The sequence below is a fragment of the Ensifer sp. M14 genome (assembly GCF_003355565.1).
Taxonomy (GTDB): domain Bacteria; phylum Pseudomonadota; class Alphaproteobacteria; order Rhizobiales; family Rhizobiaceae; genus Ensifer.
The window spans coordinates 1-57,054 of the sequence record NZ_QJNR01000004.1 but is presented as its reverse complement, the minus strand read 5'-3'; the positions used below and the strand labels follow the sequence as shown (position 1 = coordinate 57,054).

Annotated in this window: 48 protein-coding genes, 2 tRNA genes and 1 pseudogene (1 of these 51 only partly in view); 32 read left to right on the top strand and 19 right to left on the bottom strand. The window is 61.8% G+C overall.

The features are described 5' to 3' along the window. Positions 1-343: the 3' portion of a response regulator transcription factor gene (locus BLJAPNOD_RS00340; protein ID WP_077502858.1), read on the top strand. The gene continues 308 nt to the left of window position 1, outside the view; 343 of the gene's 651 nt are visible here — the last part of the coding sequence; its start codon lies off the left edge, out of view; its stop codon occupies positions 341-343. Positions 344-360: 17 nt separating this feature from the next. Here BLJAPNOD_RS00340 and BLJAPNOD_RS00335 read toward each other — a convergent pair whose 3' ends face one another. Further along, positions 361-3,864 (bottom strand): PAS domain-containing hybrid sensor histidine kinase/response regulator, encoded by a 3,504-nt coding sequence (locus BLJAPNOD_RS00335; protein WP_115418535.1) that lies wholly within the window; start codon positions 3,862-3,864, stop codon positions 361-363. A gap of 273 nt (positions 3,865-4,137) precedes the next feature. On the opposite strand from BLJAPNOD_RS00335, the gene mscL reads away from it, so the two are divergent. The 3 genes from mscL (at position 4,138) to galE (ending at position 7,184) form a co-directional block, all read left to right on the top strand. Further along, positions 4,138-4,566 carry a large conductance mechanosensitive channel protein MscL gene (gene mscL, locus BLJAPNOD_RS00330; protein WP_115418534.1) on the top strand — a complete coding sequence of 143 codons (429 nt, stop codon included), beginning with the start codon at positions 4,138-4,140 and terminating at the stop codon, positions 4,564-4,566. A 248-nt stretch (positions 4,567-4,814) separates the two neighbouring features. Further along, a complete protein-coding gene (locus BLJAPNOD_RS00325) occupies positions 4,815-5,981 on the top strand; it encodes a pyridoxal phosphate-dependent aminotransferase (protein ID WP_077502855.1) in 1,167 nt (388 codons plus the stop codon). 180 nt (positions 5,982-6,161) lie between these two features. Next, positions 6,162-7,184: a UDP-glucose 4-epimerase GalE gene (galE, locus tag BLJAPNOD_RS00320; RefSeq protein WP_115418533.1), complete on the top strand. Its 1,023-nt coding sequence runs from the start codon at positions 6,162-6,164 to the stop codon at positions 7,182-7,184. Positions 7,185-7,193: 9 nt separating this feature from the next. Here the strand turns inward: galE and BLJAPNOD_RS00315 are convergent, their stop codons facing one another. From BLJAPNOD_RS00315 to BLJAPNOD_RS00280, 8 genes are all read right to left on the bottom strand, one after another. Then, on the bottom strand, positions 7,194-7,514 hold the full coding sequence (locus BLJAPNOD_RS00315; RefSeq protein WP_115418532.1) for a chorismate mutase family protein: 321 nt from the start codon (positions 7,512-7,514) through the stop codon (positions 7,194-7,196). A 393-nt stretch (positions 7,515-7,907) separates the two neighbouring features. Continuing rightward, a complete protein-coding gene (gene cydB, locus BLJAPNOD_RS00310; RefSeq protein ID WP_077502852.1) occupies positions 7,908-8,912 on the bottom strand; it encodes a cytochrome d ubiquinol oxidase subunit II in 1,005 nt (334 codons plus the stop codon). Beyond that, positions 8,902-10,305 carry a cytochrome ubiquinol oxidase subunit I gene (locus tag BLJAPNOD_RS00305; protein ID WP_115418531.1) on the bottom strand — a complete coding sequence of 468 codons (1,404 nt, stop codon included), beginning with the start codon at positions 10,303-10,305 and terminating at the stop codon, positions 8,902-8,904. Before BLJAPNOD_RS00305 ends, cydB begins: the two co-directional genes overlap by 11 nt. A gap of 328 nt (positions 10,306-10,633) precedes the next feature. Beyond that, entirely contained in the window at positions 10,634-11,803 is a 1,170-nt protein-coding gene (locus BLJAPNOD_RS00300) for a M20 aminoacylase family protein (protein ID WP_115418530.1), read from the bottom strand. Between the two features lies 1 nt (position 11,804). Further along, on the bottom strand, positions 11,805-12,629 hold the full coding sequence (locus tag BLJAPNOD_RS00295) for an ABC transporter permease (protein WP_115418529.1): 825 nt from the start codon (positions 12,627-12,629) through the stop codon (positions 11,805-11,807). After that, positions 12,626-13,351, bottom strand: a complete 726-nt coding sequence (locus BLJAPNOD_RS00290) for an ABC transporter permease (RefSeq protein ID WP_115418528.1) — start codon at positions 13,349-13,351, stop codon at positions 12,626-12,628. The genes BLJAPNOD_RS00295 and BLJAPNOD_RS00290 overlap by 4 nt, the downstream gene beginning before the upstream one ends. 59 nt (positions 13,352-13,410) lie before the next feature. Continuing rightward, positions 13,411-14,193 carry a transporter substrate-binding domain-containing protein gene (locus BLJAPNOD_RS00285; protein ID WP_115418527.1) on the bottom strand — a complete coding sequence of 261 codons (783 nt, stop codon included), beginning with the start codon at positions 14,191-14,193 and terminating at the stop codon, positions 13,411-13,413. 37 nt (positions 14,194-14,230) lie between these two features. Further along, positions 14,231-15,004 carry an ATP-binding cassette domain-containing protein gene (locus tag BLJAPNOD_RS00280; RefSeq protein ID WP_115421064.1) on the bottom strand — a complete coding sequence of 258 codons (774 nt, stop codon included), beginning with the start codon at positions 15,002-15,004 and terminating at the stop codon, positions 14,231-14,233. A gap of 273 nt (positions 15,005-15,277) precedes the next feature. On the opposite strand from BLJAPNOD_RS00280, the gene BLJAPNOD_RS00275 reads away from it, so the two are divergent. The 8 genes from BLJAPNOD_RS00275 (at position 15,278) to BLJAPNOD_RS00240 (ending at position 24,453) form a co-directional block, all read left to right on the top strand. Next, complete coding sequence (locus tag BLJAPNOD_RS00275) at positions 15,278-15,901, top strand: TetR family transcriptional regulator C-terminal domain-containing protein (RefSeq protein WP_077502846.1); 624 nt, start codon at positions 15,278-15,280, stop codon at positions 15,899-15,901. Between the two features lie 17 nt (positions 15,902-15,918). After that, positions 15,919-17,109 carry a pyridoxal phosphate-dependent aminotransferase gene (locus BLJAPNOD_RS00270; RefSeq protein WP_115418526.1) on the top strand — a complete coding sequence of 397 codons (1,191 nt, stop codon included), beginning with the start codon at positions 15,919-15,921 and terminating at the stop codon, positions 17,107-17,109. Further along, positions 17,106-18,710 carry a 5-guanidino-2-oxopentanoate decarboxylase gene (locus BLJAPNOD_RS00265; RefSeq protein WP_115418525.1) on the top strand — a complete coding sequence of 535 codons (1,605 nt, stop codon included), beginning with the start codon at positions 17,106-17,108 and terminating at the stop codon, positions 18,708-18,710. The genes BLJAPNOD_RS00270 and BLJAPNOD_RS00265 overlap by 4 nt, the downstream gene beginning before the upstream one ends. Before the next feature lie 171 nt (positions 18,711-18,881). Further along, on the top strand, positions 18,882-19,295 hold the full coding sequence (locus tag BLJAPNOD_RS00260) for a hypothetical protein (RefSeq protein WP_077502843.1): 414 nt from the start codon (positions 18,882-18,884) through the stop codon (positions 19,293-19,295). A 111-nt stretch (positions 19,296-19,406) separates the two neighbouring features. Then, the gene (secD, locus tag BLJAPNOD_RS00255; RefSeq protein ID WP_077502842.1) at positions 19,407-21,947 is read left to right on the top strand and encodes a protein translocase subunit SecD; all 2,541 of its coding nucleotides are present in this window, start codon (positions 19,407-19,409) and stop codon (positions 21,945-21,947) included. Between the two features lie 509 nt (positions 21,948-22,456). Beyond that, a complete protein-coding gene (locus BLJAPNOD_RS00250) occupies positions 22,457-22,669 on the top strand; it encodes a hypothetical protein (protein WP_077502841.1) in 213 nt (70 codons plus the stop codon). Between the two features lie 172 nt (positions 22,670-22,841). Beyond that, complete coding sequence (locus BLJAPNOD_RS00245) at positions 22,842-23,297, top strand: Rrf2 family transcriptional regulator (protein ID WP_053248737.1); 456 nt, start codon at positions 22,842-22,844, stop codon at positions 23,295-23,297. 145 nt (positions 23,298-23,442) lie between these two features. After that, positions 23,443-24,453, top strand: coding sequence for a KpsF/GutQ family sugar-phosphate isomerase (locus BLJAPNOD_RS00240; RefSeq protein ID WP_077502840.1), 1,011 nt, complete (start codon positions 23,443-23,445; stop codon positions 24,451-24,453). 33 nt (positions 24,454-24,486) lie between these two features. Here the strand turns inward: BLJAPNOD_RS00240 and BLJAPNOD_RS00235 are convergent, their stop codons facing one another. The 5 genes from BLJAPNOD_RS00235 to BLJAPNOD_RS00215 are packed head-to-tail and all read right to left on the bottom strand — an operon-like array spanning position 24,487 to position 37,343. Continuing rightward, positions 24,487-25,815, bottom strand: coding sequence for a capsule biosynthesis protein (locus tag BLJAPNOD_RS00235; protein WP_115418524.1), 1,329 nt, complete (start codon positions 25,813-25,815; stop codon positions 24,487-24,489). Between the two features lie 13 nt (positions 25,816-25,828). Next, positions 25,829-27,463, bottom strand: coding sequence for an LTA synthase family protein (locus tag BLJAPNOD_RS00230; protein ID WP_115418523.1), 1,635 nt, complete (start codon positions 27,461-27,463; stop codon positions 25,829-25,831). Positions 27,464-27,518: 55 nt separating this feature from the next. Next, complete coding sequence (locus BLJAPNOD_RS00225; protein ID WP_115418522.1) at positions 27,519-28,337, bottom strand: SDR family oxidoreductase; 819 nt, start codon at positions 28,335-28,337, stop codon at positions 27,519-27,521. Between the two features lie 49 nt (positions 28,338-28,386). Further along, a complete protein-coding gene (locus tag BLJAPNOD_RS00220) occupies positions 28,387-29,802 on the bottom strand; it encodes an aminotransferase class I/II-fold pyridoxal phosphate-dependent enzyme (RefSeq protein WP_115418521.1) in 1,416 nt (471 codons plus the stop codon). Further along, the gene (locus tag BLJAPNOD_RS00215) at positions 29,799-37,343 is read right to left on the bottom strand and encodes a type I polyketide synthase (protein ID WP_115418520.1); all 7,545 of its coding nucleotides are present in this window, start codon (positions 37,341-37,343) and stop codon (positions 29,799-29,801) included. The genes BLJAPNOD_RS00220 and BLJAPNOD_RS00215 overlap by 4 nt, the downstream gene beginning before the upstream one ends. Positions 37,344-37,748: 405 nt before the next feature. Here BLJAPNOD_RS00215 and BLJAPNOD_RS00210 point away from each other — a divergent pair, with 405 nt between their 5' ends. The 3 genes from BLJAPNOD_RS00210 (at position 37,749) to pncB (ending at position 41,148) form a co-directional block, all read left to right on the top strand. Then, positions 37,749-38,936, top strand: a complete 1,188-nt coding sequence (locus BLJAPNOD_RS00210; protein ID WP_115418519.1) for a polysaccharide biosynthesis/export family protein — start codon at positions 37,749-37,751, stop codon at positions 38,934-38,936. A gap of 181 nt (positions 38,937-39,117) precedes the next feature. After that, positions 39,118-39,717 carry a bifunctional nicotinamidase/pyrazinamidase gene (gene pncA / locus BLJAPNOD_RS00205; protein WP_077502833.1) on the top strand — a complete coding sequence of 200 codons (600 nt, stop codon included), beginning with the start codon at positions 39,118-39,120 and terminating at the stop codon, positions 39,715-39,717. Positions 39,718-39,843: 126 nt separating this feature from the next. Further along, positions 39,844-41,148, top strand: coding sequence for a nicotinate phosphoribosyltransferase (gene pncB, locus BLJAPNOD_RS00200; protein WP_077502832.1), 1,305 nt, complete (start codon positions 39,844-39,846; stop codon positions 41,146-41,148). A 214-nt stretch (positions 41,149-41,362) separates the two neighbouring features. Here pncB and BLJAPNOD_RS35120 read toward each other — a convergent pair whose 3' ends face one another. From BLJAPNOD_RS35120 to BLJAPNOD_RS00190, 3 genes are all read right to left on the bottom strand, one after another. After that, positions 41,363-41,602, bottom strand: a complete 240-nt coding sequence (locus tag BLJAPNOD_RS35120; RefSeq protein ID WP_147294513.1) for a hypothetical protein — start codon at positions 41,600-41,602, stop codon at positions 41,363-41,365. Positions 41,603-41,824: 222 nt separating this feature from the next. Next, complete coding sequence (locus BLJAPNOD_RS00195) at positions 41,825-42,034, bottom strand: cold-shock protein (protein ID WP_025425871.1); 210 nt, start codon at positions 42,032-42,034, stop codon at positions 41,825-41,827. Between the two features lie 283 nt (positions 42,035-42,317). Then, positions 42,318-42,392: transfer RNA gene (locus BLJAPNOD_RS00190), tRNA-Thr, on the bottom strand. Between the two features lie 158 nt (positions 42,393-42,550). On the opposite strand from BLJAPNOD_RS00190, the gene BLJAPNOD_RS00185 reads away from it, so the two are divergent. The 17 genes from BLJAPNOD_RS00185 (at position 42,551) to BLJAPNOD_RS00105 (ending at position 55,320) form a co-directional block, all read left to right on the top strand. After that, on the top strand, positions 42,551-42,790 hold the full coding sequence (locus BLJAPNOD_RS00185; RefSeq protein ID WP_077504383.1) for a hypothetical protein: 240 nt from the start codon (positions 42,551-42,553) through the stop codon (positions 42,788-42,790). Between the two features lie 160 nt (positions 42,791-42,950). Next, positions 42,951-44,243 carry a UDP-N-acetylglucosamine 1-carboxyvinyltransferase gene (gene murA / locus BLJAPNOD_RS00180; RefSeq protein ID WP_077504382.1) on the top strand — a complete coding sequence of 431 codons (1,293 nt, stop codon included), beginning with the start codon at positions 42,951-42,953 and terminating at the stop codon, positions 44,241-44,243. Positions 44,244-44,349: 106 nt separating this feature from the next. Continuing rightward, positions 44,350-44,790: a DUF2948 family protein gene (locus tag BLJAPNOD_RS00175; RefSeq protein ID WP_115421063.1), complete on the top strand. Its 441-nt coding sequence runs from the start codon at positions 44,350-44,352 to the stop codon at positions 44,788-44,790. A 37-nt stretch (positions 44,791-44,827) separates the two neighbouring features. Then, entirely contained in the window at positions 44,828-46,132 is a 1,305-nt protein-coding gene (gene hisD, locus BLJAPNOD_RS00170) for a histidinol dehydrogenase (protein WP_115418518.1), read from the top strand. Continuing rightward, complete coding sequence (locus BLJAPNOD_RS00165) at positions 46,129-46,605, top strand: UPF0262 family protein (protein WP_115418517.1); 477 nt, start codon at positions 46,129-46,131, stop codon at positions 46,603-46,605. Before hisD ends, BLJAPNOD_RS00165 begins: the two co-directional genes overlap by 4 nt. A gap of 14 nt (positions 46,606-46,619) precedes the next feature. Then, the gene (locus BLJAPNOD_RS00160) at positions 46,620-47,087 is read left to right on the top strand and encodes a low molecular weight phosphatase family protein (RefSeq protein ID WP_115418516.1); all 468 of its coding nucleotides are present in this window, start codon (positions 46,620-46,622) and stop codon (positions 47,085-47,087) included. Positions 47,088-47,404: 317 nt separating this feature from the next. Continuing rightward, positions 47,405-47,623, top strand: a complete 219-nt coding sequence (infA, locus tag BLJAPNOD_RS00155) for a translation initiation factor IF-1 (protein ID WP_004435948.1) — start codon at positions 47,405-47,407, stop codon at positions 47,621-47,623. Positions 47,624-47,672: 49 nt separating this feature from the next. After that, positions 47,673-48,293, top strand: a complete 621-nt coding sequence (locus BLJAPNOD_RS00150; RefSeq protein ID WP_077504378.1) for a Maf-like protein — start codon at positions 47,673-47,675, stop codon at positions 48,291-48,293. Positions 48,294-48,298: 5 nt separating this feature from the next. After that, positions 48,299-48,508, top strand: coding sequence for a DNA gyrase inhibitor YacG (gene yacG, locus BLJAPNOD_RS00145; RefSeq protein ID WP_077504377.1), 210 nt, complete (start codon positions 48,299-48,301; stop codon positions 48,506-48,508). Positions 48,509-48,689: 181 nt separating this feature from the next. Next, a tRNA-Phe gene (locus tag BLJAPNOD_RS00140) sits at positions 48,690-48,765 on the top strand. A gap of 284 nt (positions 48,766-49,049) precedes the next feature. Further along, on the top strand, positions 49,050-49,823 hold the full coding sequence (rfbF, locus tag BLJAPNOD_RS00135) for a glucose-1-phosphate cytidylyltransferase (RefSeq protein ID WP_115421062.1): 774 nt from the start codon (positions 49,050-49,052) through the stop codon (positions 49,821-49,823). Beyond that, positions 49,805-50,884, top strand: a complete 1,080-nt coding sequence (gene rfbG, locus BLJAPNOD_RS00130) for a CDP-glucose 4,6-dehydratase (protein ID WP_115418515.1) — start codon at positions 49,805-49,807, stop codon at positions 50,882-50,884. Before rfbF ends, rfbG begins: the two co-directional genes overlap by 19 nt. Next, positions 50,881-51,441 (top strand): dTDP-4-dehydrorhamnose 3,5-epimerase family protein, encoded by a 561-nt coding sequence (locus BLJAPNOD_RS00125; protein WP_115418514.1) that lies wholly within the window; start codon positions 50,881-50,883, stop codon positions 51,439-51,441. The genes rfbG and BLJAPNOD_RS00125 overlap by 4 nt, the downstream gene beginning before the upstream one ends. Then, positions 51,438-52,661: a class I SAM-dependent methyltransferase gene (locus BLJAPNOD_RS00120; RefSeq protein ID WP_199565872.1), complete on the top strand. Its 1,224-nt coding sequence runs from the start codon at positions 51,438-51,440 to the stop codon at positions 52,659-52,661. Before BLJAPNOD_RS00125 ends, BLJAPNOD_RS00120 begins: the two co-directional genes overlap by 4 nt. Continuing rightward, positions 52,658-53,491 (top strand): NAD(P)-dependent oxidoreductase, encoded by an 834-nt coding sequence (locus BLJAPNOD_RS00115; protein WP_115418512.1) that lies wholly within the window; start codon positions 52,658-52,660, stop codon positions 53,489-53,491. Before BLJAPNOD_RS00120 ends, BLJAPNOD_RS00115 begins: the two co-directional genes overlap by 4 nt. 4 nt (positions 53,492-53,495) lie before the next feature. Then, entirely contained in the window at positions 53,496-54,557 is a 1,062-nt protein-coding gene (locus BLJAPNOD_RS00110; RefSeq protein WP_115418511.1) for a class I SAM-dependent methyltransferase, read from the top strand. Then, positions 54,550-55,320: a cephalosporin hydroxylase family protein gene (locus BLJAPNOD_RS00105; RefSeq protein ID WP_115418510.1), complete on the top strand. Its 771-nt coding sequence runs from the start codon at positions 54,550-54,552 to the stop codon at positions 55,318-55,320. Before BLJAPNOD_RS00110 ends, BLJAPNOD_RS00105 begins: the two co-directional genes overlap by 8 nt. Positions 55,321-55,583: 263 nt before the next feature. Here the strand turns inward: BLJAPNOD_RS00105 and BLJAPNOD_RS00100 are convergent, their stop codons facing one another. Then, positions 55,584-56,426: a glycosyltransferase family 2 protein gene (locus tag BLJAPNOD_RS00100; RefSeq protein WP_115418509.1), complete on the bottom strand. Its 843-nt coding sequence runs from the start codon at positions 56,424-56,426 to the stop codon at positions 55,584-55,586. Positions 56,427-56,580: 154 nt separating this feature from the next. Continuing rightward, positions 56,581-56,718: pseudogene (locus BLJAPNOD_RS35845) on the bottom strand (IS5/IS1182 family transposase); the annotation flags it as partial. Positions 56,719-57,054: the final 336 nt, after the last annotated feature.

The following is a 57,054-nucleotide window of genomic DNA, read 5'->3' as shown; positions in this document are numbered from 1 at the left end:
CGGCTTCCTGTCGAAATCGGCGGGCATCGAGGAAATCCGCGATGGTATCGAGAAAGTCATGGCCGGCGAAGTCTTCGTGCCGGCCGGCTATACGCAGGGGCAGGAATACGAGCCCGAGGTCGCCGACCTCCTGCAGCGGCTGCAGACATTGACACCGCAGCAATCGCGCGTTCTCAGCATGCTCGGCGAGGGCCTGCTCAACAAGCAGATCGCCTATGAACTCGGTGTGTCCGAGGCGACCATCAAGGCGCATGTCTCGGCGATCCTGTTGAAGCTCAACGTCGACAGCCGCACCCAGGCCGTCATCCAGCTTTCGAAGATCGGCACGGTCGCCGCGGCCTGAAGTCGCCGGATCAGCGTCTATTCCGCTGCCGCCTTCGCTGCCGTTGAAAGCTGGGTCAGCCACGCCCGCATGGCGGCAGGGCGCACCGGCTTGTTCTGCAAGCCGACGCCGTCACGTTCCGCAGAACCGCGCACTTCCGGCGACCGGTCGGCCGTCACCAGCAAGGCCGGGATGTTTTCGCTAAACAGTGCCCGGATCCGCGCAATCGCCTCGATCCCGGTGCCGTCGTCGAGATGGTAGTCGGCAATGATGGCATGCGGACGCTCCTGCGCGGACGCCGACATTTGCGTGCAGGCGACCAGCGATTCCGCCGTCGTGACGATACAGCCCCAACCCGACAGCAACACCCGCATGCCTTCGATGATGCGCGGCTCGTTGTCGATGCAGAGCACGCGCAGCCCGTTGAGCGCCTCGCTGGCCTTCGTCGTCGGCACGGGCCCGACGGTGACCCGTTCCCCAGCGGTCGGATCGAGCGGCACCGTCACCTTGAAGCCGGTGCCCTTGCCGGGCTTCGATTGCAGGCTGACGGGGTGGTTGAGCACGCGCGAGATCCGGTCGACGATGGAAAGTCCGAGGCCAAGGCCGGACGCAGTGCGCGCGCCTTCGTCGAGCCGTGCGAATTCCTTGAAGACCGTGCGGAACTTCGACGACGGGATGCCGATGCCGGAATCCAACACTTCGATCGTCGCCATCTTGCCGCGCCGGCGCACGCCGACAAGCACCTTGCCCCGAAGCGTGTATTTGACCGCGTTCGAGACCAGGTTCTGGACGACGCGCCTGAGCAGGTTCGGGTCGGTGCGCACCACCAAGGAGGTCGGCATCACCACCAGCTCGAGATCTTTCGCCCGCGCCATCGGGGCGAAATCCGTCTCGACGCGGCGCAAGAGATCGTTGAGCGGCACCGATTGCAGGCGCGCCTTCATCGCGCCGGTATCGAGCCGGGAAATATCGAGCACGGCGCCGAGAATGGCCTCCACCGATTCAAGCGATGAATCGATGTTTTCGACGAGCGTGCTGTTGTCGGATTCCCCCAACCGCTCGACCAGCGAGGACGAGTAGAGCCGGGCGGCATTGAGCGGCTGCAGGATGTCGTGGCCAGCGGCGGCAAAGAACCGCGTCTTGCCGATATTGGCCTCTTCGGCGGCAGCGCGTGCCTCTGCCAACTCGTGGTTCACCCGGGTCAGTTCACCCGTGCGCTCGGCGACGCGCAGCTCCAGCGTCTCGTTCGCCTGTTTCAGCGCCATGTCGGCGGCGACCCGCTGGGTGATGTCGGTATAGGTCGTGACGATGCCCTTGTCGGGCATGGCGTTGGTGCGCACTTCGATGATCTGCTGGCCGTTGCCGAGCTCCAGCAGGAACGGCTTGTCGAGCGTCAGGAAGTTGGCGATCAGCCGCTTCTCGTCCTCCTTGCGGATATCGCCGCGCTTGGTGAGGATCGCGACGATGTCGGCAAGCGGAAAGCCGACCTGGCCGGCGGCCTCCGGCAGGTCGAGCAGCTGGCGGAAGCGCCTGTTCCAGATGATCAGGTTGTTGGCATTGTCGAAGACGGCGATGCCTTGGTCCATCTGCGAAAGCGCGGTCTGCAGCATATCCTGGTTGTACTGCAGCGCTTCGCTTGCCTGGTCGAGCAGCCAGGCCGTATCCGACGAGGTGTCATCGACCCGTTGCAGCACCAGCGAAAAGACGAGGCGGGCCGAGGACGAACCGATGGCGCTGCCGAGCAGCTGTTCGGAAAAATGCACCAGTGCCATGTCGGCCGGCGCATTGTCGTCGAGCCAGCGCCCGGACTGGCGCTCATAGGTGTGGAACGAACGCTGCATGCGCTCGTCGCCCATGTAACGGGCGATCGTCGCCTTGAGGTCGCGAACGGTGACTTTCGTCTTGCGGCCGCGAAATGCCCTTTCGCTGCGCGAACGCCGTGTGATGAAGACCCCCGCCTGGAACCGTTCGAGGGGCTTCGGCGCGCGCGTCAGCGACGCAAGCACATACATGGACAGGTTGACGAGCAGGCTGAGGGCGGTCGCGTTGACCAAGGGGTCGGCATCCGGTCCGGAGAAGACGTCCGTGAACGGCAGCAGGAAACTCAGCACTGTCGTCGCGACATGCGAATTGTCTGGCCCGCCGAGGCTCGGCAGGAACAGGAGATAGGCCCAGACGAAGAAGCCCGAGACCATGCCGCAGATCGCGCCGCGGGCATTGGCCTGCCGCCAGACGAGACCGCCGAGCAGCGACGGCGCCATCTGCGAGATCGCGACGAAGGAGAGGAGGCCGAGGGAGGCGAGGCCGGCGCTGATATCGGCCGAACGATAATAGGCATAACCGAGCAAAAGCACGACGAAGATCGCGGTGCGGCGGATGTTGAGCAGCGTGCCTGCGAGGTTTTCCTGCATCCCGCCGCGCTGGCCGAGGTTGCGGCGCAGGAACACCGGCATGACGATATCGTTGGAGATCATGATCGACAGCGCCACCGAGGCAACGATGACCATCGCCGTCGCGGCGGAAAAACCGCCGATGAACGTGATGAGCGTCAACAGTGGCAGGCCGTTGGCAAGCGGCAGCGTCAAGAGATAGAGGTCGGCGTCGCCGGACCCCGAGAACGTCAGGATGCCGGCAATGGCGATCGGCAGGACGAAGAGGTTGATGGCGACGAGATAGAGCGGAAAGAGGATGCCGGCGGTGCGCAACTCGCCTTCGGTGCGGTTCTCGACGACGGTGACGTGAAACTGCCGCGGCAGCATGATGATCGCGAAGGCCGAGGTGACGATTAAGAGGATCCAGCGCGCGATCGGGGTTTCATAGTGCAGCGCCTGTTCGACGGCCGGGCTTTGCTGGGCGAGCGTCCACAGATGCATCGGTCCGTCGAAGATCACGAAGACGATGTAGAGGCCGGCGGTAACGAGCGCCACCAGCTTGACCACCGATTCCATCGCGATCGCCAGGATCAGGCCGTCCTGATGTTCGGTTGCGTCCGTGTGCCGGGTGCCGAAGACGATGGCGAAGCAGGCGAGGAACAGGGTGACGAGCAGAGGTAGGTCGACGAAGCTTTGCCCGGCGCCGATGCCGTAATCGCTGGTGTTGATCATGGCTGCGACCGAGCTTGAGATCGCCTTCAGCTGCAGAGCGATATAGGGCACGGCGCCGACCAGCGAGATCAGCGCGACGATCGCCGCCACCGCCGGGTTTTTGCCGTGGCGGGCGGCGATGAAGTCGGCGACCGACGTCAGTTTTTCGGTCTTGGCCAGCCGGATGATCTTGCGGATAAGCGGCATGCCGAGCGTGAACATCAGGATCGGGCCGATGTAGATGCCGGTGAATTCGAGGCCGCGCTCGGCCGCAAGGCCGATACCGCCGAAATAGGTCCAGGACGTGCAATAGATCGCAAGGCTCAGCGCATAGACCAGCGGCCTGCCTTTGACCGCAGTACTTTTTCTCCTGGCCCGCCTGTCGCCGTAACTTGCGACTGCGAAAAGCAGCAGCAGATAGGCGAAAGCCGAGGCGAAGATGACCGAACCCGAGAGCATGCCTCATTCCTCCGGGCGTAAGCATAGGCCAAGTCCGGGAGGTTGAGAATTGCCTCCGGCATCAGTCTTAAGTCCAAGGCGAGACTGGAAAAAACGTGGCCGCCTGCAGTCTTCTGCCGCGTGCGGCCCGCTACCGCAGAACTCGCTTGCACGCGATTTGATCAAAGGCAAAGAAAGGTTTCTTCGCTGGCCGCTTTGGTTTAGATTTCGTGAACGGTTGCAGCGCGGGACAGCGCCGGCGGTCGCCTTCAACGGGGATATACGGAGAGACGTATGCTGAATGAGTTCAAAGAGTTTATTGCCCGCGGGAACGTCATGGATCTCGCGGTCGGTGTGATCATCGGCGCTGCCTTCAGCAAGATCGTCACCTCGATCGTCGAAGACCTGGTGATGCCCATCGTCGGTGCGTTGACCGGCGGCGGTTTCGATTTTTCCAACTACTTCCTGCCGCTCTCGGCCAATGTGACGGCGACGTCTCTGGCTGCTGCCCGTCAGCAAGGTGCCGTGTTTGCCTATGGCAACTTCATCACCGTCCTCATCAACTTCCTGATCCTCGCCTGGATCATCTTCCTGATGATCAAGGCCGTGAACCGCATGCGCGCGTCGCTCGAAAAGCAGAAGCAAGCCGCGCCGGCCGCACCGCCTCCGCAAGACGTTCTGCTGCTGTCGGAAATTCGTGACCTGTTGAAGCAGCGCGCCTGAGTTTCTTCTCTTCGCGGGCTCCGGCATCGACCCGAGCCCGCGGACCCATCACAGAAATCAATAAATCGGTCAGATAAAGTCGCGTGATCGTTTTGGCGAAAGTGGTTAGAAGCGACGGGCAATTGAGGACCGGGATGAGGATATGCGTGAGCGGTTTTCCGCCCGTATCCCGCTCTCATTCATAAGAACCAATCACCGAGGTCGTGGGTCGATCCGACCTGAAGGCATCGTGATCCAGGAGCCCGTCGATGACCATCATGACCACCATCAGCCCCCGTGCACTCGCAGCGCCGGAAAGCGGCATCGTCGAGGTCGTGAATTATGCCCGTGGGCGCGACGGTCTGATCCCGCTCTGGGTGGGTGAAGGCGATCTTTCGACGCCAGCTTTCATTTCCGAGGCGGCCAGCGAAGCGCTGCTCGCCGGTGAGACCTTCTACACCTGGCAGCGTGGCATCCCGCAGCTGCGCGAGGCGCTGTCGCGCTACTATCAGCGCCGCTTCCAGAAGGACCTGTCAGCGGACCATTTCTATGTCACCGGTTCGGGCATGCAGGCGATCAAGCTTGCGATCGAGGCGATCACCTCGCCGGGCGATGAAATGGTGCTTCTGACCCCGGCCTGGCCGAACTTTGCCGCTGCGGCCGAACTGTCGGGCGTCAAGCCGGTCCCGGTGCAGCTCCGTTTCGAAAACGGCATGTGGCAGCTCGACCTCGAGCGGCTCGAAGCGGCGATAGGCCCGAAGACCAAGGCCCTGTTCATCAACACGCCGTCGAACCCGACCGGCTGGACCGCGAGCCATGACGATCTCCGCGCCATCCTTGGGCTGGCGCGCAAGCATGGCCTCTGGATCGTCGCCGACGAGATCTATGCGCTTTATCATTACGCCGGTGGCCGGGCGCCGTCCTTCCTCGACGTGATGGAGGATGACGAGCGCATCATCTTCGTCAACTCCTTCTCCAAGAACTGGTCGATGACCGGCTGGCGCGTCGGCTGGATCGTGGCGCCGCCGGCAATCGGCCAGGTGCTCGAAAATCTGGTGCAATACGCAACTTCGGGCGTGGCGCAGTTCATGCAGCGCGGCGCCGTCGTGGCGCTGGACGAGGGCGATGCTTTCGTCGACGCCAACATTGCCAAGGCGGCACAGAGCCGTGACTTGCTTTGCGACGCGCTGATTGCCACCAATCGGGTTGAAACGCTGAAGCCCGATGGCGCGATCTACACGTTTCTCAAGATCGACGGCGTCACGGATTCGCGCGCTGCCGCCATCGATATCGTCGACAAGACGGGCGTCGGCCTTGCGCCGGGAACAGCCTTCGGCGATGGCGGTTCGCTGTTCATGCGCGCCTGCTTCCTGCGTGATCCGGTGCAGGTCGCCGAAGCGGCAAGCCGCCTGCAGAATTACATTCTCGGCCGCTGAGCCCCCGTCTTTGCCTCGACCCGTGGGCGTGGCCGCCCGCGGGTTCCCGATGTGACCCTTTCTTAACTCTACACCAAAGAATTGTGGTTACGCGACCGTGCGGACGTGTCGCCTTTACCTATTCCGAAAGCATCGATGGGGTTTTCTGTCCGTGACATTGCAGGGAACGGGAAGCAGCAGATGGCCGTGTTGGTAACGGGCGGCGCCGGCTATATCGGCAGCCACATGACGTGGACGTTGCTAGACGCCGACGAGGATGTGGTTGTGCTCGATCGGCTGTCCACCGGCTTTCGCTGGGCCGTGCCATCAGAGGCGCGCTTCTATCGCGGTGACGTTGGCGACAAGGCTTTGCTGGCGCGGATCTTTGACGAACACGCGATTGACGCGATCGTGCATTTTGCAGGCTCTGCGATCGTGCCGGAATCCGTTGCCCATCCACTGGCCTACTACCAAAACAACACTGCCAATACCTGCACGCTGATCGAGGCGGGCGTAAAGGCGGGTATCGGCCATTTCGTCTTTTCGTCGACGGCCGCCGTCTACGGTAGCCAGGACGGTGAAGACCCGGTGCGCGAGACGGCGACACCCCACCCGGAAAGTCCTTACGGACTGTCGAAGCTGATGGCCGAGTTGATGCTGCGGGATGCAGCGGCGGCGCATACATTCCGTTATGTGGCGCTGCGCTATTTCAATGTTGCCGGTGCCGACCCAAAGGGCCGAACCGGCCAGTCGACGACGGGGGCGACGCATCTGATCAAGGTCGCCTGCGAGGCCGCCCTCGGCAAAAGGCCGAAGATCGATATCTACGGAACCGACTATCCGACACCGGATGGGACAGGTGTGCGCGATTACATCCATGTCACGGATCTGGTCGAAGCCCATATGCGTGCACTTGCCTATCTCAGGGCCGGCGGGGAGCCATTGGTCAGCAATTGCGGCTATGGCGAGGGTTTTTCGGTTTTGCAGGTCATCGACACCATCAGGCGCCTGTCCGGCCGTGACATCACGGTCGAGCATGGGCCGCGGCGACCGGGCGATATCGCCCGCATCGTCGCCGATCCGTCGCTGGCGCGGCTGAAGCTGGATTGGGCGCCAACCCATGCAAGCCTTGACGAGATCGTCCAGAGTGCATTCGCCTGGGAAGAGCATCTCGCGCGCATGAACAGCTACGATCTGGAGCGTCCGCAGATCCGATTGGCGTGAGGTGTTCGATCAGCGCGCTTGATCGTCACCGTCCGTCTCGCCCAATATCTTCTGCTCGTGCGCGATCGCGTGGTTGATCAGCCGCGCCCAGATCTCTTCGTAGAAATCCGGGTCGAGATTCCGACGCTCGGCATTCTTGCGGGCATTCTCACGCACTTCCATCACCCGTGACGGGATATCGGCCTTCAGTTTCAGTGGCCGTTTGATCTCCGCCGCCCTGTCAATATAGCCCCAGCGCTCGGCGAAAAGCGCCATCAGCGCCTGATCGAGCCGATCGATCTCGGCGCGTACATCGGCCATATCAGTGCATTCGGCTGGGGTCTTTTGCATCTGTCTCGTCCGGTTGCGGCAGGGATGCCGTGCGCGCGCGTGGGCACGCGACGCTCTTTCGGCGCACTGCTAACAAACGGCGGATGATCTGAGAAGAGGCAACAGGGTCGCATGGCGGACGGTGACCCCGAGACGGTGGTCACCTCAGCAGGCGATCGCTGGGCGGGGGAGGAGGGTGCGGTCCTGTCTCCGTCCGCGGCGATCGCCTGCTGACGTGTTGGGAAAAGCTAACCCGCCAAGCTTGAGCGAGGCTTTATGCCCTGTCACCGAACCATCATGATCAGGTGCCGATCATCAGCTTGATCGCAAGCCCGACGACGGTGACGGTCGCCACGCCTGCACACCAGAGGCCGATGAACCAGAGAAGCTTGCGGCCGGTTCCCGTTTCGCTTTTCAATGGTAGCCCTCCTCCGGGTCGATCTTGCCGCGGAACACCCAATAGGCATAGCCGGTATAGGCAAGGATGATCGGCACCAGCACCAGCGCGCCTGCGAGCAGGAACGACAGGCTCGCGTCGGGTGCTGCCGCATCCCAGATCGTCAGCGACGGCGGCACGATATAGGGAAAGAAGCTGATGCCGATGCCGGCATAACCGAGCACGAACAGCCCGAGCGCGGCAAGAAACGGCCGTGTGTCATGACGCGTCCTGATGCCCGATATCAAGAGGTAGAGGCAGCCAAGGACCAGCAGAGGCACGATGATGCTGAAGATCGCAGTCGGCCAGCCGAACCAGCGCTGGAGATAAAGCGGCTCGAGGAAGGGCGTCCACAGGCTGACGATGCCCATGGCGGCGATGGTGCCGAACGAGCATTTGAGGGCGAGGTTGCGAGCCCGATCCGCGAGGTCTCCATGGGTCTTCATGACGAGCCAGGTGGCGCCGAGCAGCGCATAGCCGACGACGACGGCGATGCCGGTCATGATCGAGAACGGCGTCAGCCAGTCCCACCATCCGCCGGTATAGGCGCGGTTCGCAATGGGGATGCCCTGAACCAGTGCCCCGAGCGTGATGCCTTGCGCGAAGGCGGCGAGCATCGAGCCGCCGGCAAAAGCCCAGTTCCAGAGATACTCGGCCCGCCTCGTGCGCCAGCGATACTCGAAGGCGACGCCACGGAAGATGAGGCCGATGACCATGGCGATGATGGGCGCGTAAAGTGCCGGCAGGATGGTGGCATAGGCAAGCGGAAACACCGCCATCAGGCCGCCGCCCCCAAGCACCAGCCAGGTCTCGTTGCCGTCCCAGACGGGCGCGACCGAGTTCATCATCACGTCGCGATCATGTTTTTCCGGAAAGAACGGAAAGAGGATGCCGACACCGAGGTCGAAACCGTCGAGGATGACGTAGGCGAGCACAGCAAAGGCGATGATGCCGGCCCAGATCAGCGGCAGATCAATGTCCATGATGACCTCCATGGGGGTTGGCGAGAGCGGCACGGGCCGTGCGGATCGGTCCCTCGTCGAGATCCGGCGTCGGATCGCGCGGCAGCCGCGCCATCAGCCGCAGTATGTAGAAGGTGCCTGCGCCGAAAACGAAGAAGTAGACGATGATGAAGGCCAGCAGCGATGCACCGACGGCAGGTGCTGCAATCGGTGCGACCGAGTCTTTCGTCAGCAGATGACCGTAAACCGTATAGGGCTGACGCCCGACTTCGGTTGTGACCCAGCCGGCAAGCACGGCGACGAAACCGGCCGGGCCCATCAGGACTGCGGCTCGATGCAGCCAGGTATTGTTGTCCAGCGTGCCGCGATACCGACACCACAGGCTCCAGAGCCCGATGCCGAGCATGGCGAAGCCGAGGCCGACCATGATGCGGAACGACCAGAAGACGATGCCGACGGGCGGGTGCAGCTCCTCGGCAATGGTGTCGAGGCCGGCAAGTGGCGCGTTCAGATCGTGCTTGAGGATCAGGCTCGACAGCTTCGGCACTTCGATGGCGTAGTCGACGCGGTTCTCGGCGGAGTTGGGAATGCCGAAGAGGATGAGCGGTGCGCCGTCCGGGTGGCTCTGGTAATGGCCTTCCATCGCCATCACCTTGGCCGGTTGGTGCTCCAGCGTGTTGAGGCCATGCATGTCACCGGCAAAGATCTGGATCGGCGCGACGATCGCCGCCATCCACATCGCCATCGAGAACATTTTTCGCGCGCGGCGGGGTGCCGTCCTGCGGATGAGATGCCAGGCGCCGCAGGCGCCGACGACGAAGGCGGTCGTCAGATAGGCGGCCAGCACCATGTGCACGAGGCGATAGGGAAAGGACGGGTTGAAGACGATCGCCCACCAGTCGACCGGCACGAACTGTCCGACCTCGTTGATTTCAAAGCCTCTCGGCGTCTGCATCCACGAATTTGCCGAGAGAATCCAGGTGGCCGAGATCAGCGTGCCGATCGCCACCATGACGGTCGCCAGAAAATGCAGTCTCGGGCCGACGCGGTTGAGGCCGAAGAGCATGACGCCCAGGAATCCCGCCTCGAGGAAAAAGGCGGTCAGCACCTCGTAGCCCATCAGCGGCCCGATAATCGGCCCCGCCTTGTCGGAAAAGACGCTCCAGTTGGTGCCGAACTGGTAGGACATGACGATGCCGGAGACGACGCCCATGCCGAAGGCGACGGCGAAGATCGTCTTCCAGAAATTGAACAGCTCGAGATAGACCTCGTCCTTCTTCCACAGCCACAACGCTTCAAGCACCGCGAGGTAGCTTGCAAGCCCGATCGAGAAGGCCGGGAAGATGATGTGGAACGAGACGGTGAAGGCGAACTGGATGCGGGCAAGTATCGTCGCATCGAAACTTTCAAACACGGGCACAATCCTTTCAGACGTGCAGCGCCGTGCGCCTGTTCTGGCGCGCAAGGGTCGCTGCAGCTTTCTGGTCTGCTGCGCACGTTCAGCCCCGCATCATTGCGATCCCAGGCCTTGCGCAGTGCCTTTCAGACCGGGTCAATCCTGTGGTTGTACCCGCGTTTCAGCATGTGCTTGAATCTGCGCCAAAATTGTCAAAGGTCAATGATGGGCAGGCCGCCACGTTGTCACACTGCGGCAATGTCTCGCTTGCGGCAAAAGGGAGCGGGCGCGCCGGTCAGCGCCGGCACGAAGAAGTGGAATGTGCTTTACGCTTGAGGGCCGGCTTTCAGCGGGTCGGCAGATAGGCTTCCGCAAGCTCGGTCCAGAATGCGGCGCCGATCGGCAGCAGGTCATCGTTGAAATTATAGCCGGGATGATGAAGGGGCCTCTCCTCGCCGCTCACCTTCGAGCCCAGGAAGAAGTAGGTGCCCGGCCGCTCCTGCAGCATATAGGCGAAATCCTCGCTGCCCATGAATGGGCGGGCGAGGTCGACAACCTTGTCGGCACCGGCAAAACGAACGGCGAGGTCGCGGACGAAATCTGTTTCCGTCTTGTGGTTGATGGTCGCGTCATAGCTGCGCAGGTAGTCGACCGTTGCGCGCATGCCGAAGCTTGCAGCTTGCGCCTCTGCGATCATGCGGATGCGGCGCTCCAGTTCGTCGCGAACGCCGGGATCGAAGGAGCGAATGCCGACGACGATCTCGGCACGCTCCGGGATGATGTTGCTGGCCGAGCCCGCATGGAAGGCGCCGACGGTAACGACGGACGGGTCCATCGGGTGGATGTTGCGCGAAACGATCGACTGCAGCGCCATGATGATCGAGGCGCCGCAGACGATCGGATCGGCGGTTTCCTGCGGTTCGGCGCCATGGCCGCCGCGCCCGTGCACGGTGATCCGCGCTTCGTCGACCGCCGCCATGATCGGCCCTTCGCGCAGGGCGAACTGGCCGAAGGGCAGGCCCGGTTCGTTGTGAAGCGCAAAGACCGCGTCGCAAGGGAATTTTTCAAACAGCCCTTCATCCATCATGATCTTGGCGCCGCCGAAATTCTCTTCGGCCGGCTGGAAAATGAGGTGGATGGTGCCATCGAAATTGCGGCGTTCGGCAAGCGCGCGCGCCGCTCCGAGCAGCATCGTCGTGTGGCCGTCGTGGCCGCAGGCATGCATCAGTCCCGGTGTCTTGCTGGCGTAGCCGAGGCCGGTTTCCTCCAGGATCGGCAGGGCGTCGATATCGGCGCGGATGCCGATCGAGCGTGATCCGCTGCCGTTGCGCAGGGTCCCGACGACACCGGTCTTGGCAAGCCCGGTCGTCACCTCGTAGCCGAGTTCGGCAAGGTGCCGGGCGATGAAGGCCGAGGTCCGCGTCTCTTCCAGCCCCAGTTCCGGATGGGCATGCAGGTCGTGGCGGATGGCGACGAGTTCCGGCATGGCGTTGTCGATGGCGGAGGAAAGCTTCATGTCATGCACCACGAGTTGGAATGCGGTTTTCGAATGTGCGGAAGGCCACCACCAGAATGCCGGTGAGGCACATGTAGATGAGCGCGAGCAACAGCAGCGGCTCGTAGGTCAGGAATGTTTCCTGGCGCACCTTGGAGATGACGGCGTAGACGTCGACGACGGTGATCGTCGCCACCAGCGGCGTCGATTTCAGCTGCAGCACCGCCTCGCCATTGAGCGTCGGCAGCGCGCGGTGGATGGCGCGCGGCAGCCAGATGCGGCGGAACATCGTCCAGCGGCTCATGCCATAGGCTTTGGCCGCCTCCAGTTCGCCGGCGGGAACGCCCGCGAACGCGCCGCGCATCACTTCGCCCTCATAGGCCGCGAAGGATATCGTCAGCGCCGCGACGCCATAGGGCCAGGCTTCGCGCAGGTAGGGCCAGAGGAAGGATTGGCGGATGGCGGGAAACTGCGGGAACAGCGAGCCGAGCCCGTAATAGAGAAGCCAGAGCTGCAGCAGCAGCGGCGTGCCGCGAATGACGGTGCAGAACACCTTTGCCGGCAGCTTGAAGAACCAGGGACCGGTCACCTGCGCCAGCCCGATCGGCACCGCCAGCAGGAAACCGAGGATCGACGTGCTGAACAGCATCACCAGGCTGATGAGAATGCCCCAACCGAGCCGCGGCAGGTAGCGCGGCAGCCAGTCCCAGCGCATGAAGACGGCGACGCAGACGACGAAAGCGGCAAAGACCAGCATCATCACGATGCGATGCGGCTGGAAGAAGCTGCGTGCGGTCGGCAGGTCTTCGGGTGTGAAGGCGACGGCGTGGGTGGTTTGATCCGTCATCGCTGCTCCGCGAAACCGCGCCTCGCATGCCGTTCCAGCATGCCGATGAAGATGTTGGAAACGAGCGTCAGCGCCAGATAGAGCGCGCCCGCAGCGAGGAAGAACAGGAGATAGGCCTTGGTCGTACCCGCGGCCTGGCGTGTGACCAGCGTCAGTTCGCTGAAGCCGACGACGGCCAGAAGCGCCGTATCCTTGGTGGCGATCAGCCAGAGATTGGAGAGGCCGGGAATGGCGTAGGGCAGCATCGCTGGCAGGGTGATGCGCCGCAGCACTTTCAGCGGCGACATGCCGTAGGCGCGTGCGGCCTCGATCTGGCCGGCCGGAACCGCCTTGATCGCCCCGCGAAGCACTTCGGTCGAATAGGCGCCCTGGACCACGCCGATGACGAAGATGCCGGCCATCAGGCCGCTGATGTCGACAGGGCCGATCGAAAACAGTGCAAGCAGCTGGTTCAGGAGATCGGTGCCGGCGTAATAGAGAAGAAGGATGAGCACCAGCTCCGGAACGGCCCTGACGACCGTGGTGTAGCATTCGAGCAGATCGCGCAGGATCGGGCCGCCATAGAGCTTACCGAAGGCGCCGCCGACGCCGAGCGTCAGGCCGAGCGCAAAACCGCCGATGGCGATCTGGATGGAATTGACGAAACCTTGCAGCAGTACGCCGCCCCAGCCGGGTGCGGACAGTGCGAGCAGGCTCCAATTGACGATAGAATCCGATGCCATGCGTCTTCGACCTCCGAAGGCGGCGGCCGGCAGCCGGAGGACTGCCGGTCGCTTGCGCCTTATTCGCCGTAGATGTCGAAGTCGAAGTACTTCTTCGAGAACGTGTCATAGGTGCCGTTGTCGCGGATCGCCTTGATCGCGGCATTGAGCTTGTCCTTGAGCTCGGTCTCGCCCTTGCGCAGGCCGACGCCGACGCCTGGGCCGATCACGGCCACGTCTTCAGCGACATCGCCCTTGTAATCGCAGCATTCCTTGCCCTGGTCGGTCGCAAGGAAGGCCTTGAGCGCGATCGCATCCGCCTGAACCGCGTCCACGCGTCCGGCGGCCAGATCGTTGTTGGCCTCGTCCTGCGTCTGGTATTCCTTGACCTCGATGCCGGCGGCGGCGAAGTGCTTGGCGGCATAGGCCTGGTGCACGGTCGAGACCTGGACGCCGATGGTCTTGCCGGCGAGTCCCTCCGGCGTCGGCTTGAAATCGACGCCCTTGGTGCCGATGACGCCAGTCGGCGTGTTGTAGTACTTGTCGGAGAAGTCGATTGTCTTCAGCCGCTCGTCGGTGATCGACATCGAGCTCATGATCATGTCGATCTTCTTCGAGGTCAGCGCCGGGATGATGCCGTCCCAGGCGACCGGTGTCAGCACGCATTCGAGCTTTGCTTCCGCACAGACGGCGTTCATGAGTTCGACTTCCCAGCCTTCCCATTTGCCGCTGGCATCTGGTGCGGTGAAGGGCGGGTAAGGCTCGGCGGCGACGCCGACCTTCAGGGCTTCCGCCGAAGCGGCGATGCCGCCGCTGACGGTAATGGCGGCTGCGACCGCCAGGACTTTCAATGTCTTCTTCATGCTGTTCCCCTTTTTTGGTTGTTGAGCATTGCTGAATTCAGTGAATGGAGCTGATGAACTTTTTGAGCCTTTCGGATCTGGGTGCGCCGAAGATGGCCTCTGGCGGGCCTTGTTCCTCGATGACGCCGTTGTGCAGAAAGACGATGTGGTTGGCGACGTCGCGCGCGAACTTCATCTCGTGGGTGACGAGGATCATCGTGCGCTTCTCGTGGGCGAGATCGCCGATCACCGAAAGCACTTCGCCGACCAGCTCTGGATCGAGCGCCGAGGTCGGTTCGTCGAAGAGCATGACCAGAGGCTGAATGGCGAGCGCGCGGGCAATCGCGGCGCGCTGCTGTTGGCCGCCGGAGAGGAAGGCCGGATAGGCATCGCGCTTCTCATAGAGCCCGACACGCTTGAGCAGGGTTTCGGCAGTTGCGATCGCCTCGGCCTTCTGTTTGCCGAGCACGTGGATCGGCGCCTCGATGACGTTTTCGAGGATGGTCATGTGCTGCCAGAGATTGAAGCTTTGGAAGACCATGCCGAGCTGGCTGCGCAGGCGCTGAACCTGCTTGCGATCTTCCGGCACAAGTCCGCCTCGGCCGTCCGGCTTCATCCGGATCTTTTCGCCGTGCACGCTGACGGTGCCGGCCGAGGGCAGTTCCAGCATGTTGATACAGCGCAGAAAGGTGGATTTTCCCGAGCCGCTGCCGCCGATGATGGCGATGACGTCGCCCTGTTTCGCTGTGAGCGAAACTCCCTTCAGCACTTCCAATGGCCCGAAACGCTTGTGCAGGTCAGTGACCGCGATTGCCTGGGCCGCATCCGTCATCGGCGCGCCGCTCCCATGGCTCTGCGAGCTTTTTTTGAAGGCATGAAACAGTTCCCCTGTCGTCTTTCCGCGCAGCATCTTTGGCTTGTCACGGTGTTTGTTGGCAGGCATGGTTGCACTTGTGCCGCTATTGTTCAAGCGTATAATAATGCGTATCGTCGTTTTTTTATCGCCTGCCGCATACCCGAATTTCCCTGAAGGAGCCTCCATGCGTCCGTTCCGCCCGAAGGATTTGACGAACCCGTCCGCCGGCCCCCGGGCGCGGATGGCGGCATGAATCGCCGTACGTTTCACCGGGCCCCCGAGGGAGAACGCCGCCAGGAACTGATCGAAGCGACGCTCGACTGCATCGCCGAGTTCGGCCTCAAGGGTGCGACGGTCCGCCAGATTGCCATTCGTGCCGGGGTGACGGCCGGGCTGGTCCGGCATTATTTCGAATCGAAGGACCAGATGGTCGCCGAGGCCTACCGCGCGGTGATCGCCTCCTTGACAGACAAGGCGGCTCACGTCGAAGGCGACCCGGAAACACGGCTGAGGGACTTCATCGCCATCAACCTGACCGAGCCGGTCGCCGACAGCCGCAGCATCTCGCTCTGGGCTGCCTTCATCAGCCAGGTACGCGTCGACCCGATCCTCGCCGAAATCCACCGCGACGGCTATGTGACCTTCCGCAACACCCTGCAGGATCTGCTGGCCGACTTCCTCACATTGAAGAACAAGCCGGCCGACGCAGAAACCTGCCGCGCCTACGCGATCGCGATCAACGGTCTTGTCGATGGCCTGTGGATCGAAGGGTGCCTGGCGGGAGACCTGTTCCGCGAGGGCGAACTGGTCGCCATCGCCATGGCCTCGGTCGAGGCGCTGCTCGGCGCGTCGATCGGCAATGACAAACAATGAAAACGGGAGAGAACACCATGCGCTACGCCTCGATCACCGATCGGCTCGCAGACCTCGGTTCGGGAAAATGGTCGCTGCACATCCGTGCGCGCCAATTGAAGGCGGGTGGTGCCGATATCATCGAACTGACGATCGGCGAGCCGGACGTGCCGCCGGACCGTGCGCTCATCGATGAATGCCAGCGCGCCATGAACGCCGGTCGTTATCGCTACTCCAACGGCCGCGGCGAGCACGCGGTCGTGGCCGCGCTCGTCGAGAAGTATCGCCGTCGTCGCGCCGATGTGATCACGGAAAACGTCCTCTGCTTCCCAGGCACGCAGACGGCACTTTTCGGCGTCATGCTGGGCCTGGTCGAGGCCGGTGATGCTGTTCTTGTCGGCGATCCGCTCTACGCCACCTACGAGGGCGTCATCCAGTCGACGGGTGCGCATCAGGTGCTGGTACCGCTGAAGCCGGAATTCGGTTTCCACATGCAGGCCGCCGATATCGAAAAGGCGATCACGCCGGAATGCCGGGTGCTGCTGCTCAACACGCCGCACAATCCGACCGGGGCCGTGCTGACCGCTGCCGAAATCGCCGAGATTGGCGAGGTCGCGCGCCGCCACGACCTCTGGATCGTCTGCGACGAGGTCTACGAAGAGCTGGTGTTCGACGCCGTCTTTGCCTCTCCGTTCGACAATCCGGATCTGGCCGAGCGCACGATCGTCGTCTCATCGATCTCCAAGTCGCACGCAGCTCCAGGCTTCCGCAGTGGCTGGGCCGTTGGCCCGGCGGAATTTACCAGACGACTGCTGCCGGTGTCGGAAACCATGCTCTTCGGCGTACAGCCGTTCATCGCCGATATGACGGCCTACGCGCTGACCCACGACATCGATACGGCGCGGCGGATGCGCGAGAGCTACAAGTCCCGCTCGCGCCGCGTCGTCGATGGCCTCGCTAGTGCGCCCGGCATTCTGGTCCTGCCGCCGGAGGCAGGCATGTTCACGCTGATCGATGTCTCGGCAACGGGCATGACCGGCGAAGCCTTCGCCTGGGCGCTGTTGGAGGAGGAGGGGGTCGCGGTCATGCCTGGATCCTCCTTCGGTGATGAGGCGCAGAATTTTCTGCGTGTCAGCCTGACCGTGCCTGACAACGCCATCGACGAGGCCTGCCGTCGCATCACCGCGCTTGCCGAGCGCGCCACACTGCTTCAGGAGCGCCGCGCATGACCACGAAAACGGTAGGGGAAGCCCTGGTCGATCTGCTCGAGGCCAATGGCGTCGAGGTGGTCTTCGGCATTCCGGGCGTGCATACGGTCGAACTCTATCGCGGACTGGCGGCATCGAAGATCCGCCATGTCACGCCCCGGCATGAACAGGGCGCCGGCTTCATGGCCGACGGCTACGCCCGCGTCAGCGGCAAGCCGGGTGTCGCCCTTGTCATCACCGGACCGGGTCTGACCAACACGATCACCGCCATGGCGCAGGCCCGGCAGGATTCCATCCCGATGCTGGTGATCTCAGGCGTCAACCGCCGCGATTCGCTCGGCCACGGGCGCGGGTTGTTGCATGAGCTTCCCGACCAGCACGGCATGATCAAGACGCTGGCGCTCTACTCGCACACCTTGCTCAATCCGGACGATCTGCCTTTTGTCGTCGACCGGGCTTTCTCGGTGCTTTTGTCCGGCCGGCCGGGGCCGGTGCATATCGAGATCCCGACCGATGTCATGACGGCGCGGATCGAGCCGAAGACGATCCGCTCGGCCTCAGCCACCCGCCCGCGCTCCGACAGCGAGACGCTGCAACGCGCAGCCATCCTCTGCGCCGATGCGACCCGCCCGGTCATCATCTGCGGCGGCGGCGCGCTTACCGCCGAGGCGGAGGTGAGGGCGCTTGCCGAACAGATCGGCGCACCTGTCGTCACCACGGTCAATGCGCGCGGCATGCTGGCCGGCAGTCCGTTGCGGGTTCCCGCAAGCCCCAGCCTCAAGGCGGTGCGTTCGCTGCTCAAGGAGGCCGACCTCGTGCTGGCGCTTGGTACCGAGATGGGGCAGACCGATTACGACATGTATGCCGATGGCGGGTTCCCGGTGCTGCGCAATCTGATCCGCACCGACATCGATGCGGCACAGCTCGCCCGCGGGCCGCATGCCGCGCTTTCGATCCTGTCCGGTGCCAAGACCGCGACGGCTGGCATTCTGGCCTTCCTGCCGGGGCATGCGCCGAAGGATGGAGCCGCCCGCGCCGAGGTGGCGCGCAAGGCGGCATTGAAGGAACTGACGGCGAAGATGCGGGCGGAGATCGCCGTGGTCGATGCCGTTTACAAGGCGCTGCCGGACTGCACCATCGTCGGGGACTCCACCCAGGCCGTTTATGCCGGCAATCTTTATTGCGATGCGCCGCGCCAGCGCAGCTGGTTCAACTCGGCGACCGGTTATGGCGCGCTCGGTTATGCGCCGCCGGCAGCCGTCGGTGCTGCCGTCGCCGACCCGTCGCGGCCCGTTGTCTGCCTTGTCGGCGACGGGGGTTTCCAGTTCTCGCTTGCCGAAATAGGCTCTGCCGTCGACGTTCAGGCGCGGGTGGTCTTCCTCGTCTGGAACAATGACGGCTACCAGGAGATCGAGTCCTACATGATCGAGACCGGTGTGACGCCCGAAGGTGTCAGGCCGTCTGCGCCGGACTTCATCCTCGCGGCCAAGGCCTATGGCATCGAGGCGGAAAGGCTGGTCTCGGTCGCCGATCTCCCGCGCGCATTGGTGGACGCTGGCGCACGCAACGGGCCGTCGCTGATCGAGATCCACCAGGTCACCACGACCGGCGCAACCGCGTAAACTGCAAACCACGACACCGTTCGAGCGGCGCGAAATTTGACATTTCGCGTCCGCAATGGTGTTAAGAGCGCCTCGTGCTCGATTCCGGCCATGATCTTCGGCTAGATTTGCTGCATTCCGGCTGAATTGAACTTTCAGGCGCCAAGCGCCGAGGAAGGGGCGGCGTCCCGAATGGACCCAGTGTGTGGTGGCAACAGAGGCAGATTTGCCGGCCGGCTATTCGCCGTGCTGTGGCTGTTCTGTGCCTCCATGGCCATGCAGCTGATCGTCGTCGGCCAGGGCTTTTCCTCGCGTCTTTCGGCCGAACAGCAGGCGGGTAATTTCTCCTCGCCTGACACCGTTCCTTCGGATCACCCCGCCGCGCGCCAGATTTCGCGCGCCACGCCGGTTTCGGATCTGCGCTTCACCGCCGAGCGCAAGGATGCCAAATCCGCGACCGGTGACGGCGCGGTGCCGATGCTTTTTGCGTCGGTCCTGGCGGTGCCCTTCGAGCCGACTGGCGACGTACTCGCTTTCGGCCGTGTTGCCTTCGCCGACGGTTTACCGAACCGCGGCCCGCAGATCCGCGCGCCTCCGAGCGCCTGATCGTTTCCGATATTCGGGCACGATGATCCTTGTAATCCTGTTCGTGCCCCCGATGAAACAAAGTCCTGACGACGCGCCTTGCGCCCGCTCAGGCTCTCTTGGAACCACAACATGCGTACATCCAAATGGGCGATTATCGCCTATGTCGCCGTCATCCTCTTCGGATGCCTGGCGGCGCTGCCAAACGTTCTCTCGCCGGCGCAACGCGAGCAATTCGGTGCCTGGCTGCCGGTGAAGCCCGTCACGCTTGGTCTCGACCTGAAGGGCGGCTCTCACCTGGTGCTAGAAGTCGATGCAGCCGGTCTGCGCAAGGCACGGCTTGAAACCCTGCTCGACGACACCCGTCGCGCGCTGCGCGGTGAGCGCATCCCGGCCTCGTCGGCACGCATCAGCGGCGATGCCGTCACTGTCAAGATCGACGATCCGGCTGACCTCGAAAAGGCGCTGCCCAAGCTCAAGGAGCTCGCGGCACCCGTCGGCACACTTGGTTTCGGCGGCGAGGCTTCCGACGTCGAAGTGACCGAAAACGGCGGTAACATTACCCTGGCGATGACCGAGGCCGGCCTCAACGACCGCATGACCAAGGCGGTGGAACAGAGCCTCGAGATTATCCGCCGTCGTGTCGATACGGTCGGCGTGGCCGAGCCGTTGATCCAGCGCGTCGGCTCCAACCGCATTCTCGTTCAGCTTCCGGGTCTGCAGGATCCGACCGGGCTGCGCCAGCTCCTGGGCTCGACTGCCCAGATGAGCTTCCACATGCTCGACCAGACCGTGGATGTGACCCAGCCGGCACCGCGCGGTGTCGATATTCTTCCCGGTGCCAACGACGGCAACAAGTATCCGGTCGAAAGCCGCATCGCCATCTCCGGCGAGCGATTGGCCGATTCCAAGGCCGGCTTCGATCAGCGCACCAACGAGCCGATCGTCTCGTTCACCTTCGATTCGCTCGGCGCCCGGCAGTTTGCCGAAATCACCCGCGACAATGTCGGCCGCCCCTTCGCGATCGTGCTCGACGGCAAGGTCCTGACCGCGCCCGTCATCCGCGAACCGATCATCGGCGGCAACGGCCAGATCAGCGGTAACTTCACCGCGCAGGAAGCAACCGTTCTCTCGGCGCTTCTGCGCTCGGGCGCGCTGCCGGCACCGCTGACAGTGATTGAAGAGCGCTCCGTCGGCCCGAACCTCGGTAGCGATTCCATCCGTATGGGCATCTTCACCGGTCTTGTCGGTTTCGCCCTCGTCGTTGCCCTCATGGTCGTGCTCTACGGCGCATGGGGCATGATTGCCAATGTCGGCCTGGTGCTGCACACCATCTTGACGGTCGGGGTGCTCGCAATGCTCGGCTCGACCCTGACACTCCCCGGCATCGCCGGTATCATTCTCGGGATCGGCATGGCGGTTGATGCCAACATTCTGATCAATGCCCGTATTCGGGAAGAAACCGAGGGCGGCGCCGGCGCCATGAAGGCGCTCGATATCGGCTTCAACAAGGCTTATGCAACGATCATCGACTCCAACGTCACCACGCTTTCGGGCACCGTGCTGCTGTTTGCGTTCGGCTCCGGACCGGTCAAGGGTTTCGCGGTCACCATGATGCTCGGCATCGTCATCTCGATGTTCACGTCGGTCACCGTCGTGCGCCTGATGATGCGCGAAGTCGTCGTCCGCCGGAAGATGAAGAAACTCGAGATCCCCTCGCTCTTCGGCCGCGTGCCGAAGCTGCCGAGCTTCTCCTTCATGAAGGGTCGTTTTGTTGCCATCGGCATGTCGGCCTTTCTGTCGGTGAGTTCGGTCGTGTTGTTCTTCACGCCCGGCCTCAACTACGGCATCGACTTCGTCGGTGGTATCCAGGTAGAAGCGACATCCAAGCAGACGCTCGATCTGCCGGCGTTGCGCCATGGCCTGGAGTCGCTCAACATCGGTGAGGTGGCGCTACAGGAATTCGGCGAGGACAAGTCGGTCCTGATCCGCGTTCAGCGCCAGCCCGGCGGGGAGCAGGAGCAGACGGTAGCCCTGAACAAGATCAAGGATGCAGCCGTCCAGACGATTCCTGATGTGACCTTCGAGCGGACGGAAGTCGTCGGCCCGACGATCAGCACGGAACTGGCCCGTTCGGGCTTCCTTGCCGTCGGTCTCGCGATGGTGGCGATCCTGCTCTACATCTGGTTCCGCTTCGAATGGCACTTCGCCGTCGGCGCGATCGCAGTTCTGCTGCTCGACATCACCAAGACGATCGGCTTCTTCGCGCTGACCGGTATCGACTTCAACCTGACGGCCATTGCCGCGCTGCTGACGATGATCGGTTACTCCGTCAACGACAAGGTCGTGGTCTATGACCGCATGCGTGAGAACCTGCGCAAGTACAAGTCGATGCCGTTCTCCGACCTCATCGACATGAGCATCAACCAGGTAATCGCACGATGCATCTTCACCTCGATGGCCACCGCGCTGTCGCTGGTGCCGATGGCGATCTGGGGCGGCGATGCCGTCAAGAGCTTCGCCTGGCCGATGATCTTCGGCGTCATCGTCGCGACGACGTCGTCGATCTACATCGGTGGCCCGATCCTGCTCTTCCTCAATCGCTGGTGGAAGGATCGCGAGGCGACCCGTACCGGCACCGGAACCACGCAGCCGGGCGCACCGGCGGCCTGATCCAGAGGTGAAGATACAAAATGTGAAGGGGCGGTCTTATGGGCCGCCCCTTTTTTGTCCGAAAGTGCTGTCTTTATCACCCTCGTACCTTGCAGGTTGATTCGACGCTTCCTAGATAGTGAGGGCCTCCGGTTTCGGATCGGGAGAACGGATATTGCATCTGTACCCCCTAAAATTTGATTGGTTGAGAAATATTTTTCGCGACATCATCTTTTTAATTGACGGAATTGGTAGATTATTCTAGTTTGCAGCACTGTGACGCGGGCGAGTCCGCCTCACCGTTGTTCATGAACCGCTCCGGCATTGCGATGCCGGACCAAGCCAAAGGAGTGTGACATGTCCGAAACCGTCTCGATTGCCGCCTTCTTCGGCACGCGTTCCCATTGTCGTGCAACAGTGAAGAAACGTCACATTCGCCTCTGCCGAATGTGATCCTCGAACTCTCGAAATTCATCCTTTGCCGAAATTGAAATGTCCGCGCCTTCTGGTGTGGAAGGAGCGTTATTTGCATGAGCAAGCAGGTTATCGAATATGGCGGCGAAGCCGTCGGGGTCGTCGTCCCGGACGAGGGACGTTTCAAGTTTCTCGCAGTCAAGTATCACGTCTGGGATCTGGACGCGCAGCGGTTCCGCTCGGCTGACGAAGCCCGCGCGGCCATCCGCCATCTGCTCGCCCGCCAGACGATGCCAACCGAGCGTCATGGTGATGCGGCCGCGGCGTAGCGCTGACAGCGGCCGTATCCCGCATGTCGGGCAAGCTTAAAGATCAGGCTTTGCGTTGATTCCGCGCGACAATTGTGTGTTGGCCGCACGTTTCTTGTGCTATGCCAAAACAAGATTGCGTTTGCGCGGATGATTCCCCGTTTTGAGGGGCCCGCAGGGGAAGCTTGCCGGAATGCTGACGAAGAAGGGAAAGTACGGATTGAAGGCTCTCGTCGACCTCGCGCGACTGGAGCCGGGAGAGACGGCTTTCATCACCGAGATCGCCCAGCGTAACAACATCCCGAAAAAATTCCTGGATACGATCCTGCTCGAATTGCGCAATGCCGGCATGCTTCGCTCGAAAAAGGGGCCAGGTGGCGGCTATTCGCTGTCGCGCCCGGCAGCAGAAATTCGCATCGGCCATGTCATCCGCACGCTTGACGGCCCGCTCGCGCCGATCCGCTGTGCCAGCCGCACGGCCTATGAGGTCTGCGAGGATTGCAACGATCCCGAGACCTGTCAGGTCCGCGTCTCGATGACCACCGTGCGCGACGCGGTGGCCTCGATTCTCGATTCCATGACGCTTGAAGAGTTTGCGGCCGACAAGTCGATGCCGCTCGAAGCGCCGGAAGAAAAGCGCGTCGGCTGACGAAAACGTCGTCTTTGCGGGATTTCCTGCCGAAACTCGATGACTTCGGCTTGGTTTGCCAAGAAAAAGCGCCTATCTGCCTGCAATAGGTCTGAGAAACGCCGCTTCTAGCCGGCGCAAACGTCTTTGCGGGAATGGAAACACCATGGGTTTGAGACACGCATCAGCAGATGAGCGACGCGGTTTGGCTGCATTGGAGTCGGTCGGCCGGACTTTGACGACGGCGATGGCCGGCATCAAGGCGCTCGCCGATCACCTCGGCGCCGATACGGCGTTTGCCCAAAGCATGGTCGAGGCGATCGAACTCATCGGCGAAAGCCAGGGCCGCGTTGTCGTTTCCGGTATCGGCAAAAGCGGGCATATCGGCCGCAAGATGGCCGCGACCATGGCGTCGACAGGCACATCGGCCTATTTCGTCCACCCGACCGAGGCCAGCCACGGCGATCTCGGCATGGTGACGTCGCAGGATGTGCTGATCCTGCTCTCTTGGTCGGGCGAGACGGCGGAACTCGCCAACATGCTCACCTATGCCAAGCGCTTCAAGGTGCCGATCGTTTCGATCTCGTCCAACCGCGATAGCGTGTTGGCCCGCAACTCCGAAGTGCCGATCGTTCTGCCGAAGGTTCAGGAAGCCTGTCCGCATGGGTTGGCGCCGACGACCTCGGCCATGTTGCAGCTTGCGGTCGGCGATGCGCTGGCCATCGCCCTGCTCGAGCGCCGCGGTTTCTCGGCCGAAGATTTCAAGACGTTCCATCCCGGCGGCAAGCTCGGCGCACAGCTGCGCCTCGTGCGCGAACTGGCGCATGTGGGCGAACAGGTGCCGCTCCTGAGCGTCGGTCACCCGATGAGCGAAGCGGTCATCGAAATGTCTTCCAAGGGGTTTGGCGTCGTCGGCATTGTCGACGAGGACGGCAAGCTTGCTGGTGTCATCACCGACGGCGACCTTCGTCGCCACATGTCGGGCGATCTGCTGGCGCAGACCGTCGAGGCGGTGATGTCGCGCAACCCCCGCGTCATCAGGGGCGATGTTCTGGCAAGCGGTGCGATGGAGTTCATGCAGGATCACAAGGTGACCGTGCTGTTCCTGGTCGACGAGGACGGTCTCCCCGTCGGCATCCTGCATATTCACGACCTGCTGCGCGCAGGCGTGGCCTGATCCCTGGAAACGTTTTGATCCCTGACGGCTGGCCTAAGCGGATAGCGAGGCTGGCCGTTGTTTTTTCTGCGGCTTGCGCCGTGGCGGCGGAACAATGTAGGCGCCCGGCTGATTGACCGTGTTCTCGTGCAGGCGCTCGGCGATCGCCTGCGCACCGGCATCGGTTCCTGCTTTCGAATAGAAGTTGCCACGAACCTGGATCGAGGCGGCAAGCAGCCGGAACATGGCAGTGCTTACCTCGGCGTCAGGCGCAGCAGGCGCTTGCCAGAAGTCGTCCAGTGGCTGCTGGTCCGTCAAGCCGGCAATGTCAAACACCGCGGTACCCAGCACCTTGACCGGTCGGCCCTGTTTCAACGCATGCAGACCCGCGGTCGAATTGACTGTGACCATGCCCGAGCTGGCCTCTGCCAGCACATCCAGATTACCGCCATCCAGATAGAACACGCGCCCGGCCAGCCCGAGCGCCGCCGCCTTGGCTTCGATGAAATTGCGCCAGCCAATCAGGTCGTTGTCGAGGGGGTGAACCTTGAAGACCAGTCTGGTGTCCGCAACCGAATGGGCTGCAAACGAGGTCATGACCTCGTCAATCGCGACCTTCTGGCTATGGAACGGCGAGTGCGCGCGCAGCTGGAAATCGGTTTCGAGCTGCAGCGGATAGACGAAATAGGGCACGCTATCCGATAGCAGCGCACGCACGGTCTCATCGGCTCGCGCACTTCGCCGTTTGCCGGCGACAAGGCGGCGGATCCAGCCGGCATATTCGGCAAGCGGATGAAAGATCGCGTGGCGGCGGTAATGCGGAAAGAGAAACCATAGGAAGACATTGGGCAGGTTGTAGAGAAGGTCGTAGCTCGCATCGGCCACAAAGGTCTGGCTGTAGTGCTTGCGCCAATCCGGCTCCGGCAGGGTCTTCGCAGCATCGACGATATGGGCGGCGTCGGCGGGAAAGTGGGAGTTCGACGACATGCCGTCGCGCTCCAGCGTCAGCCAGTCAGGCCTGAGGTAGCCCATCTCGACGATGGCAATTGCGACCCCGGCCCGTCGCGCGACGGCGGTCGCGGCCTGATGGTAAGGGCGCTCCTCGCCGAGCAGGATCATGTCGGTCACCTTGCGGTCGCGAATGAACTGCTCAAGGTAGGCGGGCCAGCCCGCAAATGTTCCGCGATAGTTGGATGCGCCCTTGCGCCACCAAGTGATCTGGTCGCCGACGTTGAGGTTTATCCGCAGACAGGTGTGCCCGTAGCTCTCCAGGCAGTTGGCGATCTTACGGAAGATCGGCGATGACGGACCTTGCAGGAACAGGAAGACCCGCCGGCTTGGCAGCTCTTCTGAAACGTCGGTGTGAAGCGCAGCGTTTTCCATCGCCTCGCCGCCGCTAACGCAGCATGCCCTTCTTGATGTTGGCGTGGTTGAGCAACGCCTCGATGAGATCCCAGGCCGCGACGTCGGAAGGTTCCGCCGGGCGTTGTTGCGCCGGTTTGGCCTTGGCGAGCGGCACGATGAAATAGTCCGTGCGCGGATCGGGGAAGGGGTCGGCGAAAGACTTCAAGAGCGGCGCATGATCGCCATAGAAGACGAACCAGACGGGCCGGTCGAGCTTGTCGAGACGATCCGTCAGCTGCTTCAGTGCTGCGTCGGATTGCTCCAGGATCGCCAGGTAGATCTCCACCGGATTAGTGAGGTCGCCAACGCGGCCCGGCTCCCACGGGCCGTGGTTCGCCATCGAGGCGACGAAAACGAAACCGCTCGTGTCGTCCGGCAGCTTCTCACAGGCATCGATGACCTTGGTCGCGAGCTTTTCGTCGGAGACGTAGGGCCCATCGCGGGCGGGAACGTGGTCGAACCCGTCGAGCATCGTCAACTCGGCAAAGCCGAGCTGTGGCATCGCCTTGTGGCGCAGGAAGAAGGTACGGTCGTAAGGATGTATGAAATGGGTGTGCCAGCCGGCGCGCTTCATCTTTCCCGGCCAGACGACATCGGAATAGTGTGATGCCCGCAGATAGGGGTAGCTCGCATCCACGTGGATATCGTCCGGCACGAGGCCGCTGATGACGGCAAATTCGGTGCGCAGCGTATAGCCGCCTTCAAAGACGCTGCTGAGGCGGCCCCATTGCGCGGCTTGGCGCCGCAACCGGTCGAGTGCCGGCATCTTCAGCGTGTCGACGCCGAAATGCCGCATGTCGATGAAGGACTCCGATTGCCAGACGACGATCAGCGGCGAGCCGTCGTCGCCCATCAGGTCCTGGACGGCGGCCCGCACGATTTCGGAGAGTTCGGCGACGATCTTCTCGCGCTTGACGCCGAGCCAGATGATGAAGCGGAAGATGACCGAGCCGAAGGTGCCGAAGCGCACCGTGTTCATCTTGACGTCGAGCACCTTGACGAGCCGTTGCACGAGCGACGCCGTCGGCCGGTTCACCGGGCCGTAAAACAGGAGAAGCCAGGGGCCGGCAGCGACTGCCACCATCACCATTATCCAGAACGCCTTGCCGCGGTCGGGCAGAACCGTCGGTTCGAAATAGAGGTAGAGCCCAGAGACGCCGAAGACATAGAGGAATGCGACCGTCCAGAACACGATGTTCAGCGAACTGGCATAGAAGATCGTCTTGTATTTGAAGACATCGACGACGAGGGCGATGTCGGAAAAGATCAGCGGCTCGCGGATGAACTTGAACTTGGCCCGCGAAATCCCGGTGAAGATGATGAAGAAGCTCATCGTGCCGGCGGCGGCATAGAGCGGCCGCCAGGAGCCAGCAAAGAAGCCGGCAAACACCAGCGCGATAACGGGCAAGCGGGCGAGGACATCGATGACGTCCTGTTTGCGTCCGAAGGGGGAAGGGTTTGCCCGGCGCTCGCGTTTCGGCAGTGCGAAGCGGTCGGTGAAGAAGATCACCGCGCAGGACAAGATGAAACAACAGATCGTCAGCGTTATCGGATAATCGTGCAATTGAAAGGGGAGCAACGCCAAGCGGAAACCTTCATGCTTTCTTGCACGCCGGCGCTGCTTCATGCGGGCCGGGATTGGTCAGAGACTTAGAACCTATCATTCGCGCGCACAAGCGCCGTTACCGCCCGCGCTTTGATACTCCACCGCTACTGCGGGCGATTGTGCGGTCGAACCACCAGTTGAGAACCGGTCTGACAGCCGGGCCGAAGCGGCCGAGAAGAAAAAGCGTGAGGCCAAAATAGACCTCGAACCGCCCGCGCTCGATGCCGTCGACGACCTTGCCGGCAACCGCTTCTGCCGGCCACGGGCTGACCGTACCCATGATCGCGGCTGCCTCGATGGGGCGAAAGGCAAGTTCGCGCTGAAACTGCGGCGTCTGGGTGTCGGGCGGAAAGCAGACGGAGACGTTTACGCCGTGCCCGCGTGCCTCCGAGCGCAGCGCCTGGGCAAAGCCGTGAAGGGCGAACTTGGAGGCACAGTAGGCGGAGTAGCCGTAAATGCCGAGAAGGCCGGCGCCGGAAGAGATCATCATGATTTTTCCGCGCCCGCGTTGCGTCATTCCGGCGTAGACGGCGCGCACCGCATGGACGGTGCCGGAAAAATTCGTGTCGATCTGCCGCTGGAACGCGGTGCTGCCAAGCTCTTCGAACCGGCCGGGCTCGACGACGCCGGCTGAGGTCACCAGGATGTCGCAGGGTCCGAATGCGGCTTCGCAGCGATGGATGGCAGCGGTGACTTCGTCCTCCCTCGCAACGTCGGCCGTCTCGATGCGGATGTCCCCGACTGTCGATGCCTTCGAGGCGAGTTCATCCTGTGCCTGTTTCAGGATCTCGGCGGAGCGCGCGATCAGCGAGAGGCGCGCGCCGCGGCTGGCATAGATCGATGCGATCGCCAGCCCTATGCCGCTGGAGCCGCCGGTGATGATCACATGGGTCATGCTGCTTTCCGCTCGCGGCATCCGGCCCCTGGAGGGCGCTTGCGCTTCGTCAACGCGCCGAGAGCGCCTTCATCATCTGGTCGATATCGATGCCGCCAAGGCCGAAGTTGCGTTCGGTCAGATCCTTCAGGCGCTCCGCCGTCAGGGTCACCGTCTTGCGGATCTGCTCTTCGGTATGGTCGCTGGTGATGAAGAAGCGCAGCCGCGCAAGCCCTTCGGGAACCGCCGGGTGGATGATTGGCAGCGCATTGACGCCGGCCGCAAGCAGATCGTTGGAAAGCTGAACCGCGCGCAGTGAATCGCCGACCAGAACCGGCACCACCGAAAAGCCGCTGCTGAGACCGGTGTCCAGACCCGCCTCCTTGGCAAGCTTCAGGAAGAGCGCACCATTGCGCCTGAGGGCGGCGGTGCGCGACGGCTCGCGCGCAAGCACGTCGAGGCTTGCGGCGGCCGACGCGGCCAGAACCGGTGCCAGGCCGACGCTGTAGACGAAGCCTCCAGCCGACGCTTTGAGGACGGCAACGAGCGCTTCGCTGCCGGCGATGTAGCCGCCGCAGCTGGACGTCGTTTTTGACAGCGTGCCCATCCAGATGTCGATCTCATTCGGATCGACGCCGAAGTGCTCCGCAAGTCCGCGGCCATGTTTGCCAACGACCCCCAGGGAATGGGCCTCATCGACCATCAGCCAGAAGCCGTACTCGGCCTTGAGTTTCAGGAGAGCCGGCAGATCGGCAACGTCGCCGTCCATCGAGTAGATGCCCTCGACGATGACAAGGATACGGCGATAATCGCCCGAGACCGTGCGCAGCACATGTTCAAGGTCGCTGGCGTCATTGTGCTTGAACAGGCGGCGCGTGGCCCCGGAAAGCTTGATGCCGGCGAGCGCACTGTTGTGGATGAACTCGTCGTGGACGACGAGATCCTTCGGTCCCATCAGGCAGCTGATGGCCGCAACATTGGTCAGATAGCCGCTGACGAAGCAGACGGCGGCATCGACGCCGTAGAAGCGCGCGATCTTTTCTTCCAGCTCGACATGAACAGGCCGCTCGCCGGCGACAAGCCGGCTGGCAGAGGCGGAGATTCCGAAGGTCTCGACCGTTTCCTTTGCCCTTGCCAGCACCTCCGGGTGCCGGTTGAGGCCAAGATAGTCATAGGACGCAAAGTTGATCAGCTTGCGGCCGTCGATGACGGTGGTAGCACCTGCCGCAGTCTGATGCGCGCGGTAGAACGGGTTGGCGATCCCGAGTTGTTCGCTCGCAAACTTCTGGGTCTGAACCTGCTTGTACTCCGGCAGATCCTCGAAACGGGGCTGTTGCCGGCGGGCCGGCGGCGGCATCTCCCGCTCCGACCGCGCCATGCGGTTGCGCTCGGAGGATTGATGCGTGTTTCTCATCCGGTCCAGCAGGTTCTCCTTGAGGCTGCTGGTCATCTTGGATGAGCCGGGACCGTTTCCGTTCGTGCTCATTGGCTCTGTGCTTTTTCCTTTGCCGTGCCGATATGCCGTTGCGCCAGTTCGGTGACCAACTTGTCGTCCGCACCGTCGCTGTCGTCGCCCTGGTCGCGCTTGCTGACCTTTTCATAGAGCTTACGAGCGACGTCGCCAACCGTCGTGTTGTCTGCGACGCCACTGAGCGGCATGTCGAAGCCGGTGTTCTGCTGGAAGCTCATGCCGAGTTCGACGGCCATCAGGCTGTCGAGGCCGATTTCCTTCAAGACCTTGCTGCGCGTGACCGTATCCTTCGAGACCCGCAGGATCGCGGCAATTTCGCCTGCGACCAGATCAAAGAGAATATCCTCGGCTTCTTGCGCAGACTTGCCCTCGATCATCGCGACGAGGTCCATCTTGGTGCCTTCGCCGCCGGACGAATGCTGATCGGCACTGCGAAGGATAACTTCGAAGAGCGCGTTACGGGCGACCGGCAGGTTGCGGGCCGCCGACCAGTCGATCTCGGAAATCATAACGACGGCGGCGTCGACCGTGCCTGGGTCGCCGGCAAGGTGGCTTTCCACCATGTCGAGCGCCGTCTGCGCCTTCAGCGCCGTCTTGCCGATGCGCTTGGCCAAGAGGTCGTTGACGTCGGTGTTCTGTACCAGATAGCCCTTGTCGGCGATCGCGCCGAACCCGACCGCAAGACCGGCAAGCCCTTCGGCGCGCCGGGCACGGGCAAGACCTTCGAGGTAGCCGTTGGCAGCAACGTAGTTCGCCTGGCCGGGATTGCCAACCAGCGTCGTTGCCGACGAGAACAGGATGAAGTTGTCGAGCGCGTCGCCACGGGTCAGCTGATCGAGAACAGCGGCACCCTTTGCCTTGGTGTCGATGACCGGCCGGTTGCGCTCGCGATTTAGATTGCTGATGAGCGCGTCGTCCAGCACCATCGCTGCGTGAACGATGGAGCGTAGGGGCGCAATGCTTCGCAATTCCGTAAGCAGGCTGTCGGCTGCCGTCGCATCCGTGATGTCGCAGGCATGAACCGTTGCCGCGATGCCGGCCTTGGCCCAAAGCTCGATCATCGCCGTCGTTTCCGCGTCCGCAAGGCCGCGCCGCGAGCAAAGGGCGATATTCTTCGCACCCTTGTCGGCAAGCCAGTTGGCAGCGGCCAGGCCGAAGCCGCCGATGCCGCCGACGACGAGGTGCATGCCTTCAGGGTCGATCTTGACGCCACCGCGCGGCCGGGTTGCGACCTGGTGTTTGCCGGCGACCGGCGGCAGCACGACGATCTTGCCGATATGGCCTGCGTTCTGCATCAGGCGGAACGCATTGCCGATTTCGTCGAAGTCGAAGGCACGGTATGGCAGCGGTGTCAGCTTGCCGTCCTCGAACAGCGCGCCAATTTCGGTGAAGATGCGCTTGGTCAGGGCCGGCGCGTTGACCAGCAACTGGTCGGCGTCGATGCCGAAGTAGCTGATATTGCGACGGAACGGCCGAAGGCCGATCTTGCTGTCGGCGTAGTAGTCGCGCTTGCCGAGTTCGAGGAAACGGCCGAACGGTTTGACCAGCGCCAGGCTCTGCTCCATCGCTTCGGCGAAGAGCGAGTTCAGGACGAGGTCGACGCCTTCTCCACCGGTCACGGCGCGCACGTCGTTGACGAAGCCGAGCGAGCGCGAATCGAACACATGGTCGGCGCCGAGCATCGAAAGGAAGCGGCGCTTCTCGCGCGTGCCGGCCGTGGCGATGACTCTCGCACCCTTCAGCTTGGCAACCTGCAGTGCTGCGAGGCCGACGCCACCGGCCGCACCATGAATGAGGATCGTTTCGCCGGCCTGGATGCGGCCGAGTTCGACCATGGCATAGTAGGCGGTGAGGAACGCGACCGGTACGGTGGCAGCCGCGACCGGGCTGACCGAGTGCGGCAACCGGGCGACACCGGCGCGCGAAACGACCGCATGGGTGGAGAACGCCGCGGACGCGATCGCCATGACGGCGTCGCCGACCGAAAGGTCGTCCACGCCTTGGCCGACGGCAACGACGTGACCGGACAGTTCCATGCCGATCGTCGCACCGGCAAAGCCGTCTTCGAGCGCTTCTTCAGGCAGAAGACCCATGGCCCACATGACGTCGCGGAAGTTGAGGCCGGTGGCAGCCACCTTGACGACAACGTCGCCTGGGCCCGCGGTCGGCACATTGCTTTCTTCCCAAACGATGCTGCCGACCTGAGAGGCGACCCGCTGACGGATCGTGGCTGCGTCGAACGACGCCGTCGAGCCATGGGCGCTGTCGGTCGGACCGGAAACCGCGCGGATTTCCGAGAGCGATCCGTTCGGCCCTTCCAGCAGCCATTCACGATTGGTGCCGGAAACGGCAAGCAATGGAAGAGCTGCAGCAGTCTTCTGCTCGTCAGACGTCGCGCTGTCTGCGGCAAGATCCAGAGCGTGGACGTCGAGGAACTCGTACTCGTTCTGCAGCACGCGGGCGAAGGCCCAAAGGCCGGCATTGGTGCCGAAGCTTACGGCCGTCGTACCCGAGACGCGGGCGGCAACAGGTGCTCCATCAGGCGCGACAAGAACGAGCCTGGGGCGTGCGTCGCCGTTTGGATCGGTATCGCCGACATGCTGGCGCAGCACTTCTGCGACAGCGCTGAGCGCCAGAACCTGGGCCTGCAGCGAGGCGGAGTCGTCTGTCCGGCTCTTCGGCGCAGGCGAAGACAGGAAGACGGCCCGGACGGGTCGATCGCCGAAGGCCTCGATCGCATCGGAAAGCAACGCCGTATCCGTGGACGTATCACCCGTCAGATTGACCGGGACGGCGCCCGCGGACGGCTGCGTTTTCTGGCGCACGCCGACCTGCAGCAGCAGATAGGTCCCAACTGCTGCGACGGCAGCATCGGCACCGGTCTCGGCAGGCACCGGCGTTTCCACGCCGCGAGCCTCGAGAACGATGATGTTGCCGCTGGCGCATTCGCGATCCGTAACGTCGATCTCGCGAAGATCGAGATCAACCAGACATTTCTGCCAATGCGGAACGGCCGCGAGATTGCCGATCGGGAATTCCGCTGCCTGGCTGCGGGCAAACCAGCCGTCCGACAGTCCGAGCGCAAAATCGTTGAAGAGCGACGGCGCACCGACTGCGGCGACAAGACCACCGGTCCGGCGGAGCGTCGAGCGAAGCGCCGCGCGAACGTCGATATCGTCTTCAATCAGACCGTAGAGGCGGTCGGATGCGCTGATGGCGAGATCGAACGGCGCCTGGGTCGCAAGCTCACCCTTCTTGAGAATGCGGACATGGGCATCGTTTTCAAAGGCGAGTTCCAGGCCACGTTGCGCGTTGTCGCGCGGCTCGACCACGCTGAGGCTCGCACCGTGTTTGGCAGAAAGCGCCGATAGGCGACGGGTGAAGCCTGCGGAAACACTGCCGAGTTCGACAATGCGCAGGCGCATTCCGGCTGGCTGCGCGCGCAGCGCCGCTTCCACGGCGTCGAGAACGAGCGCCATGCGCTGGCGGCTTGCCTCGGAGTGGACGGCCTGATGATCGAGCGTCGCATCGCTGATGAAGCTGGAATTGGCAACGGTTTCGGCTTCGCCACCGGCTGGAGCCGCTAGCAGGACATCAAGCCGCGCCAGAGCTTCGGCGTAGGCGTTATTGATCAGAACCGCCTCGACGGCGCGATCCGGGCGCTCGCCATAGAGTTCGCGCAGGATTTCGGAGACGCTCGGAAGGCTGAATTCCTGCGCGACGGTCCAGACGCCGTCCTTGTGTTCGCAGAGACCGGCATCCTCGAGCACGTAGAGGCAGCTCGCCAGGAAACACTGGAAGGCGAAATCGCCAGGCAGGCTGTCGCTGCGCACGATCGATCGTCCCTTGCCGAGCTTCAGCGCAATTTCCTGGCAGGCGCGATAGATGGCTGCGTTGAACAGCAGCGTCGTGTTGTCGATACCGGTATCGGCTGCCGCCGTGACGCCGAGCGTCACCGGTGCGCGGACGCCGGTTTCAACCGTCGGCAGGAGTGCCTCGGAAAGCACAGTCTCGTAGTGGAACGAGAGGGCGTCCAGCGTCTTGTGCTTGCGCAGATAGGTACGCCGGAAGCGGCAATCCTCGAAATAGGCAACCGGGCCGCCCGACTTGTCGAAGAAGTGGAACTTCGCTTTGATCGAATTGGCGCTGACACGCTCGATCTCGATCGTGGCGCGCGCGATAGGCTTGCCGGCATTGACGACGCGCACGGAACCGAACCGCACCGGAATATAGGGTGCACCGCTCTTGTCGCCGGTAAAGCGGTCAAAAAGCGCAACAAGGCCGTGGAACGTGGCGTCCACGGAGATCGGGTTGAGGGCGTAGGTGATCAGCGGATGTCCGGATTTATCCGGGCTCTTCAGCTCGACGTCGACGAACCGATCGTCATAGGCAGCGGCCTTGGCGAGCAACTGGAAACGCGGACCGTAGTCGAGGCCGAACTGTCGCGCCGTGTCGTATGCTTTTGCCGGCGCGACGGTTGCCGTCTTCTGCATTCCGGCAAAGGACGGCAGGTGTCGTTCTTCGTTGGGCAACGGCTTGCGGGACCGGGCAACCGCATGAACGGCCCAGTCGTCTTCCGACAGCCGTTCGCGCGAGCGGATTTCGATGTCGCCGGTTTCCGGCGACAGGACAGTCGACAGCTCCATGATGCGGCTGTCGCTGAGTTCCAGCGGTCGGACAATCTCCAGATTGGTGATCTCGACCTCGTCGGTACCATAAAACTGCTGCGCGGCTGCGACGGCGATTTCGATGAAGCCGCTGCCGGGCAGGATCGCCTTGCCGTCGACGACATGCTCGGCCAGATCCGGAAACAGCGGCGCGTCGATGTGGTTCTTCCAGCTGCCGCTGTTCGGATCGCTGCGCCAGCCGGTCAGGCGATAGGGTTTTGCGGTGCGGCCGAAGAGGTCCGTGGCGTCGGTGGTGGCAGCCGGTCGCAGTTCGACCGGCTCGAACGGCAGGCTCGGCAGCGAGATCGCCGCATTGCGCTTGCCGAAGACGCGTGTCGTGTCGACGATGGCGCCGTGGGCGACGGCCCGCGCCATGGCGGCCGAAATCGGATCCTGGCCGGTCTCTCCGACATCTCTGAGCAGTGTCGGCACGACCATGCCCGGAGAGGCCGCTTGCTTGATCGTTTCCTTGACGTAGGAAGAAAGGATCGGGCGCGGAGAAATCTCAACAAAGAGCCGGCAGCCGAACTCGATCGCCGCCTCTGCCGCCGCCTGGAAGCGAACCGGCTCGCGGACATTCTTCCACCAGTAGTCCGGGTCGAGCTGCGTGCCGTCGAGGGCAGCACCCGTTACCGTCGACAGATAGGTGACTTCCGCGCGTCGTGGCGCGATGTCCGGGATGTCCGAGAGGAACGCGTCCTTTGCCCGGTCGATGATCGGGTGGTGGAAGGGGTAGTTGATGTCGAGAATCTGGACCGGGATCTTGGCCTTGCGCGCTGCGTCGCGGAAAGCGGAAATCTGATGCGCCGGGCCCGAGATCGTCACCGAATTATGGGCGTTGACGGCAGCGACGCAAAGCTCGTCGAGGCCGCGGGCCTCGGCAAAGGCGCGTGCAGCATCTTCACCCAGCATGACGGCGGCCATCGTCCCATGGCCGGCAAGCAGGTCCTGGTGCAGCGACCGCTTGGCGACGATCGAGACGGCATCGACCATCGACAGCGCGCCGGCCGCATAGGCGGCGGCGATTTCGCCGACCGAATGACCGAAGACGGCGACCGGCTTGATGCCCATGGCGACAAGCGAATCGGAAAGGGCCGCCTGAACCGCGAAGAGCAGCGGCTGGGCGATCTTCGTATCGGACAGCTTCTTGTCGAGGTCGGGATCGGTCAGAAGCTCAATCAGCGAAATGTCCGAATGGAACTTGAAGAGTGCGCTGACCGAGGTGAAACACTGGCGGAAGTGAAGGTTCTCACGGAACGCTTCGACGCCCATGCCGGCCCACTGCGAGCCGTTGCCGGAAAAGACGAAGGCGACCTTGGCATCTCTGGTGACCGCTTCGCCGACTTCGCCGATATCCGATCCCGGTTTTTCCACATGGCTCGCGATCGCACGCACGATATCTTCGGGATGGTCGCTGCGGGCTGCGAACCGATATCGCATATGGGTGCGGTTGGCGCCGGAAGCCGCGACCATCGAGCGGATCTCGCCCTTGGACGCGTTGGCAAAACGCGTCTTGTAGTCCTTCAGCAGGGCTTCAAGGCTTGATGCGGTGTGGGCGCTTGCGAGGAAGACATGCCCTGACGACGGCGGATTGTTGATCTTGTCTTCGGAAACCGGCTCCGGGTCGCTGATGACCACGTGGGCGTTGGCGCCACCGAAACCGAACGAGTTGATGCCGGCAAGCCGGGCGCGCTTGCCGCGCAAAAGCTCGATCGGACTTGCGGTGACACGCACGTTCAGGCCGTCGAAATCGATATGTTCGTTCGGCGTGTCGAAGTGCAGCGATGCGGGCAGGTAGTTGTTCTCGAGCGCCAGGATCGCCTTCATCATACCGAAGAGGCCGGAGGCCGGTTCGGTGTGGCCGATGTTCGATTTGATCGAGCCGATCGGAACCGGTGCCCGGCGGTTGGCGCCGATGACCGTGCCGATGGACCAGACTTCCGCGGGGTCGCCGACCTTGGTGCCTGTGCCGTGACCTTCGACGAAGGCGACCTGGTTGGCATCGATGCCGTTGCCTTCGTAGATCGCCCTGAGCAGGTTTGCCTGGGCTTCGCGCGAAGGCAGGGAGATGCCGTTGGTCCGGCCGGCCGAATTGACGCCCGACGCAACGATCCGGGCGTAGCTCCGGTCTTTTTCCTTGCGGGCGCGGTCAGAGCGGCGCAACACGAACACGACGCCGCCCTCGGCGCGCACATAGCCCGCGCCATCGTTGTCATAGGCGCGGCAGAGCCCTTCGGGCGACAGCATGCGCGCTTGCGCAAAACCGACGAACGGCAGGGGATGGGCGAGAATATTGACGCCGCCGACGATCGCCGTATCGATCTCGCCGGCGTTGAGCGCCCGCATCGCCTGATCGAGCGCGACGAGCGAGGAGGAACAGGCCGTATCGACGGTCATGCTCGGGCCGCTTAAGCCGAAAATGTGCGAAATGCGATTGGAGACGATCGACAGAGTGTTGCCGGTCATGAAGTACGGCCCGGCGGCAGCCGGATCTTCGACCGTCAGATTGGCATGGTCGAGGCTCGATGCACCGATATAAACGCCGACATTCTCGCCGTGCAGCGAGGTCGTGGAGATATTGGCGTCTTCAAGGGCACGCCAGGCAAGCTGCAAGAGCACGCGCTGCTGCGGATCCATATACATGGCTTCGCGCTGCGACATGCCGAAGACGGCCGGGTCGAAATCATAGAGTTGATCGAGCACGCCGGCAGCAAAGGAGTAGGTTTTCCCCTGCGTTCCCATGACCGGGTGCCAGAAACGTGCAACGTCCCAGCGATCGGAGGGGATGCTGGTGACTGTGCACTTGCCCTGACGAAGAAGTTTGAACAACGCCGAAGGCGATTCTGCTCCAGGGGCGAGGCATGCACGCCCAATAATCTCAACAGCCATATATGATCGAACGCTCTAAGCTGACGTTAAAGTTGCATCTGCGATTGCGGCTCCAAGCGGAAAACGCAACCGCCAATCATCCCGCCCCAGGGTTATCCCCACGTATATTCGTTCCGCCTCATTAGGCAGCTTTTAACTTAAAGTGCCTAGCTTTCAAGTCCAAAGGCCTAACATATACATGCCAAGAACCTTCATCCAAGACAAATCGGGCGGCAAACCCGGCAAGGTGTAGGAGGTATGACCGGAAAAGCGCAGGGCCAATTATTTTGCTTGTCTTCGTCTGCAAGTGACTTGTTGTGAGACGGCTATTGTGCTTTTCAGAGACCGGCGGATTCCCGACCGGGAAATCATGCGGTGCAGAACTATGAGTAGAATCATACCTGTGCCGAATTCGGAGTGTCGTAGTTGAAACGTGTAGCTGCCCTTCTGCTTTCTACCGCACTTGCGGGATGTCAGGCTGTTCCGGGCGAAGGGCCGCTGGCCGGAGCCATTGTTGCGGATGCTGGTCAATCCGGCGCCGAAATCGGTCGAAAGAACGCCACAGTCTTTGATATCGTCGACGTGAGCGGCCAGTCCGCACGCCTTGTGTCCGACTATGTATCGTCTACGCTCAACCGCCGGTTCGGCATTGGCGGCGGCGTCGGCCGCGTTGTTATCGGTGTCGGTGACGCCCTGAAAGTGTCGATCTTCGAGGCCGGCAGCGACGGTCTCTTCTCGACGCAGGATTCCAAGCAGACAAGCATCGATCTGGTCGTTCAGCCTGACGGCAAGGCAGCCATTCCCTATGTCGGCTCCGTCCAGTTTGCCGGCCTGACCCTGGAGCAGGCGCGCCAGGCAATCCTGGAAGCGCTGAAGCAGAAGGCGGTCGAGCCCGACGTCATCGTCACGAGCATGAGCACCGCGTCGCGCAACGTCACCGTTTCGGGTGCCGTCGGCAAGTCCGCAGTCGTGCCGCTCAGCCTCGTCGACGAAACGATCAACGAGGTCATCGCCAAGGCAGGCGGTCCGGTCGCTCAGCCCTACGAGACCTACGTGACGCTGGTGCGCGGCAAGAAGACCGGCACGGTTCTCCTGAAGTCGATCATCGAGAACCCGTCTGAAAACATCCATGTGAAGCCCGGCGACCAGATCTTCGTTGCGCGCGATCCGCGCCGCTTCACGATCCTCGGCGCCGTCAAGGCCAATCAGCGCGTCGAGTTCGGCGCCAACGATCTCAATCTGCTGGAAGCCATGGGCTTGGCCGGCGGTGGCTCCGACTACGCGCTGGATATGAAGGGCTACTTCATTTTCCGCTACGAAGAGCCGGATGTGGTCATGAGCCTTCTCGGCCGCGAGCGCTTCAACGAGATGTTGCGCAAGGGTATGAAGACTGACAGCCAGGGGCGTTACCCGATCGTCTACCGCTTCGACATGAGCAAGCCGGACAGCCTGATCGTCGGCCAGACGTTCCCGATCAAGAACCGCGACGTGATCTACGCATCGCGCCATCCGTCGGTCGATTTCTCGAAGTTCCTGAACTTTGTTGCGCAGCCGGTCGGCATCGCCAATTCCGGCTTCTCGATCGCCGACAACATCAACAGCATCAGCAACTGATCCATTCGAACTACAGTTTAAGAAGGGCGTCGACCGCGGTCGGCGCCCTTTTTCTTTTGCGTTCGAGGAACGTGCCGGAGCATGCCCGAAGCGGGTTGCCGTCGCTCAAAATCTGTGATTGATCTTGGACTTAAATCGATTTTGGTGATCGATAGGAATTGGTCCGGTCGAAGGAAAAGCGATGGCTGGTGAAGCGTTGATCGTCGTCGACGTGCAAAACGATTTCTGCCCCGGGGGAGCGCTTGCCGTTTCCGGCGGCGGTGAGATCGTGCCTGTGGTCAATGATCTGATCCGGAAATTCGAGCATGTGGTGCTGACGCAGGACTGGCATCCCGACGGACATTCGAGCTTCGCCTCCGTCCACCCGGGAAAGGCGCCGTTCGAAACGGTGACGATGCCCTATGGTGAGCAGACGCTTTGGCCTGATCATTGTGTTCAGGGCAGCGCAGGTGCTGATTTTCACCCGGCGTTGGAATGGACGCGTGCCGAACTGGTGATCCGCAAGGGCTTTCGCACCGGCATCGACAGCTACTCCGCCTTCTTCGAGAATGATCGCCTGACGCCGACCGGCTTGACCGGCTACCTCCGGGACCGCGGTATCGACAGCGTCACCCTGTGTGGTCTTGCGACCGATTTCTGCGTTGCCTTTTCCGCGCTCGACGCCGTCGCGAAAGGGTTTTCGACTTCGGTTGTGCTCGATGCGTCCAGGGGTATCGATCTCAACGGTTCGCTCTCCACCATGATCACGCGCATGCGGCAAGCCGGCGTGCGGATGCTTTAGCCCGTCCTGCTGCATGTTTCCTTAGATCCTCTTCGATTTAAGGAAACATGCAGTCATTCAAAGTGTTGCAGCGATCTTAGCGCGTATGACAGAACGCGCCGCGCTGCAGGAGGAGCAGTTCCTGAGATGACCAAGACCGATATCGCCAGGCGCGTCTACAATCATGCCTGGAAGCTCGACCCGATCGTGCGCAGCCTGCTCGATACGGATTTCTACAAGCTCTTGATGCTGCAGATGATCTGGAAGCTCTATCCGGATGTGGACGCGACCTTCTCGCTGATCAACCGGACCAAGACCGTGCGGCTCGCCGACGAGATCGACGAGCATGAGCTGCGCGAGCAGCTCGACCATGCCCGCGAATTGCGGTTCTCCAAGAAGGAAATGATCTGGCTTGCCGGTAACTCGTTCTACGGCCGCAAGCAGATCTTCTCGCCCGAGTTTCTGGCCTGGCTCGCAAAGTTCCGGCTGCCGGATTACGAGCTGTCGCGACGCGACGGCCAGTTCGAGCTGACCTTCCGCGGGCGCTGGGCCGAAACCACCATGTGGGAGATCCCGGCGCTTGCGATCATCAACGAGCTGCGCTCGCGCTCGGCGATGAAGGGCCTTGGTCCCTTCACGCTCGATGTGCTCTATGCCCGCGCCAAGGCGAAGATGTGGTCGAAGGTCGAGCGCCTTCGGCAGTATCCCAGCCTCAGGATCTCGGACTTCGGCACCCGAAGGCGCCATAGCTTCCTGTGGCAGCGCTGGTGCGTCGAGGCGCTGAAGGAAGGCATCGGCGCATCCTTCTCCGGCTCCAGCAACGTCCTTCTGGCAATGGACACGGATCTGGAGGCGCTTGGCACCAACGCGCACGAGCTGCCGATGGTGGCAGCAGCGCTCGCCCGTAACGACATCGAACTCGCCCAGGCGCCCTATAAGGTGCTGCAGGACTGGAACCAGCTCTACGGCGGCAATCTGTTGATCGTGCTTCCCGATGCCTTCGGCACAGCCGCGTTCCTGCGCGATGCGCCTGCCTGGGTGGCGGACTGGACCGGCTTTCGCCCTGATAGTGCCCCGCCGATAGAAGGCGGCGAGAAGATCGTCGCCTGGTGGAAGAAGATGGGGCGAGACCCGCGCGAAAAGCTCTTGATCTTTTCCGACGGCCTCGATGTCGAGACGATCATCGAAACCTACCGGCATTTCGAAGGGCGCGTGCGCATGAGCTTCGGTTGGGGAACGAACCTCACCAATGACTTTGCCGATTGCGCGCCGACGGAGATCAGGGGCCTCAACCCGATATCGATCGTCTGCAAGGTCAGTGATGCCGACGGCCGGCCGGCGGTCAAACTGTCAGACAACCCCCGCAAGGCGACAGGTGACGCGGCAGAGGTGCAGCGCTATCTGAAATTCTTCGGAAGCGAGGATTTCGTCGAACAGGCCGTCAAGGTCTGACAGCGGCGGCGAGACGACCGGCCAAAAAGAAACCGGCATGAGCCGGTTTCAAAAGGGGATTTAAGCGTTGCGATTGTCCATCATCGCGCTATCAAATCTAGGGGGAAAATCTTAAGGTTGCGTTAAGGCGCAATTCTCGACGCCTGCAACTACAAATTAAGTCTTCCGCTAGAACGTTTCGGCTCGCCGATCGTCTGAGCTTTCCTGAGCGCCGTCAGAACACGAACATGTAGAGCAGGATGATGGCGATCAGGGGTACGCCCATGAGCCAGAGAACGATGCCTTTCATTTCAAAACCTCCACGTCGTTGCCGTTGAATAGGTAACGCGGGCTGTCGCAAAACGTTCCTTGCCACGAGCATGTCAGGCAAAAGCCGAAAGCGTTTGGCAAGAATGGCAGGCGCTGCAGCAGAACCGTGAAATGCGATAGGCCGATCTTGGAGGCTGCGCCGCATTTTGGGATCGATGCCGTGCAGGACGGCGTACCGAACAGGCGCCTTGGCGACGGCGCAACATTCTGAAGTCGCTGCTCAATCCCGACTTGGACCGACGCCGGTTCCTAGGGGGATTTGTCCGCCGCCGATGACGTCAGGGCAATAAAAAAGGCCGGGCGAACCCGACCTTCCCATTCGCTGTCCCGCCTCCCGCACATCTGCGTTGGCGACGACGCGCGAAAATTACTTGGCCTGCAGGTTGTCTGCAGAAGACTTGCCGGTCTTGCGGTCGCGTGTCAGCTCGTAGCTGATCTGCTGACCTTCGTTGAGGCCGGAAAGGCCTGCGCGCTGAACGGCCGAGATGTGAACGAAGACATCAGGGCTGCCGTCGTCAGGCTGAATGAAGCCGAAACCCTTGGTGCTGTTGAACCACTTTACTGTGCCTGTAGCCATGACGATTCCCTTTCAATCGTTCGTAATAGACATTCCCGGAAACAAACCTCCGGATCAGGATAACCGATTTTGAAGAGGGAAGTCCGTCTCTCACGCGCTTAGGGCGCCGACACAAAGTTCGTCAGCAATATCGATTTCCGCCAAATAAGAGCTGAATGTGACGATTGCAAGGCTTTGTTTGTCGATGTCTGGGCAAGCTGCGCGGCCATGCACACATGAGTGCGCAGCGCGGTTTGGCTCCGTCAAATGATGATAAAGGTTCGAGGCAAGTCAAAGGGGAAAATGGTGCTGCTAGAGAGATTTGAACTCTCGGCCTCTCCCTTACCAAGGGAGTGCTCTACCCCTGAGCTATAGCAGCATCTCGCGGCCGGTTCGTTGACAAGCCGCATCAAGCGAGGCGGCTATTGCCATAGCTGGACGGGGAGCGCAAGCAGCATTTTGAAGTTTTCGCTGTTGTCCTGTGAGAAAATCCGTTTCGGCTTCCGAACCCCCTGGTTTTGCGCTAATGCATCCAGCATGCAAACAGACGACAAGAAAAGCGCTGAGGGCGAAGTCCCGCTGGCCGAGCCGGAGAATGCGCCGGCAAAGCGCAAGCCGAAAGACACGACCGAGCAGGACTTAAGAAAGGCGCGCCTTGCCAAGACGCTGCGCGACAATCTCCAGCGCCGCAAACAGCAGATGCGCGCGCGCCGCTCCGGTCAGCCCGATGAAGCGATCGGCCTGCCTGCCGCAAAAACGGACGAATCGGACGATTAGTACGGGGAGGGCGCCGTTCGGCGGTCTTTCGCAATGGCAGGCGGCAATGGCCGCCATGCGTTCAAGGCACTTCTAATTTCGCGGCGTCTCCCCTAAAGAGGCGCCTTCAGACACACTTCATTTTTTTGGAAAGGCGGGCCAAGCCCGTTCGAGAGGCCTCATGGATCGCATCAGGATTGTAGGCGGGAATGAACTTCACGGGGTCATCCCGATCTCCGGCGCGAAGAACGCGGCCCTGCCGCTGATGATCGCATCGCTGTTGACCGACGACACGCTGACGCTGGAAAACGTTCCGCATCTGGCCGACGTCGAGCAGCTGATCCGCATTCTCGGCAACCACGGCGCCGATATCTCGGTCAACGGCCGGCGCGAGCGCCAGGGCGAAAGCTACGCCCGCACGATCCATTTCACTTGCCGCAACATCGTCGACACAACCGCTCCCTATGAACTCGTGTCGAAGATGCGTGCCAGCTTCTGGGTGATCGGCCCGCTTCTGGCGCGCGAAGGCAAGGCCCGCGTGTCGCTGCCGGGCGGCTGCGCCATCGGCACGCGCCCGGTCGATCTGTTCATCGAGGGCCTGCAGGCGCTCAGCGCCAACATCGAGATCGACAGCGGCTACGTCAACGCGACGGCGCCGGCAGGCGGCCTGATCGGCGCGCGCTACACGTTTCCAAAGGTCTCTGTCGGCGCCACCCACGTGCTGATGATGGCAGCGACGCTTGCCAACGGCACCACCGTGCTCGGCAATGCCGCGCGCGAGCCTGAGGTTGTCGACCTTGCCAATTGCCTCAACGCCATGGGCGCCAAGATCACCGGCCAGGGCACGGCGACGATCACCATCGAAGGCGTGCGTTCGCTGTCGGGCGCCCGTCACCGCGTGCTGCCCGACCGTATCGAGACCGGCACCTATGCCATGGCCGTTGCCATGACCGGTGGCGACGTCATCCTCGAAGACACCGACATGGCGCTGCTCGACACAGCGCTGGAAGCAATCCGCCGCGCCGGCGCCGAAATCACCGAGACCAACAGCGGCATCCGCGTTGTGCGCAATGGCGCCGGCATCAAGCCGGTTGACATCGTCACCGATCCCTTCCCGGGCTTCCCGACCGACCTGCAGGCGCAGTTCATGGGCCTGATGACCATGGCGAAGGGCACGTCGCACATCACCGAGACGATCTTCGAGAACCGCTTCATGCACGTGCAGGAGCTTGCCCGCCTCGGCGCCAAGATCTCGCTGTCGGGCCAGACGGCCAAGATCGAAGGCGTCAGCCGCCTGAAGGGCGCGCCCGTGATGGCGACCGACCTGCGCGCCTCTGTGTCGCTCGTCATCGCCGGTCTGGCGGCGGAAGGCGAGACCATGGTGTCGCGCGTCTACCATCTCGACCGCGGCTTCGAGCGGCTGGAAGAAAAGCTTACCCGTTGCGGCGCCCACGTCGAGCGCGTCAGCGACTGATTTTGCCCGTCGCGCCTGATGCCGTTGCGGTTTCAGGCGCGACGTCCTATGTCCATTTCAATTGTGGCACGCAAGATGTGCGACGAAAGCGAAAGGAATGGATGGCATGGATGGTCTGAAGCTGCTGGCGCTCGATGAAGAGGATCTGGCCGTCGTCTCTGCCCACGTCCAGGATGCCGTGTTCAAGGTTTCCGGACTGGAATACGATGCCCGCGGCAAGCAGTTTTCGCTCAGCGTCAACCGGTTCGTCTGGGAGATGGCCGATGGCAAGCGACGTTCCTTCGAGCGCCGGCGTGCCGTGCTTCTGTTCAAGCGGGTGAATGCCGTGCGCTCGCTCGGCTTCGATCGTGGAAATGGCGAGGCTGTGCTCGATCTGCTGGCGGTGACGTTCGCGGTCGCCGGCGAAGGTCCGGAAGGCACCGTCGAACTTGTGCTTGCCGGTCAAGCTTCCATCGCCCTTGATGTGGAATGCATCGAGGTGCAGCTTGCAGATACCGGCGGGGCATGGGAAACCGCTTTCAAGCCCCGGCACCCCGAAGGCGTTTGAACCCCGCGACACAGGCATACCACAAGGACATTTTGCGTTGGCAATCAGGCTGAACTATCTCGACGGTAACTTCGAACAGCAGTTCGCGGCATTCCTGACCACCAAGCGTGAAGTTTCCGAGGACGTCAACGCGGCGGTCAAGGCGATCATCGACGATGTCCGCCTGCGCGGCGATCAGGCCGTGGCGGAATATTCCGCCCGCTTCGACGGCATCGATTTCGAAACGACGCCGATGCGCGTCAGCGCCGACGAGATCGATGCGGCGATCCAGGTCGTCGAGCCGGAAGTGCTGGGCGCGCTCAAGGTCGCCGCCGTGCGCATCGAATCGCATCATGCCCGCCAGCGGCCGAAGGACGATATCTACGAGGATACGATGGGTGTCGGCCTCGGCTCGCGCTGGACGGCGGTGGACGCCGTAGGGCTCTATGTACCGGGCGGCACCGCGAGCTATCCAAGCTCGGTGCTGATGAACGCGCTGCCGGCGAAGGTCGCAGGCGTCGAGCGCATCGTCATGGTCGTGCCGGCAAATGGCGGCAAGATCAACCCGGCGGTGCTGGCCGCAGCGCGTCTTGCCGGCGTCGAGGAAATCTACCGGATCGGCGGTGCGCAAGCCGTGGCTGCCCTTGCCTATGGCACAGCGACCATCGCACCTGTCGCAAAGGTCGTCGGCCCGGGCAACGCCTATGTCGCCGCCGCCAAGCGCCAGGTCTTCGGCACCGTCGGCATCGACATGATTGCCGGCCCTTCGGAAGTGCTCGTCATCGCCGACCGAGACAACGATCCGGACTGGATCGCCGCCGACCTGCTTGCGCAGGCCGAGCACGATGTCGGCGCCCAGTCGATCCTGATCACCGACGATGCAGCCTTCGGCGAGGCGGTCGAGGCGGCGGTCGAGCGTCAGCTGAAGACCCTGCCGCGTGCCGAGACGGCATCGGCGAGCTGGCGCGATTTCGGCGCGATCATCCTTGTGCCGGACCTCGAAAAGGCCATCCCGCTTGCAAACCGCATCGCCGCCGAGCACTTGGAGCTGGCGCTTGCCGATCCCGAGCCAATGGTGGCCAAGATCCGCAATGCCGGCGCCATCTTCGTCGGACGCCACACGCCGGAAGTCATCGGCGACTATGTCGGCGGCTCGAACCACGTGCTGCCGACGGCGCGCTCAGCACGATTCTCCTCAGGCCTCGGCGTTCTCGATTACATGAAGCGCACGTCGATCCTGCGCCTGGACGCGGAGCAGCTTCGCATCCTCGGACCGGCCGCGATCGCGCTGGCGCGGTCCGAAGGGCTTGAGGCCCACGCGCGTTCGGTCGCGATCCGCCTCAATCTCGGGGATGCCGGATGAAGGCTGACCGCAACCAGCGCCTCTGCGATGTCGTACTGGACGAGACGATCGGCCGTTCGACGCCCGATGTGGAGCATGAGCGCGCGGTTGCGATCTTCGACCTTCTCGAAGAAAACCTGTTCGAGCCGGTCGGCCACCCCGGCGGTCCCTACAAACTCAACCTCTCCTTGATGGACGCAAAGCTGGTCTTTGCGATCTCGACAGAAAAGGGGAGTGACGTCGCCACCCATATTCTCTCGCTGACGCCGTTTCGCCGGATCGTGAAGGACTACTTCCTGATCTGCGAAAGCTATTACGAGGCGATCCGTTCGGCGACGCCGAGCCAGATCGAGGCGATCGACATGGGGCGCCGCGGCATTCACAACGAGGGCTCGCAGACGCTGATGGACCGGCTTTCCGGCAAGATCCGGCTCGATTTCGACACTGCCCGCCGCCTGTTCACGCTCGTCTGCGTGCTCTATTGGCGCGGATGACGGCGGAGACCGGGATGACGGGATCCGCGAAGCGCCAGCCGACAACGCCCCGCTCCGTTCTCTTCATGTGCGGCATGAACGCGATCCGCTCGCCGATGGCCGAAGCGCTTGCCAAGGCCGCTCTGCCGGCGGGCACCTATGTTGCCTCTGCTGGCGTTCGCCACGGCGAGCGCGATCCCTTCGTCGACGTGGTGCTGGACGAGGTCGGCCTGTCGATCGGGCGGCATCAGCCGCGCACCCTGGACGAGCTTGAGGACGATTACTTCGATCTCATCGTCACTCTGGCGCCGGAGGCCCATCACCTCGCGCTGGATTTGACGCGTTCCATGGCCGTCGACGTGGTCTATTGGCCGACGCCGGACCCGACGGTTGCCACCGGCACGCGCGAGCAGATTGTCGATGCCTATCGCGCTGTTCGCGATCATCTTACCACGCTGATTAATCGCCGTCTGGTAGTGGCGCCCGCGGGCGAAAAGGCTTAATACCAACCTTGCGCTGATATTGATCTATTGCGTGGGACGATAGATGGCCCACCCGAAGGGCCGGGCGCTTTTGGCCTCCTGATGGCGTCGACAATCCTCACCGGACCGCTCGGGTCCGGTTGCGGATTTCTCCTTGCCGGAAACCAAAATCACTCCGGCGCAATCGATCAATATCAACGCAGGTTGGTATCAGGCAGTACAAAAGCTGAAAAGCCGGCGCAAAGCGGTTCACAAATCCTCGTCGATTGTGTAGTTTCCGGCGAATTTTTCGGGATGCGTGTCGTATCCCCGAACAAACACAGAAAGAACAGTCCTACATGGCGAAAGAAGAAGTCCTCGAATTCCCGGGCGTGGTCACGGAATTGCTTCCCAATGCGACCTTCCGCGTGAAGCTCGAAAATGAACACGAAATTATTGCCCACACCGCAGGCCGCATGCGCAAGAACCGTATCCGCGTTCTGGCCGGCGACAAGGTGCTTGTCGAAATGACGCCCTACGACCTGACCAAGGGTCGCATCACCTACCGCTTCAAGTAAACCGCCGACAGGTGGCTTCATCATATCTCTGGGGTGACGGCGCGTTCCGATGACAAAGGCTCAAAAACTGATACTGGCGTCCGGCTCGCCGCGTCGCGTCGAGCTTTTGGCCCAGGCAGGCATCGAGGCTGCGCGCCTGATGCCGATGGATCTCGACGAGACGCCGAAGCGCGCTGAACATCCGCGCTCGCTGGCGCGTCGTCTTTCTGCCGAGAAGGCGAAGGCGGCGCTGGCTGCGATCAAGGGTGAAGCCGGTTGGGATGGCAGCTATATCCTGGCAGCCGACACGGTCGTCTGCGTCGGCAGGCGCATCCTGCCGAAGCCGGAACTCGTCAGTGAAGCCTCGAGCGCCCTGCATCTGCTGTCGGGCCGCAGCCACCGCGTCTACACCGGCGTCTGCCTGATCACGCCGGACAAGACGCTGCGCCAGAAGGTGGTCGACACCAAGGTTCGCTTCAAGCGCCTTTCCGGTTTTGACATCGAGAGCTATCTTGCCTCCGGCCAATGGCGCGGCAAGGCAGGCGCCTATGGCATCCAGGGTATTGCCGGCAGCTTCGTCGTCAAGCTCGTCGGCTCCTACAGCAACGTCGTCGGCCTGCCGCTCTACGAGACGGTCGGCCTGCTGGTCGGCGAAGGCTACGACGTTCACAACCGTTGGCTGGAAGGCTGAAGGCAGTGACGGACGAAGACAAGAAGACGGGCTCGAATGTAGCGCCCCTGCGTGCACCGCGTCCTTGCCCCGAATGCGGGCGCCCCTCGCACCGTGAGCACTATCCCTTCTGCTCGGACCGCTGCCGCAACGTCGACCTCAACCGCTGGCTCTCGGGCTCCTACGCCATTCCTGTGGCGGACGACGAGTCGAAAGCCGACGACGACGATCGCTGACCGCGATCTGCCTGAATATCCTCAGTTTTTCGGCTTTTTCCACACTCTTTGAAATAACTGCCAAAAAACTTTCATTTGGTGCTGGACACCGCCGAACATCATGTTATAACCCCGCTCGCTTCCGGGGCACAAACAACGCCCCGAGGGTTCCGAAAGGAACCGCTGCCCGCAACGGCAGGATGCCCGGATAGCTCAGTTGGTAGAGCAGCGGATTGAAAATCCGCGTGTCGGTGGTTCAAATCCGCCTCCGGGCACCATTTTCTTTCAAATGACGACAAACTTTTGTAGGGTTGCCTTGTTTCCCTTTGTTTTTGCAAGTGGGCTCCTGCACTTTAACGCAGACCGCCAAGCGCTCTTCCATTCAAGACTCGTCGTGCCGTTGGTTTGCATTGAGATTTGAGCCGGCCCTACCCAATTTTTCCATTGAGAATTGCACGCCGATAAGGTGTCGACTTCGTGCCTCAGTTGACAAGTCGAAGTGCTCTGCTCCATGAATTGACAGCGGATGAGGCTAGACCAAGACTTCTTGGAAGAGATGGAAATGAAAGTTGTGATTCTGGCCGGCGGGCTGGGAACCCGTATTTCCGAAGAGACGCATCTAAGGCCCAAGCCGATGATCGAGATCGGCGGTCGGCCGATCCTCTGGCATATCATGAAACTGTATTCTGCCCATGGCGTGAACGAGTTCGTCATTTGCTGCGGCTACAAAGGCTATGTCATCAAGGAGTATTTCGCCAACTACTTCTTGCATATGTCGGATGTCACTTTCGATATGGCCTTGAACGAGATGCAGGTCCATCGGCGCAGCGCGGACCCCTGGAAAGTCACACTGATCGACACCGGCGAAGCGACCATGACTGGAGGTCGTCTGAAGCGCGTCGGTGATTACTTGCGCGACGAGGACAGCTTCTGCTTCACCTATGGAGACGGGCTGAGCGACGTCAATATTACGGAGCTCATCAAGTTTCATCGGGGGCACGGCAAGCTTTCCACAGTCACGGCCGTCCACCCACCGGGCCGCTATGGTGCCCTGGAACGTAGCGGCAATCAGGTCACCGGTTTCGTCGAGAAGCCGCGCGGCGATGGCGGCCTGATCAATGGTGGCTTCTTTGTCCTGTCGCCAAAGTGCATTGATCTGATCCAAGGTGATAGCACGCCTTGGGAAGCGGACCCCATGACGACGCTCGCTGCCAAGGGCGAGATCATGGCCTATGAACATGACGGCTTCTGGCAACCGATGGATACGTTGCGCGAGAAGAATATGCTCGAAGACCTGTGGGCATCGGGAAAGGCACCATGGAAGATCTGGCAGTAATGGGTAGCGCCAGACCAAACAGAAGTTTCTGGACGGGAAAATCCGTTCTTTTGACAGGACACACCGGTTTCAAAGGCGCCTGGTTGGCGATCTGGCTGAGCCATTTGGGCGCCAGGGTCACCGGTGTTTCGCTCGCTCCCGAGACACGGCCAAACCTCTTCACGCTGGCGCGCACGGATGCGGAAAGCCATATCCTCGATATTCGCGACAGCGTCAGGCTTGCAGAAGCGGTGCAAGCCGCCGCGCCCGAGATCGTCCTGCATCTCGCCGCCCAGGCGCTGGTGCGGCCGAGCTATCAAGATCCGCTCGGCACGTTTGCCACGAATGTCTTGGGCACTGCCAATCTTCTCGACGCGGTACGTTCGACACCTTCCACGCGTGTTGTCTTGGCGGTGACCACCGACAAGGTCTATCGCAATCTCGAACATGCCTTTCCCTACCGGGAGACCGATCATCTCGGTGGCTACGATCCTTACAGTGCCAGCAAGGCAGCCGCCGAAATCGTCATTGCGAGCTATCGAGATTCGTTTCTTCGCGAGCGGGGCGTGGCTGTCGCCAGTGCACGTGCTGGCAATGTCATCGGCGGCGGCGACTGGTCGACCGACCGGCTGCTGCCGGACGCTGTGCGCGCGTGGCAATCTGGCGAAGTTCTGCATGTGCGCCGGCCGGAAGCGCGGCGCCCTTGGCAGCATGTCCTTGAACCGCTTTCCGCCTATCTCGTTTTGGCCGAGCGGCTGTGGAGCGATCCATCGTTGTCCGACGCCTTCAATTTCGGACCAGCCAGCAACGATGCTGCTTCCGTAAGGCAGGTGATCAACATTGCCCGCACGTCCTATGGCCGCGGCGAAGTCAAATATGGCGACGGAACCGAGGGGCCGCACGAGGCAGGCTGGCTTGCCCTCGAAACTGCCAAAGCGCGGCATATGCTCGGAATAGAACCACGATGGTCGCTGGCCGAGGCCGTTGATCGGACGATGAAATGGTATCGCGCTCAGTACGACGATGCTGACGTTCGGACCCTCTGCGAAGCTGAAATCCGCGACTACGAGGCCCACCTTTGAGCCGGTTCACCGTCATCGACCTGCCGCTGGCAGGTCTCAAACTGGTCGAACGCCAGAACCATGGGGACTCGCGCGGCTTCCTCAGCCGCATGTTCTGTGCAGATGAGCTTGGCGCTGCTGGGTGGTTGAAGCCGATTGCCCAGATCAACCTCACGATGACGGCGAAAAAAGGCGCCATACGCGGGATGCATTTCCAGCATCCACCACATGCAGAGATGAAGCTGGTCAGCTGCGTCCGCGGCGCTGTTCTTGATGTCGCCGTCGATCTGCGGGCGGGTTCGCCTACCTTCCTGAAATCGCATGCGCAGGAACTTTCTGCAGAAAATCGCCGTGCGCTGTTGATCCCGGAAGGTTTCGCGCACGGTTTCCAGGCGCTCACCACCGACTGTGAGCTGCTCTATCTGCATTCCATGCCGTACATCGCCGGTTCAGAAGGTGCGCTGCATGCGCAGGACCCGGCTCTCGGCATCGCCTGGCCGCTCGAGATCGCCGAAATGTCCGAGCGCGACCAAAAACACCCCTATCTGACAGATCAATTTGCGGGATTGACGCCATGAATTGCCGCCACTGCGGTTCCACACTTCGGTGCGATTTCCTGGACCTCGGCTTCGCGCCCCCGTCCAATGCCTACCTGACTGTCGAGGATCTCGCCAAGCCGGAAATCTATTTCCCTTTGCGGCTCAAGGTCTGCGAGGAGTGCTGGCTGGTGCAGACGGAGGATTATGCGGCTGCCGATGCGCTGTTCAGCGCCGAATATGCTTACTTCTCCAGCGCCTCTAGCAGTTGGCTGGCGCATGCGAAGCATTATACCGAGATGATGACCACGCGGCTCGGTCTGGGACTGAACAGCATGGTCATCGAGGTTGCCTCCAATGACGGCTATCTCCTCAATAATTTCGTCGCCGCCGGCATTCCGTGCCTGGGCGTCGAGCCGACGGACAGTACTGCTGATGCCGCGGAAAAACTCGGCGTGCCGGTCTTGCGCGCGTTTTTCGGTGAGGCGGTCGGCACCGCGCTGACGGCACAGGGAAAAAGCGCGGATCTCATTCTCGGCAACAATGTCTATGCTCATGTGCCGGACATCAACGATTTCACCCGTGGCTTGAAGGCCGCGCTGAAAGCCGGCGGTACCGTGACGCTCGAATTCCCGCACTTGATGCGGCTCATTGAACACAATCAGTTCGACACCGTCTATCACGAGCACTTCTCCTATCTGTCGCTCTTTACGGTCGCAAAGATCTTCGACAGCGTCGGCCTGAAGGTCTTTGACGTGGAAGAGCTGCCAACCCACGGCGGAAGCCTGCGCGTCTATGGCTGTCACGCCAACGACGCACGGCGGACTACGGATGCGGTGGCCACGCTGCTCGACGAAGAGGAAACGCAAGGGCTGCGGACCACCGCGCCCTATTCCGCATTCCAGCGGCAGGCAGAGCAGGTCAAGAACGATGCGCTGGCTTTCCTGCTGCAGGCCAAACGCGACGGCAAGACGATCGCCGCCTATGGCGCCGCGGCCAAGGGCAACACGCTGCTGAACTTTGCTGGTGTCAAACCCGATCTGTTGCCCTTCGTCTGCGATGCGGCGGCGGCAAAGCAGAACAAGTACATGCCCGGTAGCCATATCCCGATCCTGCATCCGGACGAAATCATGAGGAACCGCCCGGACTACGTGCTGATCCTGCCGTGGAACATCGCGACGGAAGTCCGCCAGCAGCTTGCATCGCTCGCCGGACAGGGCACGAAATTCGTGACCGCCGTGCCCAGGTTACAGATCACATGACGAACCACGTTCTTCTGACCGGAGGTACGGGTTTCGTCGGTCGCCAGGTGCTGCGGGCCCTGACCGAAGGGGGCGCCTCTGTGCGGCTGGTCATTCGCGAGGGATCGACTGAAAGCCGACTTGGCGATCTTTCCGCTGTCGAAGAGGTCGTTACGACACCGGACCTGTTTCGCGAAACGGTCGAGTGGTGGGCGAGGGCGTTCGAAGGCATCGATACCGTCATACATGTTGCCTGGTATGCGGAGCCCGGCAAATATCTCCATTCGGCAGAAAACATCGTCTGCCTCGAAGGCACGCTGCGGATGGCGCAGGCGGCGGCGCTCGCGGGCGTCAGGCGGTTTGTCGGCGTTGGCACCTGTTTCGAATATGACCTGTCGGCCGGCATGCTGTCGACGGACACCCCGCTTCGTCCGATCAGCCCATACGCAGGTGCCAAGGCCGCGGTTTTCATGGCGCTGTCGCAATGGCTGCCGCTGCACGGCATTGCTTTTGCCTGGTGCCGGCTGTTCTATCTTTTTGGCGAGGGTGAAGACGAGCGGCGACTGTTTCCCTATCTGCGGGCGCAGCTTTCCGCCGGCAATCCGGTCGAGCTGACCAGCGGCAGCCAGATCCGCGATTTCATGGACGTCCGCGACGCGGGAAAACAGATTGCAGATATCGGGCTGGGGGACAAAACCGGGCCTGCGAATATATGCTCGGGCACGCCGGTCACGGTGCGGCAGATAGCCGAGCGGTTGGCCGACGAATATAACCGCCGCGATCTTCTGAGATTCGGCGCGCGCCCCGACAATCTGGTAGATCCTCCATGCGTCGTGGGATTAACTAGGTGATGAAATGACGACCAAAGACAAAGCGCTGCTTTACGAGCAGTCACAATTGCCGACATTCCAGAACCGCGTCTATTCGACGGCGGCGGAAGCGCAAAGCTGCGCCAAGGGCGATATCCGGCTGGTGCAGAACCTGAAAACCGGGCTCATCGACAATGATGCGTTCGACCCGAAGCTCATGGACTACGACGGCAACTACAATAACGAGCAGGGCGTCAGCCAGCATTTCCACCAGCATCTGGAAATGGTCTCAGGCATCGTCGAACGCACGATGGGTCGCCGGAACCTGGTAGAGGTCGGCTGCGGCAAAGGCCTATTCCTTGAAATGCTGCTCGAAAAAGGTTTTGACCTCACCGGTTTCGACCCGACCTACGAGGGCGACAATCCGCGCGTCAAACGACACTATTTCGAGGCGGGTGTCGATGTGCAGGGGGAGGGCCTGATCCTTCGCCATGTGCTGGAGCACATCCAGAACCCTTACGATTTCCTCGTCGAACTCAGCAGAGCGAACGGCGGCAAAGGGCGCATCTATCTCGAGGTGCCCTGCTTCGACTGGATCATGGAGCACCGCGCCTGGTTCGATATATTCTACGAGCACGTCAACTACTTCCGCCTCTCCGATTTCCACCGGATCTTCGGCACGGTCATCGAAAGCGGTCGCATTTTCGGTGGCCAGTATCTCTATGTGGTGGCGGAGCTCGACTCGTTGCGCCCGCCGGTGTGCGAGGAAGCCGATCGGGTGCGTTTCCCCGCCGACTTCACCCGCACGCTTGGTGACACGATCGCGCCCGGCGGCAGCTCGGCGATCTGGGGCGGCGCGTCGAAGGGTGTTACCTTCTCGCTGCTCAAGTCCCGTCAGGGACAGCCGGTCGATATGGTCATCGACATCAATCCGGCCAAGCAAGGCAAGTTTCTGCCGGCGACAGGCCTCATGGTGCATTCGCCGGAAGACGCGCTGGCGAAACTTCCACATGGATCGACGATCTACGTCATGAATTCCAATTATCTCGAGGAAATTCGAATGCTGTCTCATAACGCCTATACCTATGTGGGGATCGACAATGAGTGACTTCGCCAAGGAGGTTGAAGCCCGCTTGGCAGCCGTGCCGGCAAGTAAGGACCTGAACGACAGCGCCGCCCAGTTCATGCGCACGTCGATCGCCTCACAGTATTCCTACAATTATTTCTGGCTGGGCCGGCCGATCATCCAGTATCCGCAGGATATGGTCGCCATGCAGGAGCTGATCTGGGCCGTGAAACCGGACCTGATTATCGAAACCGGCATTGCCCATGGCGGCTCGCTGATCCTCAGCGCCTCGATGCTGGCCCTGCTGGAGCTGTCGGAAGCCGCCGAGAAGGGCGAAATGGTTGATCCGGCGAAGCCGAAGCGCAAGGTTCTTGGCATCGACATCGATATCCGCGCCCATAACAAGGCCGCGATCGAGGCCCACCCGATGGCGTCGCGGATAGAGATGATCCAGGGCTCGAGCATAGCGCCCGAGATCGTGGAGCAGGTTCGCAAGGTGGCGGCGGGTTACTCGCGCGTTCTGGTCAGCCTCGACAGCAATCATACGCATGCGCATGTTCTCGAGGAGCTCAATCTCTATGCACCCCTGACCAGCGTTGGCAGCTATTGCGTTGTGTTCGACACCGTGGTCGAGGATCTGCCAAAGGAATTGTCGGGCGACCGCCCATGGGGCCCTGGCGATAGTCCGAAATCGGCCGTAGCTGAGTATCTGAAGGAGCACCCGGAGTTCGAAGTCGACCAGTCGATCGACAACAAACTTCTGATCACGGTCGCCCCTGGTGGATACCTGAAACGCCTCAGCTAGCGGGAACGCAAGCGGGACCGGTTTTCCGCACCTGTCCCGGCGGGATGCGATCTGTCGCAGATCGGCGTCGCTGACTGATACTGATACCCGCACTATCGCTCCCGCAAGCCATTGGTGCACCCGCCGGCTTGCGTTTGATGGTACTTTTCAGCCCGGGCAGGTGCGGAGCCCAAGACCTCCATTGGCGTTGACGGCCCTTCCGTAGCTCATGCTTCGATGCGCTATGACGAAGGTTTCGAGACCGGGTATGGCAGTTGGGAGTTTCAGGCCAGTGATCTGCCGAGCAGTCGAGCGCGAAGTCGGCGCAGCTTGCGACCATATTTCATACGTCCCAGCGCAACTGGATAGAGCAGCAGGTAGCCGATCCGAAACGATGTCGGACCGAGAGATAAGAATTGGCGCAACATGGTGCGCTCGAAGATGGATGCCCGTTTCTCCTTCACCGCGCCGGGCAGACGCGGCGACGCCGCCCTTTTGAACAGGCGACTGGGGCCGCCGTAAACGATTGGGAGACGACGGAGGCACTCGGTCATCATCATCACATCGCCAGGTGCGCCGTAGGTTGAGAAAACTCTGAGGCTTTCCTCCGTAATCGCGTCCGTCGGGAAAATGCCGTAGATGACATTCGCTTTTCCAAGGTTCGCGGGCTCGATAGCATATGCCAGTTGTCGCGACCACGCCGGTCCCACATACTGCAGTTCCCGCCCGTTGGCCTGATGCGTCATATTCTGGCCGTCGTAAGTCACCATTTGCAGCTGGCCGAAAACAATAGCGCGCTGGTCTTTCGCGACAGGTACCAGAACAGACAACCAATCCAGATCGATCCAGTCATCATGAGCTGCCCACTTGAACAATGGAGCGGTTGCCTGCTCGTGAACAAAGCGGAAGTTATTGACTGCGCCGATGTTCTTTGTCTGCCTGAAGTATTTTACCCTGCTGTCGCAGTTCGAAAACTCCCGGCAAATCTCTTCCGTTTCATCGGTTGATGCGTTGTCGGAGATGATCAGCTCGAAATCAGCAAAGCTCTGCTTTAATACCGAGTCGATGGCCAGTCGGAGGTGATGTCCTCCATTGTAAACAGCCAAACCGATACTGATTTCGGGCATTCTAACCTCCACCACGCACGCGTGCGTTCCTCGCGCTCTTATGGCAGAGATGACTTTCCCTTTAAAGAAGCATTTGGGAAATCCGTAATGCCACGAGGTCGAATCCAAAGTGGGTGTCAAAAGCGAAACGGAGGGCTTTCTTGGCTCAGGACTCCTAATCGAGCCAATTGCAGCAAGTTGCGGAGATGAGGATAGCCGAGAAGAACGTATAAGCCCGCCGGCAGCAGCTGGTCGCAACGCATCTCCAATCTTTCATCCTGCCGAACATGTTCTCGATACGATATCGTTGCTCACAGAGGATTGCTGCAGTCTTGGCTGGCAGGGCTGGACGTATCGTCTTTTAATGCCCGACCGCTGACTGCAACTCAGCCGTGAATATGTTCCCGCTGGGACTATCAGGGGGGATATCCGTGAAAACTAAAATTGTTGCCGTGGCATGTGTTGCCGCGATCGTATCGTCGTGCGCTTCAAGGTCGACTGACATTGAGGCAAGCTATGTGTCTTCAACGCTCTACCAAAATCTGACCTGCCAACAGCTAGGTTCAGGGTAAGCGGTTAGCCGATCACGCTCGGCTCGAAGTTCCACGGCATCAGAGCGTCGATATCCTGCGCGGGCCATCCGTTGGCC

Excerpts from the sequence above, each read along its gene's own strand:
- BLJAPNOD_RS00335 (WP_115418535.1), bottom strand. The coding sequence starts at position 3,864 with ATGCTCTCGGGTTCGGTCATCTTCGCCTCGGCTTTCGCCTATCTGCTG.
- mscL (WP_115418534.1), top strand. The coding sequence starts at position 4,138 with ATGCTGAATGAGTTCAAAGAGTTTATTGCCCGCGGGAACGTCATGGAT.
- BLJAPNOD_RS00325 (WP_077502855.1), top strand. The coding sequence starts at position 4,815 with ATGACCATCATGACCACCATCAGCCCCCGTGCACTCGCAGCGCCGGAA.
- galE (WP_115418533.1), top strand. The coding sequence starts at position 6,162 with ATGGCCGTGTTGGTAACGGGCGGCGCCGGCTATATCGGCAGCCACATG.
- BLJAPNOD_RS00315 (WP_115418532.1), bottom strand. The coding sequence starts at position 7,514 with ATGCAAAAGACCCCAGCCGAATGCACTGATATGGCCGATGTACGCGCC.
- cydB (WP_077502852.1), bottom strand. The coding sequence starts at position 8,912 with ATGGACATTGATCTGCCGCTGATCTGGGCCGGCATCATCGCCTTTGCT.
- BLJAPNOD_RS00300 (WP_115418530.1), bottom strand. The coding sequence starts at position 11,803 with ATGAAGCTTTCCTCCGCCATCGACAACGCCATGCCGGAACTCGTCGCC.
- BLJAPNOD_RS00295 (WP_115418529.1), bottom strand. The coding sequence starts at position 12,629 with ATGACGGATCAAACCACCCACGCCGTCGCCTTCACACCCGAAGACCTG.
- BLJAPNOD_RS00290 (WP_115418528.1), bottom strand. The coding sequence starts at position 13,351 with ATGGCATCGGATTCTATCGTCAATTGGAGCCTGCTCGCACTGTCCGCA.
- BLJAPNOD_RS00285 (WP_115418527.1), bottom strand. The coding sequence starts at position 14,193 with ATGAAGAAGACATTGAAAGTCCTGGCGGTCGCAGCCGCCATTACCGTC.
- BLJAPNOD_RS00280 (WP_115421064.1), bottom strand. The coding sequence starts at position 15,004 with ATGACGGATGCGGCCCAGGCAATCGCGGTCACTGACCTGCACAAGCGT.
- BLJAPNOD_RS00275 (WP_077502846.1), top strand. The coding sequence starts at position 15,278 with ATGAATCGCCGTACGTTTCACCGGGCCCCCGAGGGAGAACGCCGCCAG.
- BLJAPNOD_RS00270 (WP_115418526.1), top strand. The coding sequence starts at position 15,919 with ATGCGCTACGCCTCGATCACCGATCGGCTCGCAGACCTCGGTTCGGGA.
- BLJAPNOD_RS00265 (WP_115418525.1), top strand. The coding sequence starts at position 17,106 with ATGACCACGAAAACGGTAGGGGAAGCCCTGGTCGATCTGCTCGAGGCC.
- BLJAPNOD_RS00260 (WP_077502843.1), top strand. The coding sequence starts at position 18,882 with ATGGACCCAGTGTGTGGTGGCAACAGAGGCAGATTTGCCGGCCGGCTA.
- secD (WP_077502842.1), top strand. The coding sequence starts at position 19,407 with ATGCGTACATCCAAATGGGCGATTATCGCCTATGTCGCCGTCATCCTC.
- BLJAPNOD_RS00250 (WP_077502841.1), top strand. The coding sequence starts at position 22,457 with ATGAGCAAGCAGGTTATCGAATATGGCGGCGAAGCCGTCGGGGTCGTC.
- BLJAPNOD_RS00245 (WP_053248737.1), top strand. The coding sequence starts at position 22,842 with ATGCTGACGAAGAAGGGAAAGTACGGATTGAAGGCTCTCGTCGACCTC.
- BLJAPNOD_RS00240 (WP_077502840.1), top strand. The coding sequence starts at position 23,443 with ATGGGTTTGAGACACGCATCAGCAGATGAGCGACGCGGTTTGGCTGCA.
- BLJAPNOD_RS00235 (WP_115418524.1), bottom strand. The coding sequence starts at position 25,815 with ATGGAAAACGCTGCGCTTCACACCGACGTTTCAGAAGAGCTGCCAAGC.
- BLJAPNOD_RS00230 (WP_115418523.1), bottom strand. The coding sequence starts at position 27,463 with ATGAAGCAGCGCCGGCGTGCAAGAAAGCATGAAGGTTTCCGCTTGGCG.
- BLJAPNOD_RS00225 (WP_115418522.1), bottom strand. The coding sequence starts at position 28,337 with ATGACCCATGTGATCATCACCGGCGGCTCCAGCGGCATAGGGCTGGCG.
- BLJAPNOD_RS00220 (WP_115418521.1), bottom strand. The coding sequence starts at position 29,802 with ATGAGCACGAACGGAAACGGTCCCGGCTCATCCAAGATGACCAGCAGC.
- BLJAPNOD_RS00215 (WP_115418520.1), bottom strand. The coding sequence starts at position 37,343 with ATGGCTGTTGAGATTATTGGGCGTGCATGCCTCGCCCCTGGAGCAGAA.
- pncA (WP_077502833.1), top strand. The coding sequence starts at position 39,118 with ATGGCTGGTGAAGCGTTGATCGTCGTCGACGTGCAAAACGATTTCTGC.
- pncB (WP_077502832.1), top strand. The coding sequence starts at position 39,844 with ATGACCAAGACCGATATCGCCAGGCGCGTCTACAATCATGCCTGGAAG.
- BLJAPNOD_RS35120 (WP_147294513.1), bottom strand. The coding sequence starts at position 41,602 with ATGCGGCGCAGCCTCCAAGATCGGCCTATCGCATTTCACGGTTCTGCT.
- BLJAPNOD_RS00195 (WP_025425871.1), bottom strand. The coding sequence starts at position 42,034 with ATGGCTACAGGCACAGTAAAGTGGTTCAACAGCACCAAGGGTTTCGGC.
- BLJAPNOD_RS00185 (WP_077504383.1), top strand. The coding sequence starts at position 42,551 with ATGCAAACAGACGACAAGAAAAGCGCTGAGGGCGAAGTCCCGCTGGCC.
- murA (WP_077504382.1), top strand. The coding sequence starts at position 42,951 with ATGGATCGCATCAGGATTGTAGGCGGGAATGAACTTCACGGGGTCATC.
- BLJAPNOD_RS00175 (WP_115421063.1), top strand. The coding sequence starts at position 44,350 with ATGGATGGTCTGAAGCTGCTGGCGCTCGATGAAGAGGATCTGGCCGTC.
- BLJAPNOD_RS00165 (WP_115418517.1), top strand. The coding sequence starts at position 46,129 with ATGAAGGCTGACCGCAACCAGCGCCTCTGCGATGTCGTACTGGACGAG.
- BLJAPNOD_RS00160 (WP_115418516.1), top strand. The coding sequence starts at position 46,620 with ATGACGGGATCCGCGAAGCGCCAGCCGACAACGCCCCGCTCCGTTCTC.
- infA (WP_004435948.1), top strand. The coding sequence starts at position 47,405 with ATGGCGAAAGAAGAAGTCCTCGAATTCCCGGGCGTGGTCACGGAATTG.
- BLJAPNOD_RS00150 (WP_077504378.1), top strand. The coding sequence starts at position 47,673 with ATGACAAAGGCTCAAAAACTGATACTGGCGTCCGGCTCGCCGCGTCGC.
- rfbF (WP_115421062.1), top strand. The coding sequence starts at position 49,050 with ATGAAAGTTGTGATTCTGGCCGGCGGGCTGGGAACCCGTATTTCCGAA.
- rfbG (WP_115418515.1), top strand. The coding sequence starts at position 49,805 with ATGGAAGATCTGGCAGTAATGGGTAGCGCCAGACCAAACAGAAGTTTC.
- BLJAPNOD_RS00120 (WP_199565872.1), top strand. The coding sequence starts at position 51,438 with ATGAATTGCCGCCACTGCGGTTCCACACTTCGGTGCGATTTCCTGGAC.
- BLJAPNOD_RS00115 (WP_115418512.1), top strand. The coding sequence starts at position 52,658 with ATGACGAACCACGTTCTTCTGACCGGAGGTACGGGTTTCGTCGGTCGC.
- BLJAPNOD_RS00110 (WP_115418511.1), top strand. The coding sequence starts at position 53,496 with ATGACGACCAAAGACAAAGCGCTGCTTTACGAGCAGTCACAATTGCCG.
- BLJAPNOD_RS00105 (WP_115418510.1), top strand. The coding sequence starts at position 54,550 with ATGAGTGACTTCGCCAAGGAGGTTGAAGCCCGCTTGGCAGCCGTGCCG.
- BLJAPNOD_RS00100 (WP_115418509.1), bottom strand. The coding sequence starts at position 56,426 with ATGCCCGAAATCAGTATCGGTTTGGCTGTTTACAATGGAGGACATCAC.